The 57671-nt window shown below is 68.7% G+C and carries 45 protein-coding genes and 1 pseudogene (2 of these 46 only partly in view); 32 read left to right on the top strand and 14 right to left on the bottom strand.

Features of this window, described 5'->3' with window-relative positions; all coding sequences use genetic code 11:
- From UAJ10_RS04265 to UAJ10_RS04250, 4 genes are all read right to left on the bottom strand, one after another.
- On the bottom strand, positions 1-371 hold the 5' end (the start) of the coding sequence (locus UAJ10_RS04265; protein ID WP_322914119.1) for a chemotaxis protein CheB. It extends 3118 nt beyond the left edge of the window; only the first 371 of its 3489 coding nucleotides appear in the window; the start codon lies at positions 369-371; the stop codon falls past the left edge of the window.
- A gap of 172 nt (positions 372-543) precedes the next feature.
- Positions 544-2907, bottom strand: a complete 2364-nt coding sequence (locus UAJ10_RS04260; RefSeq protein ID WP_322914118.1) for a membrane-bound PQQ-dependent dehydrogenase, glucose/quinate/shikimate family — start codon at positions 2905-2907, stop codon at positions 544-546.
- Entirely contained in the window at positions 2904-3215 is a 312-nt protein-coding gene (locus UAJ10_RS04255) for a hypothetical protein (protein WP_322914117.1), read from the bottom strand. The genes UAJ10_RS04260 and UAJ10_RS04255 overlap by 4 nt, the downstream gene beginning before the upstream one ends.
- Before the next feature lie 111 nt (positions 3216-3326).
- Positions 3327-3794: an Lrp/AsnC family transcriptional regulator gene (locus UAJ10_RS04250; RefSeq protein WP_322914116.1), complete on the bottom strand. Its 468-nt coding sequence runs from the start codon at positions 3792-3794 to the stop codon at positions 3327-3329.
- A 223-nt stretch (positions 3795-4017) separates the two neighbouring features.
- Here UAJ10_RS04250 and kynU point away from each other — a divergent pair, with 223 nt between their 5' ends.
- The 12 genes from kynU to UAJ10_RS04190 all read left to right on the top strand — a co-directional run bounded on the left by kynU (position 4018) and on the right by UAJ10_RS04190 (position 17290).
- Positions 4018-5154, top strand: coding sequence for a kynureninase (kynU, locus tag UAJ10_RS04245; RefSeq protein ID WP_322914115.1), 1137 nt, complete (start codon positions 4018-4020; stop codon positions 5152-5154).
- Positions 5151-6002 (top strand): tryptophan 2,3-dioxygenase, encoded by an 852-nt coding sequence (kynA, locus tag UAJ10_RS04240; RefSeq protein WP_322914114.1) that lies wholly within the window; start codon positions 5151-5153, stop codon positions 6000-6002. Before kynU ends, kynA begins: the two co-directional genes overlap by 4 nt.
- Complete coding sequence (gene kynB / locus UAJ10_RS04235) at positions 5999-6643, top strand: arylformamidase (RefSeq protein ID WP_322914113.1); 645 nt, start codon at positions 5999-6001, stop codon at positions 6641-6643. Before kynA ends, kynB begins: the two co-directional genes overlap by 4 nt.
- A gap of 253 nt (positions 6644-6896) precedes the next feature.
- Positions 6897-7067 (top strand): twin-arginine translocase TatA/TatE family subunit, encoded by a 171-nt coding sequence (locus tag UAJ10_RS04230; protein WP_322914112.1) that lies wholly within the window; start codon positions 6897-6899, stop codon positions 7065-7067.
- A 55-nt stretch (positions 7068-7122) separates the two neighbouring features.
- Positions 7123-7359 carry a hypothetical protein gene (locus UAJ10_RS04225; RefSeq protein WP_322914111.1) on the top strand — a complete coding sequence of 79 codons (237 nt, stop codon included), beginning with the start codon at positions 7123-7125 and terminating at the stop codon, positions 7357-7359.
- Positions 7360-7397: 38 nt separating this feature from the next.
- Positions 7398-8144 carry a ferritin family protein gene (locus UAJ10_RS04220; protein WP_322914110.1) on the top strand — a complete coding sequence of 249 codons (747 nt, stop codon included), beginning with the start codon at positions 7398-7400 and terminating at the stop codon, positions 8142-8144.
- A gap of 225 nt (positions 8145-8369) precedes the next feature.
- Positions 8370-12596, top strand: a complete 4227-nt coding sequence (gene nosZ, locus UAJ10_RS04215) for a TAT-dependent nitrous-oxide reductase (protein WP_322914109.1) — start codon at positions 8370-8372, stop codon at positions 12594-12596.
- Between the two features lie 6 nt (positions 12597-12602).
- Positions 12603-13985, top strand: coding sequence for a nitrous oxide reductase family maturation protein NosD (locus UAJ10_RS04210; protein WP_322914108.1), 1383 nt, complete (start codon positions 12603-12605; stop codon positions 13983-13985).
- Positions 13982-14920, top strand: coding sequence for an ABC transporter ATP-binding protein (locus tag UAJ10_RS04205; RefSeq protein WP_322914107.1), 939 nt, complete (start codon positions 13982-13984; stop codon positions 14918-14920). The genes UAJ10_RS04210 and UAJ10_RS04205 overlap by 4 nt, the downstream gene beginning before the upstream one ends.
- Positions 14917-15762 (top strand): ABC transporter permease, encoded by an 846-nt coding sequence (locus tag UAJ10_RS04200; RefSeq protein WP_322914106.1) that lies wholly within the window; start codon positions 14917-14919, stop codon positions 15760-15762. Before UAJ10_RS04205 ends, UAJ10_RS04200 begins: the two co-directional genes overlap by 4 nt.
- On the top strand, positions 15762-16295 hold the full coding sequence (locus UAJ10_RS04195) for a nitrous oxide reductase accessory protein NosL (protein WP_322914105.1): 534 nt from the start codon (positions 15762-15764) through the stop codon (positions 16293-16295). The genes UAJ10_RS04200 and UAJ10_RS04195 overlap by 1 nt, the downstream gene beginning before the upstream one ends.
- Positions 16292-17290: an FAD:protein FMN transferase gene (locus UAJ10_RS04190; protein ID WP_322914104.1), complete on the top strand. Its 999-nt coding sequence runs from the start codon at positions 16292-16294 to the stop codon at positions 17288-17290. Before UAJ10_RS04195 ends, UAJ10_RS04190 begins: the two co-directional genes overlap by 4 nt.
- On the opposite strand, the gene UAJ10_RS04185 is transcribed toward UAJ10_RS04190, so the two are convergent.
- The gene (locus UAJ10_RS04185; protein WP_322914103.1) at positions 17291-18913 is read right to left on the bottom strand and encodes an ABC-F family ATP-binding cassette domain-containing protein; all 1623 of its coding nucleotides are present in this window, start codon (positions 18911-18913) and stop codon (positions 17291-17293) included.
- A 217-nt stretch (positions 18914-19130) separates the two neighbouring features.
- Between UAJ10_RS04185 and UAJ10_RS04180 the strand changes: the two genes are divergently transcribed.
- The 5 genes from UAJ10_RS04180 (at position 19131) to UAJ10_RS04160 (ending at position 27443) form a co-directional block, all read left to right on the top strand.
- The gene (locus UAJ10_RS04180) at positions 19131-19700 is read left to right on the top strand and encodes an RNA polymerase sigma factor (RefSeq protein ID WP_322914102.1); all 570 of its coding nucleotides are present in this window, start codon (positions 19131-19133) and stop codon (positions 19698-19700) included.
- Positions 19697-20671, top strand: coding sequence for a FecR family protein (locus tag UAJ10_RS04175; RefSeq protein WP_322914101.1), 975 nt, complete (start codon positions 19697-19699; stop codon positions 20669-20671). Before UAJ10_RS04180 ends, UAJ10_RS04175 begins: the two co-directional genes overlap by 4 nt.
- Positions 20672-20880: 209 nt before the next feature.
- Positions 20881-23694 carry a TonB-dependent receptor gene (locus UAJ10_RS04170; RefSeq protein ID WP_322914100.1) on the top strand — a complete coding sequence of 938 codons (2814 nt, stop codon included), beginning with the start codon at positions 20881-20883 and terminating at the stop codon, positions 23692-23694.
- A gap of 88 nt (positions 23695-23782) precedes the next feature.
- Positions 23783-25288 (top strand): tryptophan halogenase family protein, encoded by a 1506-nt coding sequence (locus UAJ10_RS04165; protein ID WP_322914099.1) that lies wholly within the window; start codon positions 23783-23785, stop codon positions 25286-25288.
- 106 nt (positions 25289-25394) lie between these two features.
- Positions 25395-27443: a hypothetical protein gene (locus tag UAJ10_RS04160; protein WP_322914098.1), complete on the top strand. Its 2049-nt coding sequence runs from the start codon at positions 25395-25397 to the stop codon at positions 27441-27443.
- A 38-nt stretch (positions 27444-27481) separates the two neighbouring features.
- Here UAJ10_RS04160 and UAJ10_RS04155 read toward each other — a convergent pair whose 3' ends face one another.
- Positions 27482-27928 carry a DUF29 domain-containing protein gene (locus UAJ10_RS04155; protein ID WP_322914097.1) on the bottom strand — a complete coding sequence of 149 codons (447 nt, stop codon included), beginning with the start codon at positions 27926-27928 and terminating at the stop codon, positions 27482-27484.
- 254 nt (positions 27929-28182) lie between these two features.
- Here UAJ10_RS04155 and UAJ10_RS04150 point away from each other — a divergent pair, with 254 nt between their 5' ends.
- The 7 genes from UAJ10_RS04150 to UAJ10_RS04120 all read left to right on the top strand — a co-directional run bounded on the left by UAJ10_RS04150 (position 28183) and on the right by UAJ10_RS04120 (position 40249).
- Positions 28183-30993 (top strand): TonB-dependent receptor, encoded by a 2811-nt coding sequence (locus UAJ10_RS04150; protein ID WP_322914096.1) that lies wholly within the window; start codon positions 28183-28185, stop codon positions 30991-30993.
- A 160-nt stretch (positions 30994-31153) separates the two neighbouring features.
- Positions 31154-31702, top strand: coding sequence for an RNA polymerase sigma factor (locus tag UAJ10_RS04145; RefSeq protein WP_322914095.1), 549 nt, complete (start codon positions 31154-31156; stop codon positions 31700-31702).
- The gene (locus tag UAJ10_RS04140; RefSeq protein WP_322914094.1) at positions 31699-32694 is read left to right on the top strand and encodes a FecR family protein; all 996 of its coding nucleotides are present in this window, start codon (positions 31699-31701) and stop codon (positions 32692-32694) included. Before UAJ10_RS04145 ends, UAJ10_RS04140 begins: the two co-directional genes overlap by 4 nt.
- A complete protein-coding gene (locus UAJ10_RS04135; protein WP_322914093.1) occupies positions 32678-35719 on the top strand; it encodes a TonB-dependent receptor in 3042 nt (1013 codons plus the stop codon). The genes UAJ10_RS04140 and UAJ10_RS04135 overlap by 17 nt, the downstream gene beginning before the upstream one ends.
- Positions 35719-36867 (top strand): hypothetical protein, encoded by a 1149-nt coding sequence (locus UAJ10_RS04130; RefSeq protein ID WP_322914092.1) that lies wholly within the window; start codon positions 35719-35721, stop codon positions 36865-36867. Before UAJ10_RS04135 ends, UAJ10_RS04130 begins: the two co-directional genes overlap by 1 nt.
- A gap of 23 nt (positions 36868-36890) precedes the next feature.
- Positions 36891-38138 carry a histidine-type phosphatase gene (locus UAJ10_RS04125; RefSeq protein ID WP_322914091.1) on the top strand — a complete coding sequence of 416 codons (1248 nt, stop codon included), beginning with the start codon at positions 36891-36893 and terminating at the stop codon, positions 38136-38138.
- Positions 38139-38164: 26 nt separating this feature from the next.
- Entirely contained in the window at positions 38165-40249 is a 2085-nt protein-coding gene (locus UAJ10_RS04120; RefSeq protein ID WP_322914090.1) for a phosphocholine-specific phospholipase C, read from the top strand.
- Here UAJ10_RS04120 and UAJ10_RS04115 read toward each other — a convergent pair.
- From UAJ10_RS04115 to UAJ10_RS04105, 3 genes and pseudogenes are all read right to left on the bottom strand, one after another.
- Entirely contained in the window at positions 40233-40916 is a 684-nt protein-coding gene (locus UAJ10_RS04115) for a substrate binding domain-containing protein (RefSeq protein WP_322914089.1), read from the bottom strand. The genes UAJ10_RS04120 and UAJ10_RS04115 overlap by 17 nt on opposite strands.
- Positions 40917-40999: 83 nt before the next feature.
- A pseudogene (locus tag UAJ10_RS04110) lies at positions 41000-41137 on the bottom strand (LysR family transcriptional regulator); the annotation flags it as partial.
- Positions 41138-41400: 263 nt separating this feature from the next.
- On the bottom strand, positions 41401-41919 hold the full coding sequence (locus UAJ10_RS04105; protein ID WP_322914088.1) for a GNAT family N-acetyltransferase: 519 nt from the start codon (positions 41917-41919) through the stop codon (positions 41401-41403).
- A gap of 82 nt (positions 41920-42001) precedes the next feature.
- On the opposite strand from UAJ10_RS04105, the gene UAJ10_RS04100 reads away from it, so the two are divergent.
- Together UAJ10_RS04100 and UAJ10_RS04095 are read left to right on the top strand one after the other, a co-directional pair.
- Complete coding sequence (locus UAJ10_RS04100) at positions 42002-42589, top strand: helix-turn-helix domain-containing protein (RefSeq protein ID WP_322914087.1); 588 nt, start codon at positions 42002-42004, stop codon at positions 42587-42589.
- 122 nt (positions 42590-42711) lie between these two features.
- Positions 42712-43986, top strand: coding sequence for an MFS transporter (locus UAJ10_RS04095; protein WP_322914086.1), 1275 nt, complete (start codon positions 42712-42714; stop codon positions 43984-43986).
- Here the strand turns inward: UAJ10_RS04095 and UAJ10_RS04090 are convergent.
- Complete coding sequence (locus UAJ10_RS04090) at positions 43983-44819, bottom strand: oxidoreductase (RefSeq protein WP_322914085.1); 837 nt, start codon at positions 44817-44819, stop codon at positions 43983-43985. The genes UAJ10_RS04095 and UAJ10_RS04090 overlap by 4 nt on opposite strands.
- A gap of 103 nt (positions 44820-44922) precedes the next feature.
- Between UAJ10_RS04090 and UAJ10_RS04085 the strand changes: the two genes are divergently transcribed.
- Positions 44923-45837: a LysR family transcriptional regulator gene (locus tag UAJ10_RS04085; RefSeq protein ID WP_322914084.1), complete on the top strand. Its 915-nt coding sequence runs from the start codon at positions 44923-44925 to the stop codon at positions 45835-45837.
- A gap of 101 nt (positions 45838-45938) precedes the next feature.
- Complete coding sequence (locus tag UAJ10_RS04080) at positions 45939-46523, top strand: DUF4865 family protein (RefSeq protein ID WP_322914083.1); 585 nt, start codon at positions 45939-45941, stop codon at positions 46521-46523.
- On the opposite strand, the gene UAJ10_RS04075 is transcribed toward UAJ10_RS04080, so the two are convergent.
- On the bottom strand, positions 46506-47669 hold the full coding sequence (locus UAJ10_RS04075) for a winged helix-turn-helix domain-containing protein (protein ID WP_322914082.1): 1164 nt from the start codon (positions 47667-47669) through the stop codon (positions 46506-46508). The two genes, UAJ10_RS04080 and UAJ10_RS04075, sit on opposite strands and share 18 nt — an antisense overlap.
- Before the next feature lie 160 nt (positions 47670-47829).
- On the opposite strand from UAJ10_RS04075, the gene UAJ10_RS04070 reads away from it, so the two are divergent.
- From UAJ10_RS04070 to UAJ10_RS04055, 4 genes are all read left to right on the top strand, one after another.
- Positions 47830-48225, top strand: coding sequence for a DUF1636 domain-containing protein (locus tag UAJ10_RS04070; protein ID WP_322914081.1), 396 nt, complete (start codon positions 47830-47832; stop codon positions 48223-48225).
- A gap of 970 nt (positions 48226-49195) precedes the next feature.
- On the top strand, positions 49196-49459 hold the full coding sequence (locus UAJ10_RS04065) for a DUF2933 domain-containing protein (protein ID WP_322914080.1): 264 nt from the start codon (positions 49196-49198) through the stop codon (positions 49457-49459).
- The gene (locus UAJ10_RS04060; RefSeq protein WP_322914079.1) at positions 49446-50108 is read left to right on the top strand and encodes a methyltransferase family protein; all 663 of its coding nucleotides are present in this window, start codon (positions 49446-49448) and stop codon (positions 50106-50108) included. The genes UAJ10_RS04065 and UAJ10_RS04060 overlap by 14 nt, the downstream gene beginning before the upstream one ends.
- A complete protein-coding gene (locus UAJ10_RS04055) occupies positions 50105-52480 on the top strand; it encodes a heavy metal translocating P-type ATPase (protein ID WP_416235339.1) in 2376 nt (791 codons plus the stop codon). Before UAJ10_RS04060 ends, UAJ10_RS04055 begins: the two co-directional genes overlap by 4 nt.
- An 80-nt stretch (positions 52481-52560) precedes the next feature.
- Here UAJ10_RS04055 and UAJ10_RS04050 read toward each other — a convergent pair whose 3' ends face one another.
- The 3 genes in view from UAJ10_RS04050 to UAJ10_RS04040 are tightly spaced (at most 30 nt apart) and all read right to left on the bottom strand, a layout consistent with a single transcriptional unit that may run on beyond the window.
- Positions 52561-53811 (bottom strand): SGNH/GDSL hydrolase family protein, encoded by a 1251-nt coding sequence (locus tag UAJ10_RS04050; RefSeq protein WP_322914078.1) that lies wholly within the window; start codon positions 53809-53811, stop codon positions 52561-52563.
- Positions 53812-53837: 26 nt separating this feature from the next.
- Positions 53838-54758, bottom strand: a complete 921-nt coding sequence (locus UAJ10_RS04045) for a polysaccharide deacetylase family protein (protein WP_322914077.1) — start codon at positions 54756-54758, stop codon at positions 53838-53840.
- A 30-nt stretch (positions 54759-54788) separates the two neighbouring features.
- Positions 54789-57671 carry the 3' portion of a glycosyl hydrolase 115 family protein gene (locus tag UAJ10_RS04040; protein WP_322914076.1) on the bottom strand. It continues 15 nt past the right edge of the window, so only the last 2883 of its 2898 coding nucleotides appear in the window; the start codon falls outside the window, past its right edge; its stop codon occupies positions 54789-54791.

Here is a 57671-nt window from a genome sequence, read left to right as displayed (position 1 = left end):
GCGAAGCCGTCGCTGTGCTGCGCCGCCAGCGACCGGAAGAACAGGTCGATGGGCGCCCGCTTGGCCCGGGGCTCGTCAAACGACAGGGCCGAGATCATGTGGTCGGCGATGTTCAGCGCGCTGTCCGGGGCGATGACATAGACGTGGTTGTTGCGCAGGTGCACCCGGTCGGTGACCTGCGAGACCGGCATGCGGGTGCGGGTCGCCAGGATCTTGGCCAGTTCGCTGCGCCGTTCGGGATTCAGATGGATCACGACGACGAAGGCGGCGTTGGGCTCGTCGGGCAATGCCTCGAACAAGGCCTGCAACGCCTTGACCCCGCCCGCCGACGCCCCGATGCCGACGATCGGCGGATCGGTTTCCAACTCCACATGCCCCTCCAACGCCCTTGCCTCACTGCGCGGGCTGATCAATCCAACCTTCCGCGCGCGCTCTTATAAACCATTGAAACCGCGTGCCGAGCACCGCCCGGCGCCCTGTGAGGAACGCAGCCCAAGCTATGCCGCGCAAGGACGAAAAAGGAACTATGCCCATCGCCGGCCCTCAATTCCCGAGGGTATAGGCCCGCACATAGTCACCGATCTTGGTGCCAAAGGAACCGTGACCGCCGTCGACGGTGACAATGTATTGCCGACCGCCCTGCTCGTAGGACATGGGGGTCGACTGGCCGCCGGCGGGCAGCCGGTCCTGCCACAGCAGCCGGCCGTCGGAGATGTCGAAGGCCCGGATGGCATAGTCCATGGTGGAGGTCAGGAACACCACGCCGCCGGCCGTCACCAGCGGGCCGCCCAGCATGGGCACGCCCAGTTCCAGGGGCACCGGCAGGGGCGCCATGTCGCGGATGGTGCCCACGCGGTGGCGCCACACCACGGTGTTGGTCCGCAGATCGATGGCCGCCAGCTCGCCCCAGGGCGGCTGCAGGCAAGGGATACCCAACGGCGACAGGAAGACACCCAGGCTGGCGCCGAAGGGCGTGCCGTACATGGGCTGCACGCCCAGTTCCGTTCCCGGCGGATGCTGGCCGTTGGGTGCCGCCGGGTTGTCCTTGCCGCGCGGCACCAGGCGGGAGACGAAGGGGATGGACATGGGGTTGGCGATGGCGACCTGCCGCCGGGGATCGATGGCGATACCCCCCCATTCGAACATGCCGAGATCCCCGGGGAAAACCAGCGTGCCCTGCAGCGACGGCGGGGTGAACGGCCCCTCATACCGCAGGCGCTTGAACAGGATGCGGCAGGCGAGCTGGTCGAACATCGTGCCGCCCCACATCCGCGCGCCGGTCAGCTTGTCGCGCGGCCGGAAGCTCAGCCTAGAGGCCGGCTGCGTCGGGGACAGCCGGTCGCCGGGGGCGGGCCCCTGGGGAACCGGCACCTCGGGCGCCGGCACGATCAGGTGCCCGTCCCGGCGGTCCAGCACGAAGATGTTGCCGGTCTTGGCGGGGACATAGATGGCCGGCACGGGCCCGGCCGGCGCCGCCACGTCCACGAGGCTGGGCTGGGCCGGGACGTCCATGTCCCAGACATCGTGATGCACGTTCTGGTACGACCAGCGCAGCCTGCCTGAGGCGATTTCCAGCGCCACCAGTGCGCTGTCATAGCGTTCCTGCGCCGGCGTGCGGTTGCCGCCCCAGATATCGGGCGAGGACGAGCCCAGCGGCACATAGACCAGGCCCAATCCCTCGTCCACCGCCGACACGATCCAGGAATTGGGGCTGCCGGCGGTGAAATGATGGGTGGCCGACGGCATCTCGTTGGGGTCGGGGTTGCCGGCGTCGAAGGCCCAGAGCAAGCGGCCGCTGTAGACGTCGAATCCCCGGATGACACCGGACGGCACCTTGCCGGAGTAATTGTCGATGACGGCGCCGCCCATGATCAGCACCTTGTCGGTCACCGCCGGCGGGGATGTGCCCTGGTAGAACCCAACCTGCTTCACCTCGCTGCCGCGCTTCAGGTCGATCTGGCCGTGGTCGCCGAAGCCGTCGCAGGGCTTGCCCGTTTCCCCATCCAGGGCGAACAGCCGGCCGTCATCGGTGGGCAGGTAGATGCGGGTTGGGCATTCGACCGGGGCCGGCGCGCCCTCCGCCGTCGTGGCCCCGGGCCGCGTGCGGTGGAAGGCCACGCCGCGGCAGGTCATGTGCTGGAAGCCTGGATTGCGCTGGATCTGCGGGTCGAACTTCCAGCGCAGCGCGCCCGTGGCGGCGTCCAGGGCGAAAACGATCTGGTGCGGGGAACAGGTGTAAAGCAGGTCGCCCACCTTCAGGGGCGTCACCTCGGTGGTGATCTCGCCGGGGTCGTTGGGGCCGGGCAGGTCGCCGGTGCGGAACTGCCAGGCCAGCTTGAGGCGCCCGACATTCCCGGGGGTGATCTGGGCCAGGTCGGAATAGCGGTCGCCCCGGCCGCTGCCGCCATAGGCTGGCCAATCGGCCGCCGCCTGGTCGGGGGCGGACGGCTCAAGTCCCACGGGCCGCACCGCTCCCTCGATGGCGTGCCGGTCGCGCGCCAGGGCGATGCCGACCACCACCACGGCCAGGACCAGCACCCCGCCCAGCGCCAGGACCGGCCCCCTTCCCGCCGGCACCAGCCCGCGGGTGATGAAGGGCAGCATCAGCCAGACACCCAGGGGGACCAGGACGTCCCCGCGCGGGGCCAGGGCCCAGAAATCGAACCCCACCTCCCAGACCGCCCAGGCCATGGTGGCCAGCACCAGGGCTGCATGCAGCCACAAGGCGGCCGCCCGGCGGCGCCATAGCAGAACAGCGACAGCCAGCAACGCGGCACCGGCGATGGCGTAGTATGGGCTGCCGCGCAGCGCCACCAGCCAGCCGCCCCCGATCAGCAGATAGAGGCCGAACAGCGCGACCAGCACCGCGGTGGCCACGGTCAGGCGCCGGTCCCAGGCTGGGCTCATGGCAGGGACTTTCCGGCCTGGACCTTGGCGAAGTGCAGGGTCAGCCACACGCCCGTCAGCAGCGCGCCCAGCGCCAGCACCGCGAAATCAGGCGTCAGCACCGCCATCACCGGACGCACCGACCAAAGCAGCAGACCGGCGACGATGTTGGCGAAGCCCCACAGGAAATTCACCAGGGGTGGGCTGTCGCCGGCGCCGGGCGGCTTGGCGAAGGGGGTGGGAAACGGGCGTCCGTGCAGGCCGGCGACCAGATGGGGAATGCCGTTGCACAGGAAGGCCCCGGCGAAAAACAGGGCGATGTAGTCCATGGCGGCATGGCCTCCGCTAAGGGCGACGTCCACCGGCGTGAGTCCGGGGATCACGCCCGCCGGCCCACAATCCGCCGTAACGGGAGAAGGTTCCGGAACGGCAGGCCGCCCTTAGGGCTGGGTACCCAACGCGGCCATCAGCGGGCGTGCCTGGAAGACCGTCTTCAGGCAAATGCGGGTGGAAAAGGTCTTGACGCCCGGCAGGCGCGACAGCTCCGTCCGCAGCAGCTGGTCCAGCGCCTCGACATCCCGCAGGGCCACCCGCAGGACGTAATCGAACGGCCCGGCCGTGGTATGGCATTCAAGCACGGCGGGAACCTGGGCGATGGCCTCCTCGAACGCCTGGTGGCGTCCCAGGTCGATGGCCACATCCACGAAGGCCAGCAGCGGCAGGCCCACGCGGGACCGGTCAAGCTCCGCCCGGTATCCCGTGATCACGCCGCCGTCCTCCAGGGCCTGCACCCGGTTCCAGCACGGCGTCTTGGACAGGCCCACCGTCTCCGCGATCTGGGCGAAGGACGCGCGCCCGCTGGTTTCCAGGATGGTCAGCAGGCGCTGGTCGATCGCATCCATCATCATTCTTCCTTTTCCTGTATTTGAGGAACGTTGTTCTGAATACCCCGCAAACACAAGCCATTTCATGACAATGTTCCCCGTCGAACCCAGTATGATCAGCTAACGGAAACCTCAAGGAGATCTCGGGAAATGCCCCTGGACCGCGCCGCCTGCGCCGCACTGGATCGCGACGATCCGCTGGCCGAATTCCGTGACGCGTTCGAGATCGCCGACGGCGTCATCTACCTTGACGGGAATTCGCTGGGCGCCCTGCCCAAGGCCACGCGGCAGCGCCTGGCCGACGTGGTGGCGCGGGAATGGGGGGGAACTGATCTGCGGCTGGAACACCGCCGGGTGGATCACCCTGCCCCAGCGCGTCGGCGCCGGCATCGCCTCCCTCATCGGGGCGGAGGCGGATGAGGTCATCGCGGCGGACTCCACCTCCGTCAACCTGTTCAAGCTGGCGACGGCAGCCCTGGCCCTGCGGCCCGGCCGCCGGGTGATCGTGACGGAGCCGGGCAACTTCCCCACCGACCTCTACATCCTGCAGGGCGTGCGCGATCTGCTGGGCGAGCGGGTCGAACTGCGGGTGGTGGAGCCTGACCGCATCGAACAGGCCCTTGATGCGGACACCGCCCTGCTGCTGCTGACCCAGGTGCATTACAAGACGGGCCGCATCCATGACATGGCCCGGCTGACGGCCAAGGCCCATGCCGCCGGGGCGCTGGCCCTGTGGGATCTGTCGCACAGCGCCGGCGCCATCGATGTCGATCTCAACGCGGCGGACGCCGACCTGGCCGTCGGTTGCGGTTACAAATACCTGAACGGCGGCCCGGGGGCGCCGGCCTTCCTGTACGCGGCCCGGCGCCACCAGGCGCAATTGCGCTCCCCCCTCTCCGGCTGGATGGGGCATGCCACCCCCTTCGCCTTCGGCGACGACTATGCGCCGGCCCCCGGCATCGAGCGCATGCTGTGCGGCACGCCGCCCATCCTGGGGCTGGCGGCGCTGGAAGTCGGCGTCGGCATCATGGCCCGTGCCGATCGCCACGCGGTGCGCGCCAAGTCCATGGCGCTGGGCGACCTGTTCATCCGCCTGGTGGAACAGGAATGCCCGGGGCTGTTCACCCTGCATTCCCCCCGCGACGCCAAAGCCCGGGGCAGTCAGGTCAGCTTCGGCCATCCCGAGGGCTACGCCATCATGCAGGCGCTGATCGCCCGCGGGGTCATCGGCGACTTCCGCGCCCCGGATGTGATCCGCTTCGGCTTCGCCCCGCTCTATGTGCGCTATGTCGACGTCTACGACGCGGCGGCCCACCTGAAGGACATCATGGACAGCGGCGCCTGGCAGGATGCCGCCTATCAGACCCGTGGAGCCGTGACGTGACCGACATTTCCCGCCCCCATATCGCCGCCGTCGACCTGTCCGGCGAGGGGCTGCACACCGCCCCGCCCATGAGCTATGGCAGCTACCTGGGGTTGGAGCAGTTGCTGGCCGCCCAGCATCCCCGGTCCGGCGAGCATGACGAACTGCTGTTCATCATCATCCACCAGGCGTCCGAGCTTTGGATGAAGCTGTCGCTGCATGAGCTGCGCGCGGCATTGCGCCAGATCCAGGCGGATGACCTGGGGCCGGCCCTGAAGATGATCGCCCGCGTCAGCCGCATCCAGGCGCAGCTGATCCAGTCGTGGGAGGTGCTGTCCACCATGACGCCGGCGGACTACAGCCTGATCCGCCCCCACCTGGGGCAGAGCAGCGGCTTCCAGTCGTATCAATACCGCCACCTGGAATTCCTGCTGGGCAACAAGAATGCCGGCATGATGACGGTGCACCAGGGCGAACCGGCCGTCTTCGCGACCTTGGAAGAGAGCCTGAACGCCCCCAGCCTGTACGATGAGGCCCTGCGCCTGCTGGCCCGCCGGGGGTTCGACATCCCGCAAGGGAAGCTGGAACGTGATTTCGCCCAGCCCTACGTGCCGGACGCCCGGGTGCAGGCCGCCTGGCTGGCGGTCTACCAGGACCCGCACCGGCATTGGGAGCTGTATGATCTGGCGGAAAAGCTGGTGGATCTGGAATATCGCTTCCAACAATGGCGCTTCAGCCACATGAAGACGGTGGAGCGTATCATCGGCTTCAAGCCCGGCACCGGCGGCACCGGCGGCGTCAGCTACCTGGTCAAGGCGCTGAGCCTCAGCTTCTTCCCCGAACTGCTTTCCGTGAGGACGGCGCTATGACCCGCATCTGGGACATCACCCAGCCCATCCGCCCCGGCATCCCGGTGTGGCCCGGCGACACCGCCTATCAGGAGGAACGGGTGTGGGCCCTGGGGCCGGGCTGCCCCGTCAATGTCAGCCGGCTGACCCTGTCCACCCATACCGGCACCCACGCCGACGCCCCCCTGCACTATGACGCCGCCGGTTTGCCCATCGGCGCCGTCGACCTGGCCCCCTACCTGGGGCCCTGCCGCCTGATCCACGTCGTGGATGGCGAGGGGCCGGTCATGCCGCCGGAGGTGGCGGACCGCCTGGACGGCGCGCCGCCGCGCATCCTGCTGCGCACCTACCGGCGTTTCCCGCATGACGGCTGGGTCAGCGACTTCCGCGCGCTGGATGCCGCCACCATCGACCTGCTGGCCGCCCATGGCGTCCGGCTGATCGGCGTGGACGCCCCGTCACTGGATCCCGAGACGTCCAAGGACCTGCTGGCCCACAACGCCGTGCGGCGCAACGGCATGGCCATCCTGGAAGGGCTGGTGCTGGACGGCGTGCCCGAGGGCGACTACGAGCTGATCGCCCTGCCCCTCAAGCTGTCCCAGGCCGACGCCGCCCCGGCGCGCGCCATCCTGCGCGAGTTGCCGGCGGCGACCACGGCCTGACCAGGGGCGCCCTTTTTCAAGCAACCAAGAATGCGCCTGCACGGTGAACGCCGGCAGGCGCATTTTTTGTTCATGGCCCCGTTTCCTTTAGGACCCCAGGCGCCGATTGGCGAAACGGCGCCTTTCGGGTGAGTGGTCGCGGGCGCGTTTGCGCCATGTCAAATCCCCCCGTCTGTTTGCGCCAGCGCAAATTCGTGCTGGCCGTCCCCTGCTCCTGTGGCTGCCTCTTCATCGACAGCAGGAGACGCCCCCCATGGGCTCCTTCAGTATTTGGCATTGGCTGATCGTGGCGGGGATCACCCTGCTGCTGTTCGGCAACCGGCTGCCCCGCATGTTGGGCGACCTGGGCATCGGCATCCGCAATCTGAAAGCCGGCCTGGCGGAGGAAACGGACGCCTCCCCCAGCCGCCTGCCCCGGGACTGATCGCCATCAAGGCGCCCCTAGCCCCCCTCGCATCCTTCCGCCCCCAGGTAACACCATGACCGACCATACCCTGATCGTCGCGCGCGACGGCACCCTGACCCTGCACACCGCCCCGGCCATCCCCACGGATGGCGAGGTGTTGACCCTCACCGATTGCCCCGCCGACTGGACGGCCGAGGACGTGCTGGCGCTGGCGCGGGATTGCCGCCTACCCGCCCGCACGGCCAGCTTGGCCTTCGGTCGCCTCCTGGCCCGCCATCGCGGGTCTTGCTGCGGCGGCCACTGCGGCTGACCACCCTGCCTATCCCATTCCAACCCGGGAAACGCGCCATGCCCCTGCTGTCTCAAGAACCAGCTGCCGCCATCGCTTCGATGGATGAGTTGCTGGCCATTGCCCTGGCCATGGAGGAAGAGGCCGTGCGGCGCTATCTGATGCTGGCGGAGCGGCAACGGGGGGCGCCTGACCTCGCCGCCTTGTTCCAAAACTTGGCCGATGAGGAAGGCCATCACGTCGCGGCCGTCCTGCGCAGCGCCAACGGCCTGCTGGGGCACGCGCCGGTGGCCGCCCCCGTCCAATGGCATCTGCCGCCGGACATTGCCCGCTCTTGGAACGAGGTGGAGGCCAGTGTCCGCCTCAGCCCCTACAAGGCCCTGTCCATCGCCGTTCTGAATGAGGAACGGGCCTTCGCCTTCTATGCCTATGTCGCGGCCCACGCCGCCACCCCGGCGGTGGCCCAACAGGCGGAGGTGCTGGCGCGGGAGGAATTGCGCCACAGCGCGCAGCTGCGCCGGGCCCGCCGCCACGCCTACCACCAGGAACGGGGCACGCTCATCCCTCTGCCCACAGCCGACGACGCGGCGGGGCTGCGCGTCCTGGCCGACACGGTGGAGGCAGAGCTGGCGGCGACCACCGGCACCCAAAAGGTGGCGGCGGCGGAGCGTGCCGTGGACATCTATTCCCTGGCGCTGGATCGGATGGCGGACGAGGACGGCGTCGCATTGGCGCAAACCCTGTTGAAAACCGCCACCGAACGGTTGGTTTTCTTGGGCAACCATTCCTCAACCGGCGCTGAATAACATTCATTTTTACCACTTCTTTTTGACACAGCGCAAAGCTGCGCCTGTCCCAGCCCGGTAAAGCTTAACCCGTAGCCGGAACCGGAATGGTTCCCCCGCCCGCGAAGAACCGCCTTTAACGACATGCTGTCTTCCGCCCATCCCAATCGGCCTCGGCCGATCGCGCCCCCGCTTGCCCGTGTGGACCCTGGCCCCCCGCCCGGCCGCCCGCGGCGGCGAGGGGCATTGCCCGCTCTCTTGGCCGTGCTGTTGGCCTGCCTGATGCTGGCAGTAGGCAGTGTGGGGCATGCGGCGCCGTCGCCCACCACCAGCCACTTGGCGGACTATCTGGGCCAGGCCGATGCCGGCGCGCTGGTCCCCGGCGCCGATCATTTCGGCCCGGCGCGGGGCGCGCCGCCGGTGGTTCCGGCGATGGCCGGCGGCACGGTGGTGGGCTACGTCTACCTGAACAGCGATGTGGTCAACGCCGCCGGTTATTCCGGCCGCCCCATCTCCATCCTCATCGGCATCGACGCCAACGCCCGCATCACCGGCGCCAAGCTGGTGGACCATCATGAACCCATCGTGCTGGTCGGCATTCCCGTGGCCAAGATCGACCATTTCATCCAGGGCTATGTCGGTCGCACGGTGGCGGAGATGACGGCCGACACCGGGGGCAAGCCGCCGGTGGACATCGTGTCCGGCGCCACGGTGACCGTCATGGTCATCGGCGACACCATCACCCGCTCCGCCATCAAGGTGGCGCATGCCCTGGGCCTGGGCGGCCTGGGCAAGGAGGGGGACGCGTTGGCCGACGCGGCGCGCCCGGTGGTCAATGCCGGCCTGGCCGGCAGCGCCGACTGGAACACCCTGTTGGGCGACGGATTTGTCCGCCACCTGCTGCTGCCGGTGGGCCAGGTCAACGAGGCCTTCCGCCAGGCGGGCGGCCCCGGCGCCACCGCACGGCCGGAACCCGGCCCCGATGACGACACCTTCATCGACCTGTATGCCACCATCGCCACCCTGCCGATGGTGGGCCGCAGCCTGCTGGGCGAGGACGGCTACCAGCGCCTGACCAGCGCCCTGAAGCCCGGGCAGCAGGCCATCATCGTCGCCGGTACCGGTCGCTATTCCTTCAAAGGCTCCGGCTACGTCCGTGGCGGCATTTTCGACCGGATCGAGCTGATCCAGGGCGAGAACACCATCCGTTTCCACGACCGCAACCATACCCGTCTGGGGTCACTGGCCGGCGACGCCCCGGACTTTCCCGACATCGGCCTGTTCACCATCCCCGACGGCAGCACCTTCGACGCCGCCCAGCCCTGGCGGCTGCGCCTGCTGGTCCAGCGCCAGGTGGCCAGCCTGGACAAGGCCTTCATCACGTTCGACCTCGACTACGCGCCACCGCAGAAATACCTGAGCGTGCCGGCGCCCAAGGCGGCCGCGCCCACGGCAACGGCGGCCGGGACGCCCACCACCGGTGGCCAATTGTGGCGCCGCATGTGGGCGGGCGACCGGGTGGGCCTAGTGCTGCTGGCCGTGCTCCTGGCCGTGGTGACGGGCATCTTCTTCTTCCAGCACGAGTTGGTGCGCCGGCCCGTCCTCTATGACCGCGTGCGCTTGGGTGTGTTGGCCGCCTCCCTCTTCTGGCTGGGCTGGTGGAAGCACGCGCAGCTGTCCGTGGTCAACATCCTGACCTTCTTCAACGCGCTGCGCACCGACTTCAGTTGGGATTACTTCCTGATGGAGCCGCTGCTGTTCGTGCTGTGGTTCGCCGTGGCCGCGTCCCTGCTGTTCTGGGGCCGGGGCGCCTTCTGCGGCTGGCTGTGCCCCTTCGGCGCGCTGCAGGAACTGACCAACCGCCTGGGCAAGCGCTTCAAGGTCCGCCAAATCAAGGTGCCGTTCAGCGTCCACCAGCGCCTGTGGCCCATCAAGTACGTGACCTTCCTGATCCTGTTCGGCCTGTCGCTGAACGAGCTGGCCATGGCGGAAAAGGCGGCGGAGGTGGAACCGTTCAAGACGGCCATCGTGCTGATCTTCTGGCGGTCCTGGCCCTTCGTCGTGTTTGCCGTGGCGCTGCTGCTGGCTAACCTGTTCATCGAACGCTTCTTCTGCCGCTACCTGTGCCCGCTGGGGGCGGCGCTGGCCATCCCCGCCCGGCTGCGCATGTTCGATTGGCTGCGCCGCTACCGCGAATGCGGCAACCCCTGCCAGCGCTGCGGCAACGAATGCCCGGTGCAGGCCATCCACCCCGAGGGCCACATCAATCCCAACGAATGCATCCAGTGCCTGCACTGCCAGCTGCTGTACCACCACGACCAGAAATGCCCGGTGATGATCCAGCGTCGCCTGAAGCGCGAGCGCCAGGCCGGCATGGCCGTTCCCGGCCCCCTTCCCCCGCCCCGCCCAAGGCGGCACCGCAAGTCGCACCGCAGGCGACACCCCAGCGCGGAACGCAGGCGGAGTGACCTTCCCACCCCGATTTCCGGACCACCAAGCAGAGAAGATCCTGAGATGTCGAACGAAGATCCGAACACAGTCCCAGCCGCCAACAGCAACGGCGAGGCGTCGCCAAGCCTCAGCCGTCGCGGGCTGATCGGCGGGTCGGCCAAGGCGGCGCTGGCCGCCGCCGCCGTGGGTGCCGTGGGCACCGGCGGCGCCCTGGTGGGTGCCGGCACCAGCCATGCCGCACCCGCGGCCCCCAAGAACAAGGTCGAGGTGAAGCCCGGCGACCTCGACGAGTATTACGTCTTCGCCTCCGGCGGCCAGTCGGGCGAGATTCGGATCCTGGGCATGCCGTCGATGCGCGAACTGATGCGCATCCCGGTCTTCAACCGCTGCTCCGCCACCGGCTGGGGCCTGACCAACGAGTCCAGGAAGATCCTGACCGAGGGCCTGACGCCGGAGACCAAGAAATTCCTGGCCAACCGGGGCGGCCTGTACCAGAACGGCGACGCGCACCACCCGCACATGTCGTTCACCAACGGCACCTACGACGGCCGTTACATCTACATCAACGACAAGGCCAACACCCGCGTCGCCCGCATCCGCTGCGACATCATGAAGTGCGACAAGATCATCGAGATCCCGAACGCGCACGACATCCACGGCCTGCGTCCGCAGAAATACCCGCGCACCGGCTATGTCTTCGCCAACAGCGAACACCGCGCCCCCCTGGTGAACGACGGCAGCGTGCTGGATGAGCCCAAGAAGTACGGCTGCGTCTTCACCGCCATCGACGGCGACGCCATGAAGGTGTCCTGGCAGGTGCTGGTGGACGGCAACCTGGACAATTGCGACGCCGACTACCAGGGCAAGTACGCCTTCTCCACCTGCTACAACTCCGAGGAAGGCACGACGCTGGCCGACATGACCGCCAGCACCGAGGACTGGGCTGTCGTCTTCGACATCAAGCGCATCGAAGAGGCGGTGAAGAAGGGCGACTGCAAGGTCATCAACGGCGTGCCGGTGGTCGATGGCCGCCACGGCTCGCGCTACACCCGCTACATCCCTGTGCCCAACAACCCGCACGGCTGCAACGTGGCGCCGGACGGCATCCACGTCGTCTTCAACGGCAAGCTGTCGCCCACCGTCACCGTCATCGACGTGCGCAAGCTGGACGATCTGTTCGCCGACAAGATCAAGCCGCGCGACGTGGTGGTGGCGGAGCCGCAGGTGGGCCTGGGGCCCCTGCACACCGCCTTCGACGGCCGGGGCAACGCCTACACCACCGTCTTCCTGGACAGCCAGTTGGTGAAGTGGGACCTGGAAAAGGCCAAGCGCGCCTTCAAGGGCGAGAAGGTCGATCCCATCATCCAGAAGCTGGATGTGCAGTACCAGCCGGGCCACAACCACTCCTCCATGGGCGAGACCAAGGAGGCGGATGGCAAGTGGCTGATGTCGCTGAACAAGTTCTCCAAGGACCGTTTCCTGAACGTCGGCCCGCTGAAGCCCGAGAACGACCAGTTGATCGACATCTCCGGCGACAAGATGGCCGTGGTCCACGACGGCCCCAGCTTCGCCGAGCCGCACGACGCCATGATCGTCCACCGGTCCAAGGTGAACCCCATCAGCGTCTACAAGCGTGACGACCCGATGTGGGAAGAGGCGCGGCAGTGGGCCAAGAAGGATGGCGTGGAACTGGAATCCGCCGCCAACGTAATCCGCGACGGCAAGAAGGTCCGCGTCTACATGTATTCCGTGGCACCGGCCTACAGCCTGGACAAGTTCGAGGTGAACCAGGGTGACGAGGTCACCGTCTTCATCACCAACATGGACGATGTCGACGACCTGACCCATGGCTTCACCCTGTCGGGCCATGGCATCGCCATGGAAATCGGGCCGCAGGCGACGGCGTCCGTCACCTTCACCGCGGACCGGCCGGGCGTGCACTGGTATTACTGCCAGTGGTTCTGCCATGCCCTGCACATGGAAATGGTGGGCCGCATGCTGGTCCACCCGGCCAAGGCCTGACCGTCCATGCGCGCCGCCACCACCATCCTACTGGGCCTGCTGCTGGCTTGCCCGCGGATCCCGATCGCACACGCCGATGTGCGCGAGGTGCCCGCGGGCGGGAATGGGCTGGCCCGCGCGGTGGCGGCGGCCGCCCCGGGGGATGTCCTGCGCCTGGCGCCGGGTATCCACCAGGGTGGGGTCACCATCGACAAGCCGCTGACCCTGGAAGGGCCGCCGGGCCACGGCGCAACCGTGGATGCCGGCGGCACGGGCAGCGCCCTGATCGTCACGGCGCCTGAGGTCACGGTGCGCGGCCTGACCCTGACGGGATCGGGTGTCGAACAGCACACCATGGATGCCGGGGTGCTGCTGCACCCCACGGCCACAGGCGCACGGATCATCGACAACCGGCTGAGCGGCAACCTTTATGGCGTCTATGTTCAGGGCCCCCACGACGCCGTGGTCGAGGGCAACGACATCGCCGGCCGCACCGACCTGCCCATGAGCCAGCGCGGCAACGGCGTCACCGTGTGGAACGCCCCCGGTGTCCGCATCGTGGGCAACCGCATCACCGGCGGCCGCGACGGCATCTTCGCCAACGCCAGCCGCCAAGACCTGTTCCAGGGCAACCGCATGGCCGGCGTCCGCTTCGCCATCCACTATATGTACACCAATGACAGCCGCATCCTGGACAACGTGTCGGTGGGAAACGACATCGGCTTCGCCCTCATGTTCTCCGACCGTCTGGAGGTTCGGGACAACCAGTCGGTGGGCGACAACGACTACGGCCTGCTGCTGAACTACGCCAACGCCTCCACCGTCACCGGCAACCGGGTCTCGGGCCGTTTCCCGCGACCGCAATCAGGCCGCCCGACAGGGGGCGACGCTGGCGACGGCGGCATGATGCCCCGGGCGACGGGAAGCGAGGGCGGATTCCGCGCCGGCACCGCCAAGTGCGTCTTCGTCTACAACGCCAATAAGAACCGCATCGCCGACAACCGCTTCGACGGCTGCGACATCGGCATCCACTTCACCGCCGGGGCGGAGCGCAACACTCTGACCGGCAACGCCTTCATCGGCAACCGCACCCAGGTCATGTATGTCGGCACCCGCTCGCTGGATTGGTCCGACCATGGCCGGGGCAATTACTGGAGCGACAATCCGGCCTTCGACCTGAACGGCGACGGCATCGCCGATGAGGCCTACCGCCCCAACGACTTGGTCGACCGCGTCGTCTGGCGCTTTCCCGCCGCCAAGCTGCTGCTGAACAGCCCGGCCATTCAAGTCATCCGCTGGGCCCAGGCCCAGTTCCCGGCATTGCATCCCGGCGGGGTGGTCGACAGCGCGCCCCTGATGAAGCCGCCCCCCGCCATCGCGAGTGCCCAGCCAGGAGCGCCCACCCCATGAACGCTTCCGCCACCAACGTTTCCTCCGCGCATGCCTCGGTCGTCATCGACCAGGTCACGAAGATCTACGACGCCCGCGCCGCGCTGAACCAAGTCGGACTGCGCCTGGATCCCGGCCAGTGCGTGGCCCTGGTGGGCCATAATGGCGCCGGCAAAAGCACCCTGATCAAGCTGATGCTGGGCCTGATCCGGCCCACCCACGGACAGGTGCGCCTGTTGGGCGAGGATCCGGCCGGGGCGCACGCCGCCCGCCTGCGCCGGGCCGTGGGCTACCTGCCGGAGAACCTGGCCTTCCACCCCTCCCTCACCGGGCGGGAGACCTTGGACTTCTATGCCCGGCTGAAGGGCGTGGCGCGCACCGGCAACGCCGACCTGCTGGCCCGCGTCGGGCTGGAGGCGGAGGCGGCGCGCCGCAGGGTGGGCACCTATTCCAAGGGCATGCGCCAGCGCCTGGGCCTGGCCCAGGCGCTGCTGGGCCGCCCCCGCGTGCTGTTCCTGGATGAACCCACCACCGGCCTGGATCCGGCCCTGCGCCAGGTGTTCTACGAGATCGTGCAGGAACTGCGCGCCGCCGGCGTGACCGTCCTGTTGTCATCGCACGCGCTGACGGAATTGGAAGGCCAGACCGACCGCATCATCGTCATGAACCGGGGTGTCAAGATCGCCGATGGCACCCTGACCGACCTGCGCCACCTGGCCGACCTGCCGGTGCGCATCCGGGCCACTGGGGCGCAGGCCGGTACCGTGGCCGAAGCCCTGGGTCCGCTGGCCCGGGTTGAGCCCGATGGGCGAGCTGTCGAGTGCCTGTGCGCGGGCGGCGACAAGGTGGCCGTGCTGCGCCGCCTGACCAGCCTGCCCCTGGCCGACATCGCCGTGACGGAACCCAGCCTGGATGAGCTTTACGCCCATTTCCTGCGACGGGAGCAGGCCGCATGAACATCCCCCTCATGACCATCCCTCTCATCCTGGCCGGCAAGGAAATCCGCGATGGCCTGCGCAACCGCTGGGTCGTGGCCGCCACCTTGCTGATGGCCACCCTGGCGCTCAGCCTCACCTTCCTGGGCAGCGTGCCCACCGGCACCGTGGGCGTGGGCGCCCTGGACGTGGTGGTGGTCAGCCTGTCCAGCCTGACCATCTTCCTGGTGCCGCTGATCGCCCTGTTGCTGTCCTTCGACGCCATCGTGGGCGAGGTCGATCGCGGCACCATGAGCCTGCTGCTCTCCTACCCCGTGTCGCGGGTACAGGTGGTGCTGGGCAAGTTTCTGGGGCATGTGGCCCTGCTGGCCTTCGCCACTCTCGTGGGCTATGGCGCCGCCGGCGCGGCCCTGGTCCTCACTGGCACCGACACGGGCGCGGAGGGCTGGCGCGCCTTCGCCGGGCTGATCGGATCCAGCATCCTGCTGGGCGCCGTGTTCATCGCCCTGGGCTACCTGATCAGCGCCTTGGTACGCGACCGGGGCGCCGCCGGCGGCATCGCCATCGGCCTTTGGCTGGTGTTCATGCTGGTGTTCGACATGGCCCTGCTGGGTGTCCTGGTGGCGGATCAGGGCAAGACCGTCACCGTAGGCCTGCTGAACTGGCTGATGCTGGCCAACCCGGCCGACGCCTTCCGCCTGTTCAACCTGACCGGCACCTCGCAGGTCAGCCAATTCGCCGGCATGGCCGGCATCGCCGGGCAACTGCAGCTGGGCCCCCTGACCCTGTTGGCTGTCCTGGCCGGGTGGACGGCCGTGCCCCTGGCCGCCGCCGCCCTCATCTTTTCCCGGAGGCAAATCTGATGCGCGCGCCCTACCTGCTGGCCCTCTTGGCCCTCTTGGCCGTGGCCGGCTGCAAGCCCAAATCCGAAACGGCGCTGGTGGCCCTGGCCCCGCACAGCCTGACCGACGCCGACATCGCCCATTTCTGCAACATGGCGGTGACCGAACATGCCGGCCCCAAGGGCCAGATCCTGCTGAAGGGCGATCCCACACCCGTTTGGTTCGCCTCCGTCCGTGACACGGTGGCCTACATCCTGTTGCCGGAGGAGCCCAAGGATGTGGCCGCCATCTACGTGACGGCCATGGAAATGTTGAGCGACGATCCGCACCACCCGCCGGCGGCCAGCTGGATCGACGCCCGCGCGGCCTTCTACGTGGTGGGCAGCGTCGAACACGGCGCCATGGGGGGCGATGAACTGTTTCCCTTCGGCAGCGAGGCGGCGGCGCGGGCATTCGCCGCGGCGCACCAGGGCACCGTCGTGCGCTACGCCGACATCCCCAAGGACAAGGTCTTCGACGGTGGCGACCGGGGCCAGACGGGCGGCGCGTCATGAGCGCCCCCACCCGCCGCCGCGTCCTGACCATCCTGGCCGCCACCGCCGGTCTGCCGCTGCTGGGGCTGCGCGGCGCCCCGGCGGCCGAGGCACCATCCCCTCTCCACCACTGGTCCGGCGTCGCCCTGGGGGCCGACGCCCGGCTGGTCATCAACCATCCCGACCCGGCCGAAGCCGCGGACCTGATCCAGGCCAGCCTGGCGGAGGTGGCGCGGCTGGAGGGCATGTTCAGCCTGTACCGGCCCGACAGCCTGCTCAATCGCCTGAATCGTGACGGCGCCCTGACCGACCCGCCGTCCGACCTGGTGGCCCTGCTGGCGCAGGCCCTGTCCATCGCCCGGCTGACCAACGGCGCCTTCGACCCCACTGTGCAGCCGCTGTGGACCCTCTATGCCGACCATTTCGCCACGCCCGGCGCGGATCCGGCCGGCCCGCCGGCGGCGGCGCTGCGCCGCGCCCTGGACCACGTCGGCCACGGCCATGTGTCGGTGACGGCGGACCGGGTGGCCCTGAACCGCTCCGGCATGGCGCTGACCCTGAATGGCATCGCCCAGGGCTATGTCACTGATCGGGTGGTGGCCTTGCTGAAGGCGCGCGGTGTCGCCCACACCCTGGTGGACATGGGGGAGATACGGGCGGTGGGCCATCATCCCGCCGGCCGGCCCTGGACCGCCGGCATCAAGGCGCCGGGTGACGACGACCGCACGGTGCTGACCCTGTCCCTGGCCGACCAGGCGCTGTCCACCTCCGGCGCCTACGGCACACCCTTCGAGGCCACGGGCCGCTTCAACCACCTGTTCGACCCGGCCACCGGCGGATGCAGCGACCCCGGCATGAGCGTCAGCGTGCGGGCGCCCACCGCCACCCTGGCCGACGCCCTGTCCACCGCCTTCAGCGTCATGGGGTCCCGGGACATCGCCCGCGTCCTGGCGCAAGTGCCGGCTTGCCAAGCCTGGCGGTCGCGCGTCGACGGCACCATCGCGGCGCTGGCCTGATCAGCTGTGCAGGCCGGGGGCCTCCTGCCCGGTGCTGGCCACGTATTCGGTGTAGCCGCCGCCGTACTGGTGGATGCCTTCCGGCGTCAGTTCCAGCACGCGGTTGGACAGCGTGGCCAGGAAGTGGCGGTCGTGCGACACGAACAGCATGGTGCCCTCGTACGCCGCCAGGGCGGTGATCAGCATCTGCTTGGTGTCGAGGTCCAGGTGGTTGGTCGGCTCGTCCAGCACCAGGAAGTTGGGCGGGTTGTACAGCATCATGGCCATCACCAGCCGGGCCTTCTCCCCGCCCGACAGGACGCGGCAGCGCTTGTCCACGTCGTCGCCGGAAAAGCCGAAGCAGCCGGCCAGCGCCCGCAGCGAGCCCTGGCCCGCCTGGGGGAACTTGGCCTCCAGGGCCTCGAACACCGTCTGCTCGCCATCCAGCAGTTCCATGGCGTGCTGGGAGAAATAGCCCATCTTGACGCTGCCGCCGACCATGACGGTTCCGGAATCCGGCTGGTCCGCGCCGGCGATCAGCTTCAGCAGGGTGGACTTGCCCGCACCGTTGACGCCCATGACGCACCAGCGCTCCTTGCGGCGGATGGTGAGGTCCAGGCCCTGGTAGATGGTGCGGCTGCCGTAGCCCTTGTGCACGTTCTTCAGCACGGCCACATCGTCGCCCGAACGCGGCGCCGGCGGGAATTCGAACGTCACCGTCTGGCGGCGCTTCGGCGGCTCGATCCGCTCGATCTTGTCCAGCTTCTTGACCCGGCTCTGCACCTGGCTGGCGTGCGAGGCGCGGGCCTTGAAGCGCTCGATGAACTTCAGCTCCTTGGCCAGCATGGCCTGCTGGCGCTCGAACTGCGCCTGCTGCTGCCGCTCGTTCAGCGCCCGCTGCTGCTCATAGAACACATAGTCGCCGGAGTAGCTGGTCAGCGACCCGCCGTCGATCTCGATGATCTTGGTGACGATCCGGTTCATGAACTCCCGGTCGTGCGAGGTCATCAGCAGGGCGCCGTCGTAGCCCTTCAGGAACCCCTCCAGCCAGATTAGGCTTTCCAGGTCCAGGTGGTTGCTGGGTTCGTCCAGCAGCATGGCGTCGGGCTTCATCAGCAGGATGCGGGCCAGGGCCACGCGCATCTTCCAGCCGCCGGACAGCATGCCGACGTCCTTGTCCATCATCTCCTGGCTGAAGCTGAGGCCGGCCAGCACTTCCCGCGCCCGCCCCTCCAGCTCATAGCCGCCCAGCTCGTCAAAGCGCGCCTGCACCTCGCCATAGCGCTCGATGATCTCATCCATGCGGTCGGCCTGGTCGGGGTCGGCCATGGCGGCCTCCAGGACAGCCATCTCCTTGGCCACCGCGCTGACCGGGCCGGCGCCGTCCATCACTTCCGCCACCGCGCTGCGGCCGGACATCTCGCCCACGTCCTGGTTGAAGTAGCCTATGGTGATTTGCTTCTCCACCGACACCTGGCCGGTGTCCGGCAGTTCCTCGCCCGTGATCATGCGGAACAGGGTGGTCTTGCCGGCGCCATTGGGACCGACCAGGCCCACCTTCTCACCCCGGTTCAAGGCCGCGGACGTCTCCATGAACAGGATGCGATGGCCATTGTGCTTGCTGATGTTTTCGAGGCGGATCATGGGGACCGGGTTCCAAAGGCGGGATTCGCCCCCTTATGCCACAGGATGCGTGACGCGGTAGTGTCCGGATCGGCATACCGGTCCAGCGATGGGGGGCCCGCAGACCCCGGGCTCCAAAATTTTTTCCCATTGCCCATAACGGATTTTTGGCGCCCGTTCGTCATCCAGGGAAAGGGCGCCGTGTGTGCGCGGAAAACCAAGGGAGGAAGGACGTCCGGTGAACAGAAGTGCGGTGGATCTATGGTTTGTGGAGGAAGTCCTACCCTTGGAGGCGGCGCTGACCGGCTACCTGCGCCGCAAATGGCGGGAGGCGTCCGAGATCCCCGATCTTCGGCAGGAGATCTACACCCGTGTCTACGAGGCGGCGACCGTGGCGATCCCTGAGATGACCAAGCCCTTCCTGTTCATGACCGCCCGCAACCTGCTGATCGATCGCGCCCGGCGCGCGCAGGTGGTCTCGATCGAGACGGTCATCGATCTTGAGGACCTGGACGTGGCCGACACCGTGCCCAACCCGGAACAGAGCGCCGTCGGCCGCGAGGCCATACGCCTGCTGCAGGCCGCCATAAACCGCCTGCCGCCACGCTGCCGCGAAGTGACGCTGCTGCGCAAGGTGCACGGCCTGCCCCAGCGAGACGTGGCCCGCCGCATGGGCATCAGCGAAAGCACCGTGGAGCAGCAGGTGGCCAAAGGCGTGCGCCTGATCGCCGACGCCATGGTGGACATCGTCCCCGAACCCGTGACCAGCCGCTTCGGCCGGCGCCCGCGCAAGGTGGGGCAGCCATGATGGAGCATGATCCCATCGAGGAACAGGCGGCGCGCTGGCTGGCCCGCCAGGACGCCGGCCCGCTGGACGCGGCAGCCAAGGCCGGGTTCGACGCCTGGATCGCCACCTCCACCCGCCATCGCGTGACCTACCTGCGGCTGGAGGCGGCGTGGCGGCGGGCGGACCAGCTGCGCGCCACCCGCCAGGCCCCCGCCCTGCCCCTGCCGCGCACCAGCATGGCGCGGGCGCCGTGGCGCCGCTGGGCGCCCGCGATGGCGACGGCGGCGGCTGTCGCCCTGGTCGTCATCGTCCCCATGATGGATGACTGGGACTGGCCCTTCGCCGCCGGTCAGAAGTTCAGCACCGGCGTGGGGGACCGCTATACCGCCCACCTGCAGGACGGATCGCAGATCGAACTGAACACCAACACGCGCCTGCGCGCGTCCGTGGACCAAACCGCGCGCGAGGTGCGGCTGGACAAGGGTGAGGCCTTCTTCGAGGTGGTGCACGACGACAAGCATCCCTTCGTCGTCATCAGCGGCGACCTGCGCATCGTTGACGTCGGCACCAAGTTCTCCGTCCGCCGTGACGGCGACAGGCTGGAGGTGGTGGTGGCCGAGGGCGCCGTCCTGGTGGAGGACATGGCCCATCCCAACGACGTGGCCCCCACCCTTGTGACGCAGTTGAGCGCGGCGGTGGCGCAACCCAAGGCCATCCGCAAAAGCCCGCGCAGCGAGGAACAAGTACGGGACTCCCTGGGTTGGCGCCACGGCACGCTGGTGTTCAACGACCGCCCCCTGCGTGAGGTGGCGACGGAGTTCAACCGCTATAACCGCAAGCAGCTGGTGGTGCCGGCCGAAGGGCCCATGGGCGACATCCGCATCGGCGGCAGTTTCGAGGCCACGAATGTCGACGCCTTCGCCCGCCTGCTGCACAGCGGTTTCGGCCTGAAGATAGTCGACGACGGCAGGGAAATAAGAATTTCAAATTGAGGATAGGGGATCCGGCACGGTCCTTCGTCATAGCCAAATACAACAATTTAGAAATTGAGGGAGAAATCGTGCCGAACCCCAATATCCGTCACGCCCTTTCCGCCGTGCTTCTGACGACGGTCTGTTGGCCCGCCCTGACCCACGCCACCGAATCCATGGCGGCACCGCAACCTGCACGCGCAATCACTTTGGCGTCCGCCGCCGAAACGATGATCGACATCCCGGCAGGCGACCTGCGCGCCGCGCTGGAAAGCTATATTCGCCAAACCGGCTCACAGCTGATCTACAGGGCCGACGACGTCGCCGGCATCAGCACCAAGGGTGCGCAAGGGCGCCTATCCGCCCAGCAGGCGCTGGACAGCATCCTGGCCAATACCGGCCTGACCGTGCACCGCGACCCCTCGGGCGCCGCCGTGGTTAGCCGCAAGTCCGACCGCGCCGCCACGGCGACCCCGGCCCTGCGCAATGCTGCCGCCCAAGGGGCCGCCACCGATGGCACCGCGGCTCAGACCCAGGTGGCCCAGGCCACACCCGCCACGACGACCGGCGCCGACGACACCGTGCAGATGGGCGGCGCGCCCGACCTGCAGGAAATCATCGTCACCGGCCTGCGGTCCAAGCGCAACCTGCTGAACGCCTCCGTCGCCATCACCGCCGTGAACGAGGCCGACCTGGCCCAGAAGGCGCCGCGCAGCACCGTCGACGTGCTGGAAATGATCCCCGGCATCTTCGTCGAGGGCACGGCCGGCCCGGTGTCCAACAACTACTCGGTGCGCGGCCTGCCCGGTGGCACCCAGCAGTTCGTCCGCCTGATCGAGGATGGCATGCCCGCCATCTATGGCGGTCTGAACGATGACGAGGTGTTCCAGAACGACATCTCGATCGACCGGGTCGAGGCGCTGCAGGGCGGCAGCTCGGGCATCCTGACGCCCAACGCCGCCGGCGCGTCCATCAACTTCATCTCGCGCAAGCTGAACTTCGACGAGGCCGGCGGCATCGCGCGCATCACCGGCACCACCTATGGCGACCGGCGCGGCGACCTGTGGTTCTCGTCCCCCATCCCGGACCTGAAGGACACCGCCTTCGCCATCTCCGGCTATTACGACAGCACGCCGGGCGTGCGCAGCTCGCCCTTCCGGTACGAGACCTATCACATCAAGGGCCAGCTGGAGCACAAGTTCGAGGACGGCTGGATCCGCTTCACCGTCAAGGACTGGGACGAGCACGACCCCTACTACGCCGACCAGCCCTACGCCTATAACAACGGCACCATTTCCAGCGTGCCGGGCCTGGACACGCAGTTCGGCAACATCATCGGCAAGGGCTTCGCCAACGTCAGCGTGCCGGACTCCTGCTACGCCAACGGCCAGTGCTTCCGCAATTTCAGCATGCAGGACGGCATCCATGCCACCGGCCACCAGTTCCGCGTGGATGGGGAGCGTGAGTTCGACCACGGCATCTCCCTCTTCGCCCGCGGCCGCTATACCGAGACGGACTGGGACTTCAACGGCGTGTTCGCCGGCAGCGGCACCGGCAACGGCGGCTTGGCCTCGGCTCTCGCCTACCTGACGCCCACCAGCGCTTCGCCCATTTACGACCTGCTGCAGTCCGGCCTGGCCGCCTTCCCCGGCACCACGCAGTTCGGCATCCGCAACCTGACCAACGGCCAGGTCACCGCGGCGTCCAACGCCGCCGCCCTGAACGCGCTCAACGGCAATGGCCTGCTGCAGCAGACCGTGCTGAACCGCCAGCTGGTTAAGCTGCGCGACTGGGGCAGCGATTTCGGCGCCAAGTGGGACACCTCGGGCGACGGCTGGACCAACAGCCTGACCGTGGGCGGCATGATCTACGCCACCGACATCGCCAACGACCAGTCGGGCGTCTCCACCGTCATCAACGATGTGAAGAACCAGTCCAACATCTATGACATCGTGGCCATGAACAGCGCCGGCAACGTGCTGGGCACGCTGGGCAACAACGGCCTGATCTCCTACGGCAACTGGGGTGCGGGCATCAGCGCCACCCACCAGACGTCGAAGTCGGTCTACGTGAACGACGAATTCGCCTGGAACCAGGATCTGCACTTCGACTTCGGCGTGCGCTATGAGCGCGAGGACACCGATGGCGTGGCGGGAAACAGCTCGCCCCAGCCCATCCCGGCGGGCGTGGGCGGCATCGTGCAGGTCAACCCGAACGCGTTCAACGGCACCTACAACTACACTTCGGGCCATGAATCGCCGGTGCACGTCACCGCCGGCGTGAACTACACCATCGCCCAGAACCTGTCGGTCTACGCCCGCTACGCCCACGCCTACCAGACCCAGGGCACCAACCCGCAGGCGGCCGCCCTGTCCCTGTACGAAGGCGGCGTCACCTATTCCGACTACGGGCTGACCGGCACCGTTCGCGGCTTCCGCACGGAGTTCAAGAACCAGACCTGGGGCGGCGGCGTCAATCCGGCCGATCCCAACCTGAACCAGGGCTTCTTCGCCGATTCCGAAACCAACGGCGTCGACGTCGACCTGTACTACCGCCCGCAGTACGAGCCGCTGAGCGCCTTCGGCGTGCACGCCCAGGCCACCTACCAGGACCCGACGTTCAGCAACGTCAAGGTCGGCTTCATCGACGTCAACGGCACCAACATCGCGCCGCAGGTGGCCGCCTTCTACAACGGCAAGATCCCGGGCCGCACGCCCAAGATCCTGTACGCCGTGACGCCGGAATACAACCTGCCCAACAACAAGGGACAGATTTACCTGCGCTACAAGTATGTCGGCCGCATCTTCGCCGACAACGGCAACCAGGTGGAACTGCCCGGCTATGGCGTCGTGACCATCGGCGCGATCTACAACATCACGCCGGCCATGACGCTGAACGTCAGCGTCGACAACGTGACGGACGAGCTGGGCCTGACGGAGGGCAACCCCCGCCAGGGCTTCACCCAGCAGGTGGTGAACGGCTACTTCTATGGCCGTGGCATCGTCGGCCCGAACGCCATGGTGTCCCTGACCGCGAAGTTCTGATCCAGCGTCCTTCCACCCTTTCCTCCCCTGGGGGCGGCGGATCAGTCTCGGGGCCCGCCGCCCGCTTTTTTCGATGGAGAGCGAAACCGTGTCAGATCGCCGGATCCGGAAGGTCGTCATCCTGGGCGGCGGCACCGCCGGATGGATGACGGCGGCAGCGCTGGCCAAGGTCAACAGCCCGCCGCAGTTCGAGGTGACGCTGATCGAGTCCGACGAGATCGGCATCATCGGCGTGGGTGAGGCCACCATCCCCACCATCCATTGGTTCAACCGGCTGGTGGAGCTGGACGAGGCGCAGTTCCTGCGCGAGACCAAGGCCACCTTCAAGCTGGGTATCGAGTTCGTCGGCTGGAATGGCGGCGATAGTCGTTATTTTCATCCCTTCGGCCGCTATGGCGGGCCGGCCGACGCGCAGATGTTCTTCCACCGCTGGATCCGCGCCAACCTTGGCGGCTTCCCGCACGGCCACCAGGATTATTCCCTGGCCACGCTGGCGGCCAGGGCCGGCAAGTTTGGCCCGCCGGCATCCGACCCCAATTCCCTTTTCTCCACCCTGGGCTACGCCTACCACTTCGACGCCGGCCTCTACGCCGCCCACCTGCGTCGCAGGTCCGAGGCGCGCGGGGTGAAGCGGATCGAAGGCAAGGTGGAACGGATCGAGCAGGATCCGGAGAGCGGCTTCGTCACCCGCCTGACCACCCACCGGGGCGAGGTGGTGGAGGGCGACCTGTTCATCGACTGTTCCGGCCTGCGCGCCCTGCTGATCGAGGGCGTGATGAACAGCGGGTTCGAGGACTGGTCCCACTGGCTGCCCTGCGACCGCGCCCTGGCGACCCCTTGCGAGCGTGTCGCCGATCCCACCCCCTATACCCGCGCCACCGCCCACGCCTTCGGCTGGCAATGGCGCATCCCGCTGCAGCACCGCACCGGCAACGGCATCGTCTACAGCAGCCGGTTCGTGGGCGATGACGAGGCGGCCGCCACCCTGATGGCCAACCTGGACGGGCAGGCGCTGGCCGACCCGCGCCTGATCCGCTTCCAGACCGGGCGGCGGCGGCGGTCCTGGGTCAAGAACGTGGTGGCCATCGGCCTATCCAGTGGCTTCCTGGAGCCCTTGGAGTCCACCTCCATCCACCTGATCCAGAGCGGCATCGCCAAGCTTTTGTCCCTGTTCCCCACCCGCGATTGCCCGGAGGAGACGGCGGGCCAGTTCAACCAGGTCTATGGTGCCGACGTTGAATCGGTGCGCGACTTCCTGGTGCTGCATTACAGCCGCACGCAGGGCCGGGATGAACCGCTGTGGCGCCACTGCCAGGCCATGGCGGTGCCGGAGGGCCTGTCCTTGAAGGAACGCCACTTCACCCGCACCGGCCGCATCGTGCTGTCGACCGACGAACTGTTCCGCGAGGCCAGCTGGTTCGCCGTGCTGATGAGCCAGGGGCTGCGGGCCATCGACTACAATCCCCTGCTGGACACCATGCCAGCGGACGAGAACGTGGCCTATCTGAGCCGCCTGCGCGACCAAATGGCCAAGGCCGCCGCCACCCTGCCCAGTCACGAAGAATATCTCCGCCGCGTGATGGGACCGTCCTGACCTGACCCTCCTCCCGTCTTTCCACCCTGCCACCCTCCTAGCCTGCCGCCGTCCCTATCCCGGGACGGCGCGCCTCTAGTTCATGCCCGCCTGATAGGATCCGCCCATGCCGCGTCTTCCGCACCTGCTCTCCAGCTCCGTCCTGGCCCTGACGCTGGCCTGGGCGCCGGCATGCTTTGCCGACACGGCCGCGAAGCCGGCGCTGTCCTACAGCCTGACGGAGGGGCGGAACCTCAACGCCTTCCTGCGGCAGGGCGAGGTGGCGGCCCACCTGCTGCTGCGCTCGGGCAAGGATGCGCGCATCCTGGTGGCCTTCCCCGCCGGCAACAGCAGTGTCGGCCTGTGGCTGGACACGGCCGACACCGCCAACTGGACGCTGGTTGGAACGCCCCAGCCGGTCACCACCACCGACGCCAAGGGCCGCCCCCTGCGCGGCGTGGTGTTCGAGGCCGCACTGAAGGCCGACAGCGCCGTGCCCCGGCAGGGCGTGCTGTCCAGCACCCGGGTGCTGCGCGACTATGAAGCCCTGCGCACCCTGCCCACCCAGGTCCAGGCGCAGCCCACCCGCACCAAGGACGCGCTGGATTGGGCGCGGGATCGCCTGGACGGTAACGCCGGCTACCGCCTGACGGTGACGGTGACCCATGGCCAGCTGACGGACGGTGGGTTTAAGGCCGGTGCCGACGGCACCATCGGCCTGCGCGTCACGGCACTGACCGGTGAGACGCCGCTGACCCCGCTGGCCGGCGACCAGTTGCTGAACGCCAGCGCGGCGGCGCAGCCAGCCAGCCGCGACGCCCTGACCTTTCTCAGCTACCAGGAAAAGCTGCTGGCCGGATCGTGGCGCTTCCACACCTATTTCGGGCGCGACACGTTGATGTCGGTCATGCTGCTGATGCCGGCACTACAGCCGGACGCGGTGCAGGCCGGCCTGCGCTCCGTCCTGGCCCGCCTGTCGCCCGACGGCCAGGTCGCGCACGAGGAGGATATCGGCGAGTTCGCCATCCTGGACCATCTCAAGGCCGGCGGCGGCATGTCAGACGCGCCCGTCTATGACTACAAGATGGTGGACAGCGACTTCCTGCTGGCGCCGGTGGCCCGCGCCTGGCTGCTGGACGATCCGCGCGGCCGGGCCGCCGCCGCCGGCTTCCTGGCCGCCGCCGACGGCCGGCATGGGCAGGTGGAGGCGGCTGGCGCAGCCCTGGTGCGCAACCTGCGCCGGGTGGTTGCCCAGGCCGCCCCGTTCGCGGCGGCGCCGGGTGTCGAGACCCTGGTGCGGCTGAAGCCGGGCCAGCAGGTTGGGGAATGGCGCGACAGCAACACCGGCCTGGGCGGCGGCGTCTATCCCTACGACGTCAACGCCATCCTGGTGCCGGCGGCCTTGGACGCGGCGGACGCCCTGCTGAAGGCCAAACTGCTGGACCCCTGGCTGGACGCGGCGGCCCGCGCCGACCTGACCAAGGCGGCGGACCTCGCCAAGGTGTGGCGGGCCAAGGCCCCCGCCCTGTTCGACGTGACGGTGGCGCCGGCCGAGGCGCGCCGGGACGTCGCCGCCTATGCCGCCAAGGCGGGCGTGCCGGCCGAGGCGGCGCTGGCGGCCTTGCCCAAGGGCCCGGTGCGCTTCCACGCCCTGTCGCTGAACGCCGACGGCACGCCCGTTCCCGTCCTGCATTCGGATGAGGGGTTCGCGCTGCTGTTCGACCATCCGACAGCCGAAGCCCTGGATGCCGCCGTGGCGGCTGCCGACCGGCCCTTCCCCGCCGGCCTCATGACCGGCGTCGGCATGCTGGTGGCCAACCCGGCCTACGCGCCGGCGGCGACGCAGGACCTGTTCCCGCGCAGCGCCTATCACGGCACGGTGGTATGGTCCTGGCAACAGGCGCTGACCGCCGCCGGCCTGACCCGCCAGCTGTCCCGCACCGACCTGCCGGCCGCGACCCGGGCCCGGCTGACCCGTATGCAGACCGCGCTGTGGCGGGACATCGAAGCCGCCAAGGGCGTGCAAAGCTCGGAACTATGGTCCTGGGACTTCCGCGACGGCCACTACATCGTCGCCCCCTATGGCGCCGCCGGCAACGACGCCGACGAGTCCAACGCCGCCCAGCTGTGGAGCACTGTGTTCCTGGCGGTGCAGCCGCCTGGGGGGCAGCGCTGATCGCTGTTCAGCCTTAACCGCCCTGGTAGCATACGATGCTAGTGCGAGGTTTCCGGCCAGAACCCAGCATCCATAATCTGCTCAAATGACCATGGGCATTCCGCCGGAAAGGTTGCCTCCGGCAGGCCGGTTTCATCGGCGGCCATGATCAAGGCGTTGCCGTAAGCCTGCTGAATGGCTTCCGGCAGTTTCGCCTTCAGGCTGGGGTTGTCCTGAAGATGAACGGCCAAGTCACGTCGTTGCACCCGGATCGTCGCTTCCCAGGAAGAGCCGCGTCGCACCGGCTGGAACTGCCATTTCAGGAGATGCAGGAGCAGGACCACGAGGCGGTTTGCCAGTTCACGCTTCTCGGCTTTGCCCATGCTCTCGATTTCCTCGGCGATGTGCTCAATGTCCGCCACCGACAGCTTGCCGGAGCGCAGCAGGGCCGCCTGTTCATTGGCCCAGGCGTAAAAGTCCTGCTCATAAAGGCCGGACTTAGGCATCAGCACTTCCTCCTTTGAACGACTCGGCCTGAGGATAGCACAAGCCGCCCTTCAGGATGGATCGAGGATCTACATGGTAGCGGATAAGCAAACGCCCCAGCGTGTCTTTTGCTCCGTGCAAGGGCTGAATGAGGCCGAATAACGAAACCAAAATTACTAAAGTTCCATGACAGGCCGGAATCTGCGCCTGTGCCGCGTCTTGGCTTTCCGAGGGCGCCCGTCGTGGGCGTCCATGACGGAGCCGAAAGAAGACCATGCGACACACGATGCTCAAGGACGTCCTGCTGTGCGGCGCCATGGCCGGCGCGCTGCTGGCCGCACCGACCATCCATGCCGCTGAAGGCAGCGCCCCCGCCACCCCTGCCCCCAACGCCGCCGACGCCGGCACCCCCGACGCCAGCACGGACGGGACGCTGGACGAAATCCTGGTCTTCGCCAACCGCGACCAGGCCGACACCGCCAAGATGCGCTCATCCAACACCGTCGACATCATGTCGGCGGCGGAGCTGGAACACACCGCCGTCCATAACGTGGCCGAGGCCCTGGGCCTGCTGCCCGGCGTGACCGTCAGCAACACCGGCCAGTCGGTGGCCGGCGGCATCGATGGCGCCTCGCGCGGCGAAGGCATGCTGGTGGCCATCCGGGGCATGAACTCCGAATTCGCGGTCGACCTCATGAACGGCGTGGAGGTGGCCCAGGGCCTGCCCTACAGCCGCAGCGTCCAGCTGGACCTGCTGCCGCCGTCCGGCCTGCAGACCATCGTCGTCAACAAGACGCTGGACGCGTCCATGAGCGGCGACGCCATTTCCGGCACCGTCGATTTCCGCACGCCCACGGCCTTCGACTTCGCCAACCCGCTGCACTTCAGCATCCAGGGCGGCGCCCGCCTGGAAAGCCGGGCGCGCGACTATGGCGAGACCGGCCTGGGCGGCAACACCGCCGCCGAGGTGGCGACCCAGTTCGGCCGCGACCGCCAGTTCGGCGTCTATGTCAGCGGCTACTACGACAAGCGCTACTTCACCAACAGCGAGATGGCGGGCATCGACAGCGCCCACAACGACGGCGGCTGGGGCTTCGCCGTCAGCAGCGCCAAGAACGGCTCGACCAACCCGGCGGGCACGGACCCGGCGTCCAATCTGCGCCAGACCGGCATCAGCGTCGGCGTGTCGGACGGCAGCACCGAACGCTATGGCGGCAACCTGTCGCTGGACTGGCACCCGGACGACACCACCGCCGTTTTCCTGCGCGGCTCCTTCGCCCGCGAGAACGCGGTGCAGAACAGCACGCTGAGCCAGATCATCAGCACGGACAAGAGCTGGAACGCCCTGTCCAACGGCCTGTACGGCCTGAGCGTGGACAAGTACCGCACCTCCGTCTGGTACGAGACCAACCCGGAACGCGCCGACCTGTCCACCCTGCAACTGGGCGGCGAGAAGAAACTGGGCGCCCTGACCTTGACGCCCACCCTGTTCTTCAGCGCCGCCAACAACGACCGCCCCAACCACATCGAGGCGTCGGCCCGCAATGACCAGTACAGCAGCGGCGCCCGCTTCCCCAGCGGCATCGCCGGCATGGGCAACAACGACGGCTATCCGGTCCCGGTGTTCAGCCCGGGCATGTATGACGCCCTGAACAACGCCGCCACCGCGCTGTGGGCGCGGCGCGCCGGCCAGTTGACCCAGCAGGGCAGCCACCAGGACAAGTACGGCGCCAAGCTGGACGGCCAGTACGACATGGCCGACAACGGCCCGCTGTCCTTCATCAAGGCTGGCGTGAAGTTCGTGGAGAGCGACCGCGCCGTCACCAACCGCGACTGGACCAACCCCTATTTCTCCGCCCTGGGCTATCCCAACAGCACCTGGTCCAGCCTGGGCATCGCCAACGGCTATTATTCCTCCGTCTACCCCGGCCGCTACAGCTGGTCGGTACCCAAGGTCAACCAGCAGGCCTTGCTGGACTATTTCTACAAGCTGCAGACGGCCGGCAGCTTCGACACCTGCAACGGCAACTACGTCGACAACATGAACTGCAACACCCTGAAGGGGCGGGAGCAGGTGACGTCGGCCTATGTCATGGCCGACCTTCAGTTCGGCCAGGTGGAGGTCATCCCCGGCGTCCGGTTCGAGCACACGGACATCCACAACACCTTCTGGCAGTTGGACAACAGCGGCAAGTCCGTGGGCCATTGGGAAAACAGCACCACCACCTACAACGAGCCGCTGCCCAGCGTGCTGGTCAACTGGCGCCCCGACAACGACAGCGTCTACCGCGCCAGCGTCAGCCAGTCCTACACCCGCCCCGCCCTGGTGCAGCTGGGTGCCTCCTCCTCCGTGTCCATCAGCACCGACACCGGCGTGAAGACCATCACCCAGGGCAACCCCAACCTGAAGCCCATCGAGTCCACCAACCTGGACATGTCCGGCGAGTGGCACAACAGCCAGGGCGGCATGGCCTCGGCCGCCGTCTATTACAAGCGGCTGTCGAACTACCTGTTCGACAACGGCTCCACCCTGGTGAACCCGTTCAGCACCACCAGCAACCTGGTCAGCATCAGCCAGCCCAAGAATGGCGGCGACGGCGACGTCTATGGCATCGAGCTGGCGTTCCGGCAGAAGTTCGACACCATCCTGCCCGGCTGGCTGTCGGGCTTCAGCATCGGCGGCAACGTCACCCGCCAGTGGTCGGTGGTCGACACCGGCATCAAGGGCCTGGACGCCGACCAGCCCATCCAGAACGCCCCCGGCTGGCTGGCCAACGCCACCCTGTCCTACGCCGTGGGCGGCTTCTCCGCCGACCTTGGCTACAACTACACTGGTTCGTACCTCGCCTATTACGACTACCTGGGCCAGGGCGGCAGCTGGGACAACATGTGGGTCCGGCCGACCAACCGCCTGGACCTGCACGTGGGCTACAAGTTCGACAACGGCTTCGCGGTCGACGGCTCCGTCTCCAACCTCACCGGTGACTACACCTACTGGGCGCATATCGGGCACAACAGCCTGACGCTGTCGAACATCGTCGACAGCGGCACCACCGCCCTGATGACCGTCAAGTATACCTACTGATCCGTTCTGCTACCGGGGGTGGGACCGCCAGGTCCCGCCCCTTTCCCACCCCCGCGTCCCCGTCATCGGGAGCCTGCACATGGCGCAGCCCTCCATCATAAATCTGCAGCCTGCCGCCGCTATGACCTTGTCCGCGCCCATTGGTCGGACGAGAGGGAAGATGGACAGTCAGGCCGATGCCCGGGCCCACAGCGATCCGCCGTCGGCGCTCGACGGCGCGGAGTTCGAGGCCCACCAATCCGTGCTGCGCGGCTATTTCACCCGCCGCGTGCGCCAGGCGCAGGATGTGGACGATTATGTCCAGGACGTCTATCTGCGCGCATTGGCCGCCGCCCCCGCCCGGGGCGTGGACAATTGGCGCGCCTTCCTGCTGCGCGTGGCCGGCAACCTGCTGGTCGACCGTTTCCGCCGCAACGCCGCCCGCCACCAGGACGCCCACGACGGCCTGGATGAGGTGGCGGAATTGGCGGACGACGGCGCAGCAACGCCCGAGCACACCGTCATGGTCCGGCAGGAGCTGGCCAGCCTGGAGGCGGCGCTGCGCGACGTCGACCCCCTGGCACGGCATGCCTTCCTGCTGGTACGCGTTGATGGGCTGAGCCACCGGGAAGTGGCCGGCCGCCTGGGCCTTGAGGTCAAAATGGTGTCTCGTCAAATCGAACGCGTCCTGGCCCACCTGGCCCGGACGATGGTGGAGCCGGCGCGTTGACCTCCACCGATCACGATCAAGCCTTGTTGGAAACCGCCGCCGCCTGGATGCGGCGCATCCAGGCGGTGGAACTGGGGCCGGAGGGCCAGCGGACCTTCCGCGCCTGGCTGGCCGCCGACCCCCGGCACACCGCCGCCATGGACCTGGTGACCCGCGCCTGGACGGCCAGCGGCGCCATCGACGACAAGGGCGCGTTGCGGCCGGACCTGACCCGCGCCCGCGGCCTGCGCCTGGCCAACGAAAAAACGCGGCCCCACCGGTCCTGGCGCCCCATCGCCTGGATGCCGCCCCTGGGTGGCCTGGCCGCCGTCCTGGCCCTGGCACTGCTCTGGCTGTGGAACGGCGCGGTCAGCGAGGCCGACTACGTCACCGCCGCCCATGACAACCCTCAGGTGACCCTGTCCGACGGTACCGTGATGCGCCTGGGCGGGTCCACCCACCTGCATGTGCGCATCGATCCGCTGGGCCGCCGCGTGGACTTGGCCCAAGGCGAGGCGGAGTTCCAGGTAACGCATGAGGCGCTACGACCCTTCCACGTGATGGCCGGGGCGCTGGAGGTGCGCGACCTGGGCACGCGCTTCACCGTTTCATCGCATGGCGGGCAGGTGCGCGCCGTGCTGCTGGAGGGGGCGGCCGAGGTCCGCGACCGCGACAGCGGCCGGGCGCTGGCCAGCCTGGCGCCCGGCCAGCAGGTGGACCGCGACGGCCAGGGCCCCGTGCGCCTGGGCAAGGCCAATGTGGACCAGGTCAAGGCCCGCCAGGACGGTCGCATGCTGTTCGATGACGTGCCCCTGGCGCAGGTGGTGCCGGAGGTGGCGGCGCGCACCGGCATTGTCCTGCATCTGGAAGACCCAACCTTGGACGCCATCCGTGTCAGCGGCAGCTACCGCGCCGACGATGTCGCCGGCTTCCTGGCCGCCTTGGCCCGCCTGCATCCCATCACCTGGCGGCAGGACGCCAATGGGGATTACCGGATTGCGCGCCGGCGGTAAGCCCCAGCGCCGGCCCGGACGCCGCCAGGGGCGCCGCCGCCTGGCGGCGTCCTGCGCCCTGCTGCCGTTGTTGGCGGCGGCACCCGTTACGGCGGGAACGGCGTTCACCATCGCGGAACAACCCCTGGGCAGCGCGCTGCTGGATCTGGCGCGCCAGTCCGGCCGCGACGTGCTGTTCCGGCCGGAGCTGGTGCGCGGCTGCCGCGCCGGCCCGCTGGCGGGGGTGACGGATTTCGAGACGGCGCTGGGCCGCCTGATATCCGGCTGCCACCTGCGCTATCGCCTGGGCGACGGCGGCGCCATCGAGCTGGAACGGGCATCGCCCACCCCGGCCACCCCGGCCGTGGCGCCGGCCGCCGGCCAATTGCCCGAGGTGCTGATCGTCAAGGCGCCCTACCATGGCACGCCCCCAGCGGAAATCACCGCCACCGCCCTGACCGACGGCCTGACCACGGCGGATCTGCACGACGGGGCGGATCGCACCCTGGCTGAAAGCCTGGGCCGGCTGGCCGGGGTCAACGTGCTGGTGACCTCTCTTCAGGGCGACCTGGGCGGCATCGACCGCGCGGCCCGGGGCGAAGGCCAGTTCGCCGCCGTGCGTGGGCTGGACAGCGCCTATGCCGTGACCCGCCTGGACGGCGTGTCGGTGGCGCAGAGCATGCCCTATAGCCGCGCCGTGCAACTGAGCCTGCTGCCGCCGCTGGCCATGGACGGGGTGGAGTTGACCAAGACGCCGGACGCTCATGACGACGGCGATGCCACCGCCGGCCAATTCGACCTGCGCCTGGCTTCGGCCCTGGAGGGCGGCGAGCATACCCGCCTGCTGGTCCAGGGCAATTTGGACGAACGGTCCGCCAGCCTGGGCCGGCCCTCGGGCGGGGGCCTTGCCACCGTCGACGTCGCCCGCCAGTTCGGCCGCGACCACAGCCTGGGCCTGGCCGTCACCGGCTATTACGGCCGCAACCGCTTCGCCAGCGTGGAGCAGTCCTACCAGTCCACCCAGTTGGAATACCGCCTGGTCGACGCCAGTGGGCAGACGCCGGCCGGCATGGATCCGGCGCGCAACCTGCTGGCCACCTCGCTGAACGTGCAATATTCGGAAGGGGAGACGCGGCGCTGGGGCGGCAGCCTGGCGGGGGACTGGCAGCCCAGCGACACCTTCCGCGCTTTCGCCCACGTCACGGTGGCCACCGCCGACACGGACCAGGAGGTCTACCAGATGGGCTTCCAGGGTGGGCGCGACCCCAGCTTCATCACCCGCGTTGCCCTGGGCAACGGCCTTTATGAGAACCGCAGCGTCAAGACCCAGGTGCATTACTGGTTCGAGACCAACCCCGACACCGCCACCCTGGGCACGGCGCAGCTGGGCGCCGACTGGCACACCGGCGCCCTGACCCTGTCGCCCCGCCTGTTCTACACCTGGGGGGAGAACGGCCGGCCCCAGCATATCGAGCTGTCGTTCTGGAACCCCACCGGCACCACGGTGAACCAGGGCCTGAGCCTGGGGCACCAGGCCGGCTATCCCGTGGTGGCCGGGCCGGCGGGCGCCTTGGCCATGGCCGATGATGTGGATAGCCTGCCGGTTTCAAACCGCGGCCAGATCACCAGCCTGTCCAGTCGCCAGGACCGGTTGGGCGGCGCCTTGGACGGCAAGCTGGCCTTGGGGCCCGACGCCACGCTGGAGGCCGGGGTGAAGATCACCGACAGCCGGCGCGACAGCTACCGTCGCGACCAGGAGGGGCAACTGGTCGGCGGCCGGGGTGCGGTGGATGCCGGCACCACCGTCGCCGGCCTGGCGGCCGTGGGCCTGCGCGCCGGCACCCTGACGGCCCCCCTGGCCGGCATCTACGACTTCGCCTTTCCCTTGATCAACGCCGACCGGCTGGCGCAGCTGTACCGCCAGCGCGACGGCACCGCCACCTGGACGGCCGATGCCTGGAACGGCAACACGCTGAGCGGTGGGGAGCGCACGGTGGCCGCCTATGCCCAGGCGCGCCTGACCTGGGATGATTTCGCCCTGCTGCCGGGGTTCCGGGCGGAATTCTCGGACCTGACCAATCGCTATTGGCTGTCGGGCGACAACGGCGTGCCCACGGGCGGCGTCAATTACGGCTGGAACGAGAGCGGCAGCCGGTTCACCGCCCTGCTGCCCCGCCTGCTGGCCCGCTGGCAGCCGGACGAGCGCGCCACCTACCGCGCCGCCGTCTGGACCAGCCAGACCGCGCCGTCGCCCTATCAGCTGGCGGGCAACGCCACCGCCACCCAGGACAGCGACGGCGTGCTCACCGTCACCCGGGGCAATCCCGACCTGAAGGCGGTGGACGGCCTGAATTTCGACCTGTCCGGCGCCTGGGCCTGGGGGGACGGCCCCGGGAGCGGGGACGACGGGCGGCTGGAACTGGCGCTCTTCCACAAGCGGCTGAAGAACTACCTCTACGATGCCGGCGGCGGCCTGGCGGTGGGGTCGCCCACCAGCGACGCGCAAGTGCGCCTCAGCATCCCCACCAACGGCGGCACCGCCCGGCTGACAGGGGCGGAGCTGTCGGTGGACCAAGGGCTGGCATCCGTGGCCGACACGCTGCGTGATTTCCACCTGGCCGGCACCCTCAGCTGGGAAACCACCGCGGTGCGCCTCAACAGCCCTGATTTGAACGCGGTGGAGCGGGTGCAGTACGCGCCCCGCTGGCTGGCCGGGGTGCAGTTGCGCTACGACAGCGGCGCCCTGCACCTGGCTTTGGACTACCGCTGGGCCGACGATTACGTGCAGTCCTATGGCACCGCCTTTGTTTCCGGAGGCGGAACGACCATGGCTGGCAGCGGGCTGGACACCTGGGTGCATCCCACGCGGCGCCTGGACCTCAGCGCCGGCTATGAGGCCGGCGGGGGCTTGAGCGCCCGCCTGACGGTGCGCAATCTGGGCGACGCCCTGGCCTACCGCACCAGCGTCGGCCGCCACGGCGACGCCGTGGTGCAGACCATCAGCGCCGGCCGCAGCTATGAACTCAGCCTGCAACAGGAGTTCTGATGAACCCGCCCCTTCGCCTGGCCGCCGCCATCGTCGTCACGCTGCTGCTGGCCCCGCCCGCGCTGGCGGCCGATGCCGCCGCCCTGGCGGGCGCCTCGCCCCTGACGCGCGACGCCCTGGCCCGCCTGCGGGCGGATGTCGACGCCGTGCGTGATCCCACCATTAAGGCCGCCACGGCGGACGCCCTGTTCAACCCCACCACCTGCGTGGCCCATCGCGCCAACCTGGGGCGGGCGGACGAGCGGGTCCTCATCGACCGGTTGGTGGCCGAGGGCCTGGCCGATCCCGGCGACAGCCTGATGGACGGACTGTTTCCCGCCCTGCCCGGCGAAGGCGGCCCCTGCCCGCACCTGCCCCAACCCTTCGCCGTCGCCCCTGGTGGCAACGCCGGCAGCCATCATTCCTGGCCCGGCGGCCTGCCCCTGCACGAGGCCTTCAACGCCCAGAGCGCCAAGGATTTCGCCGCCGCCTACCAGGCTATAGACGGTGTCGGCCTGGAGGGGCAGGACGACCTGATCGCCGCCGCCCCGCTGTGGCACGACTGGGCCAAGGCCCTGCTGTTCGTCTGGCGCCCGGATGGCGGCCTGCCGCTGGAGGTGTCCCTGGGCGGACATGGACCCGACGGCGACTACCGCACCAGCGCGCACCATATCCTGGGCCTGGCGGAGGCGATGGCCCGCCGCCTGCCTGCCGACCTGGTCATCGTACAGGCCTGCGCCCACCAGGCGCCGGAGCGGGGCAAGCCCGAGCGGCTGGTGCACTGGCTGCGCGCGGCTGCCATCATCGCCCGGGTGGACCCGGTGGCGGCGGGTTACCTGGCGCCGACACAGGCGGGTGGCTTGATCCTGCCTGGCATGGCGGAGGCTGGCGCCGTGCCGCGCTGGTGGTCCGCCTGCCTGATCCATGCCCAGTCCGACCACAATTGGGTCTACGCCGAACCCGCCGTTGAGGATGCGGACGCCCTGCTGCGCCAATTGGCGCCCCGCTTCGGCGTGGATGCCGCCGACCCCGTCCGCTACACCTGGGGTTACCGCCATGCGGTGCTGAGCCGCCTGGGGGCGGCGCGCGTCCAATCCCTGGCGGCCCGGGGCGGGCTGGAGGCCCTGGCCGAAACCTTGACCCAACTGCGCGCCCAAGGCGTGTTTTGATCCCTGCTGCTGGAAAGATGCCCGTGACCCGTCTTCTTCCCCTTCTCCTGGCTGGCCTGGCGCTGGCGACCGCCCCGGCCCAAGCGGCACCCGACGCCACGACGGCACCCCGCGCCGCCAACGGCCAGCCCCTGACGCTGGAACGGGTGGTCATGCTGGTGCGCCACGGTGTGCGCGCACCCCTGGATACCGAGGCGGCCCCCGGGCTGGCCCAGGGACCGTGGCCATCCTGGCCGGTGGAGCCCAGCCACCTCACGCCGCACGGCGCCGCCGCCGCGACGCTGATGGGCACCTATCAGCGCCAGTGGCTGGCCGCAAACGGCCTGCTGCCGGCCCAGGGCTGCCCCACCCCGAACCAGGTGGCGATCTGGACCAATTCGGCGGAGCGCACCATCCGCACGGGTGAGGCCATGGCCAAGGGCCTGGCGCCGGACTGCCCGCTGACCGTGGGGCACAAGCCGCCGGGCACGCTGGACCCGCTGTTCGACCCGTTCGAGGCGGGGGCCGCCACCGTGGATGCCGCCGCCGCCGTGAAGGCCATGGAGCCGGAGATGGGCGACGTGCGCAACGCCTCGACCTACCTGGTGCCGGCCATCGCCCTGACGGCCCGCGGCCTGGGCTGCGACCAGGCCACGCCGGCCTGCGATCTGGTTCAGATGCGCACCACCATCACGCCCAGCGCCGACAACCACGGCGTCGACCTGCGCGGCCCCGTGGCCCAGACCGCCGGGGCGGCCCAGATCTTCATCCTGCAGTACCTGGAGGGCATGCCGTCGGACCAGGTGGCCTGGGGCCGTTTCGGCGCCGTCCAGGGCCTGAGCGACGCGCTGGCGCAGATTTCCCGCCTGCACGGCCTGCAGTTCGACGTCTTCGCCCGCAACGCCTACATGGCGCCGCGCAAGGCCGTCGCCCTGGCCCCGCGCATGGCGGAGGCGCTGACCGGCGCCGGCCAGCCGCCCGTCACCCTGCTGGTGGGCCATGACGACAACATCGCCGCCATCGCCGGCCTGCTGGGCGTGCACTTCCAGGTCCAGGGCTATGGCGAGGACGATCCGCCCGTGGGTGGCGGCCTGCGGCTGGAACTGTGGCGCGACACCGCCGGTCAGGCCCTGGTCCGCGTCGCCTATGTCGCCCAGACGCCGGACCAGGTGCGCGCCCTGGCGCCGCTGAGCCTGGCCAGCCCACCGTGGAGCGCCGTGCTGCCCCTGCCCGGCTGCGGTGCGCTGTGCCCCGTCAAGACCGTGGCCGACAAGCTGTCGGTCGCCCCCTGATCTCCCGCCCGGAAAGACCGCCCACCATGATGGATCGCCGTTCGCTTCTTCGCCATGCGCTGGGCGGTGCCGCCCTGGCCGGCCTGCCGCCCGCCCTGGCCCGTGCCGCCGCCATTCCCGCCGACGTGCGCACCGGCACCATCGAGGATGTGGCCCACATCGTCGTGCTGATGCAGGAGAACCGGGGCTTCGATCATTATTTCGGCACTCTGTCGGGCGTCTGCGGCTTTGGCGACCGCTTCCCCATCCCGGTGCCGCCGGGCCCGGAGGGGCAGCCCCTGACCGTCTGGGACCAGCGTGACCGCACCGATCCGCACCCGCGCCTGGTCAATCCCTTCCACCTGTCGACCAAGGCGCATTTCGACCTGATGCGCATGCTGGGGACACCGCACCAGTGGGCCAACGCCCAGGCCGCCTGGGACAACGGCCGCATGGCGCATTGGCCGGAGGCCAAGACCCAGCGCGCCATGGGCTACTACACGCGGGAGGACATCCCCTTCCAGTTCGCCATGGCGGAGGCGTTCACGATCTGCGACGCCTATCACTGCGCCATGCACACGGGCACCAACACCAACCGCCTGTTCCTGTGGACGGGCACCAACGACCCGCACGGCAAGGGCGGCGGGCCGGCCATCGACAACCCCGATGACGACCTGACGAAGCCGGACGCGGCCAGCACCCCGCGCTTTTCCTGGACCACATACCCGGAACGGCTGGAGGCGGCGGGCATCAGCTGGGGCCATTACCAGGACATGGCCGACAATTTCGGCGACAACCCGCTGGCCAATTTCCTGCAATACCGCGCCGCCTATCGCGGCGATCCCGGCTCCCGCGCCGTCTTGCGGGAAAAAGGCCTGTCCACCCGGGCGCTGGACAAGCTGCGCGAGGATGTGTTGGCCGACCGCCTGCCCCAGATCTCCTGGGTCGTGGGCACGGAGGAAGGGTCGGAACACCCCGGCCCCTCCAGCCCGGCGCAGGGGGCGGCCTACACCGCCCAGGTCATCGACGCGCTGACCGCCAACCCCAAGGTGTGGGCGCGCACCGTGCTGTTCATCACCTTCGATGAGAACGACGGCTTCTTCGACCATGTGCCGCCGCCGGCCCCGCCCTCGCCCGACCCGGACGCCCCCGGCGGCTTCGCCGGCGCCAGCACGGCGGTGACGGACGACGACTATCACCGGCTGAAGGCCCCCGGCGCCGATGGCGACGATTTGAACCTGCGCGGCCGTCCCTACGGCCTGGGCCCGCGCGTGCCCTGCTACATCCTGTCCCCCTGGTCGCGCGGCGGCTGGGTGCATTCGGAGGTGGCGGACCACACCTCCATCATCCGCTTCATGGAGCGGCGCTTCGGCGTGATGGAGCCCAACATCTCCGCCTGGCGGCGGGCGGTGTGCGGCGACCTGCTGACCGCCTTCGACTTCAAGACGCCCAACGCCAAGTTGGCCGCCCTGCCGGACACGGTGCCCACCCGCGACCGCGCCCGCGCCATCGTCGGCCAGACGGTGCCGGAAACGCCGGTGGCCCCGCCCCATCCGCTGCAGGAGGCCGGGACCCGGCCATCACGCCGGCTGCGCTACGCCCTGGAGGTCGGCGACCATCTGGACGCGGCCGCCGGCATCCTGCGCCTGGATTTCTCGGCCGGCGCCGGCCAGGGTGCCGTGTTTCATGTCTATGACCGGCTGCGGCTGGACGCCATCCCCCGCCGCTATACGGTGGAGGCCGGCCGCACGCTGTCGGGCGATTGGCACCTGTCGGGGCCGGACGGCGCCTATGACCTGTGGGTGCGCGGCCCCAACGGCTTCCACCGCGCCTTCACCGGCACCCGCGCGGGCGCCGCCGGGATCGGCTGGGCGGTGGAGGGCGATGCCCTGCGCGTCACCGTGGCCCCCGGCACGGGCGTGAGCGTCCAGCCCGCCGCCTATCCGGACCACCACCGCCCCTGGACGCCGGGGCCGGAGGGCGGCGTCATGCGCTGGCCGCTGCGCCCCACATCCGGCTGGTACGACCTGGTCATCACCGGCGACCACATCCAGCGCCGCCTGGCCGGCCGCGCCGACGGCGACTGGCCCGCCACCACCGACCCGGCCATCGGATCTACGCGTCCGGCATGAAGGTCGTGCGGGCGGCCTTCACCGCCTCGACGATGAAGTCGGAGGTGATGCGCACCCGCGCCAGCGCGCGCAGGTCGGAATGGACGATCAGCCAGAACGACCGGGTCAGGGACACCGTGTCCGCCAGGACGCGGCGCAAGCGCGGATCCTGCCCCGCCATGAAGCAGGGCAGGACGCACAGCCCCTGCCCCGCCAGGGTCATCTGGTACTGGGCCAGCAGGTTGGAACTGGTGATGCTGGGCGACAGGTCCTTTTCGATCAGGGGGATGTAGTCCAGCTCCGGCGCGTAGATCAACTCCCCGATGTAGCCGATCAGGCGATGGTCGCGCAGGTCGGCCCGGCGCTGCGGCGCCCCGCGCCGGTCCAGGTAAGCCTGCGCCGCGTACAGGCCCAACTGATAGTCCGTCAGCTTGCGGGCGTGCAGCCGGCCCTCGCGCGGTGGGGCCAGGCCGATGGCGATGTCCGCCTCGCGCTTGGTCAGGCTGAACAGCCGGGGCGTGGTCACCAGCTCCACCAGCAGATCCGGATGGGCCGCCCCCAGGTCGCCCAGGCGCGGCGCCAGGAAGACGGTGCCGAAGCCGTCGGGCGCGCCGATGCGCACGCTGCCCGCCACCTTGAGGCTGGATCCCGCCACCTCCCCCAGGATGCCCAGCGCCACAGATTCCATGGCCTGGGCGGAGACCAGCAGCTTCTCCCCTGGGGGGTCAGGGCATAGCCCTGGACGCTGCGGGTGAACAGTTGGGTTTGCAGGGTGCGTTCCAGATCAGCGATGCGGCGGCTGAGGGTGGAATGGTCGACGCCCAGGCGCCGGGCCGCCGCCGTCAGCTTGCCCGCCCGCACCACCGCCAGGAAGGATTGCAGGGCGTCCCAGTCAAATGAGCTTTCCATATGGGAATTCCCGCACAGCCAGAGGTGAATTCAACGCCCTGTACGTGCAGGAATATGAATACTCGACTGGCGCAAAACAACCATGGCAGGCGGAGCGCGCATGACCCGGGACCGACCCATTTCATCACGGCCGTCCTGTGTCGGGCGCGTCTAGCCGTACCAAGACCAAGACGGTCACCTAGCACCTGGCCCTCCGGCAGCAAGGGGGGCGCCGGCTTCGTCATCCCCACGATGGGATGAGGCTTATGGAGATGGGGCCGGCCTCAGGTCGGCTGGCCCCGCCCCACCGCTAGCTCCATGAAGGTCAGGTCCAGCCAGCGGCCGAACTTGGTGCCGGCTTGCGAGAACACACCGGCGGTGCGGAAGCCGACCTTGGCGTGCAGGGCGATGGAGATGGCGTTTTCGCTGGCGATGGCCGCGATCATGCGGTGGATGCCGCGCTCCCCCGCGCAGGCCACCAGGGCGCGCAGCAGCGCCTCGCCCACCCCGCGCCCCTGGGCCTGGGGCGCCACATAGACGGAATTCTCCACCGAGTGGCGGAATCCATCGAAGGGGCGCCAGTCGCCATAGGCGGCATAGCCCACCACCTGTCCCTCCGCCACCGCCACCAGCACCGGGAAGTTCCGGGCCATGCGCGCCTCGAACCACTGGCGGCGGTTCTCCAGATCCACCTGCACGTCGTTCCAGATGGCCGTCGTGTGCACCACCGCGTGGTTGTAGATGACGCGGATGCCCTCCAGATCGTCCAGGGTGGCCGGGCGGATGGTAACGGTCTGGGTCATCGCGGGCGATCCGTTCACTATAGTTTCATCGCGTCCACTATGTGATACGATGCCGGTGTCGGCAAGCGGGGTTTTGAGGACGATGCCAGGAAACGGGCCCAATGGCGGTGATGAGCTGGATGCGCGGCTGGGCGCCCGCATCCGGGTGGAGCGTGAGGCCCGCGGCTGGTCGCTGACCGACCTGTCGGAGCGGGCCGGTGTGTCGCGCGCCATGATCAATAAGATCGAGCGCGCGGAAAGCAGCCCCACCGCCTCCCTCCTGGGCCGACTGTCGGGCGCCTTTGGCCTGACCCTGTCGGCCCTGCTGGCGCGGGCGGAGGATGACGGGCGCCGCCGCCTGCTGCGGGCCGGGGAGCAGCGCAGCTGGCGCGACCCCGCCACCGGCTATGTCCGCCGCCTGGTGGCGCCGCCGCCGGGGTCCGACATGCCGTTGGAATTGGTGCATATCGACCTGCCGGCCGGCGCGCGCGTGCCCTTCCCCGCCTCGGCCTACGCCTTCACCCGCCACATCATCCATGTGCTGTCCAATGAGCTAACCTTCACCGAAGGCGACATCGAGCACCGCCTGGCGGCCGGCGACAGTCTGGAACTGGGCCCGCCGGCCGACTGCGTGTTCGAGAACCGGGGCGATCGCCCTTGCACCTACCTGGTGCTGATCCTTCAGCCCTAGGGCCGCCGATTGGGTGTCTAGGTCGTCCGCCGCCAAGGCTCAGCCCAAGGTTCGATGGTCAGGGGGCGGCATAGCCCCCAGGTTCCTGGTCCCGACCCGGCTTCCTTCGGCCCAGGACCACCATGACCGATGCCTCCCGCAGCCGCCGCTTCCATCCCGCCTCGCTGGACGCGGTCAACTTCCTGCTGGCCGACGTGCGCGGCGCCTTGGGCCCCTTCCTCAACGTCTTCCTGGTGACCCAGCAGGGCTGGAGCCAATCGGCCGTCGGCGTCATGACCATGGTCAGCGGCCTGGTCGGCCTCATGGCGCAGACGCCGGCGGGGGCGGCCATCGACGCCACCACGGCCAAGCGCGCCGTGATGGTGGCGACCCTGGTGGTCCTGGCGGCCGGCACCGGCGTCATCTACGCCTGGCCGGACTTCTGGCCCGTGCTGGTGGCCAACAGCGTCCTGGCCGCCGTCGGCGACGTGCTGGGCCCCGCCGTCGCGGCGCTGACCCTGGGCCTGTTCGCGCGCCAGCAATTGGCGGCGCGCATGGGGCGTAACGCCGCCTGGGACCATGCCGGCAACGTCTTCATCGCCCTGGTCGCCGGGGCCGTCGGCCGGGTGTTCGACCAACGGTCCGTCTTCCTGTTGGGGCCGGCGTTCGCCATCCTGGCCATCGTGGCCGTCCTGTCCATTCCCGGACCCGCCATCGACCACCAGCGCGCCAAGGGGGCCGATGGCCATGAGGCCGGGGACGGCCCGCCCGCCTGGCGCACCCCCGCCTGGCGCACCCCCGCTTGGCGCACCGTGGTGGGATGCCGGCCGCTGATGGTGTTCAGCTTCTGCGCCCTGCTGTTCCACTTCGCCAACGCCCCGTTGCTGCCGCTGGTGGGGCAGAAGCTGGCCGCGGCCAACCCTGCCTGGGCCACCGCCCTCATGTCCGCCTGCATCATCGCGGCGCAACTGGTCATGCTGCCGGTGGCGCTGTTCAGCGGTTGGCGGGCCGACCGCTGGGGGCGCAAGCCCTTGCTGCTGGTGGGCTTCGCCATCCTGCCCATCCGCGCCGTGCTCTACACCCTGTCCGACGACAGCGCCTGGCTGGTGGCGGTGCAACTGCTGGACGGCGTGGGCGCCGGCATCCACGGCGCCCTGACACCCCTGGTGGCGGCGGACCTGATGCGCGGCACCGGCCGCTACAACCTGGCGCTGGGCGTCATCGCCACCGTGCAGGGCGTGGGTGCCGCCGTCAGCGGCCTGGCCGCCGGCGTGCTGATCGACCATTTCGGCTACCGCCTCACGTTCCTGGCGCTGGGTGCCGCCGCCGCCGTCGCACTCGCCACCCTGGCGGCGACCTTTCCCGAGACGGCGTCGGGCCCCGAAACGGCGTCGGGCAAGAACGGCTGCGCCGCTTAAGCGAAATCCGTCGATCGCGTCAGATCCTCCCACGCCGCGATCTCCGCCGCCAGTGCCGCCAGCTTGTCGCGCACCAAGGCCAGGGCGTCGGTGCCCAGCAGCAGGTGCGCCGGCGGCGCCTCCGCCGCCACCAGGGCCAGCAGCGCCTGGGCGGCCTTGGCGGGATCGCCGGCCTGGCGGCCGCTCTTCTCCTCCCGCGCCTGGCGCACGGGATCGAACAGGCGATCGTAGTCCGCGATGGCGCGGGCCGAACGGACCATGGAGCGGCCGGCCCAATCGGTGCGGAAGGACCCCGGCGCCACCGCCGTCACCCGGATACCCAGGTCGCGCACCTCCTTGGCCAGCACCTCGCTGACGCCTTCCAGCGCGAACTTGCTGCCGCAGTAGTAGGCCAGGCCGGGCATGGTGATGAAGCCGCCCATGGAGGTGATGTTGACGATGTGCCCAGCCCGCCGCCCGCGCATGAACGGCAGCACCGCCTGGATCATGGCGACGGCGCCGAAGACGTTGACGTCGAACTGCCGCCGCATCTCCGCCAGCGGCGATTCCTCCAGGATGCCCTCGTGGCCATAGCCGGCATTGTTGACCAGCACGGCGATAGGGCCGACATCCCGCTCCACCCTCGCCACGGCTGGCGCGATGGCGTCGGTGTCGGTGATGTCCAGCGGGATGGCGTGGGCGCGGGTATCGTGTAGGGCGGTGAAGGCCTGGGCGTCCGCCGCGCGCCGGACGGTACCCACCACGGTATGGCCGGCCGCCAGTGCGGCCTCCGAGAAGGCGCGGCCGAAGCCGCTGCTGACGCCGGTGATCAGGAAAATCTTGGATTGGGTCATGGGGACACCCCAGCGCTGGTTGAGATGCGCGGGAGTGGGCCACAGCCACTGGAACTGCGGTATGCTACATAAACTCGATGCGCCTGTTAGCTGGAGAGATAGAATGCGCGGCAGTGAATTCGCCGACCTGCGGGCCTTCGCCATGATCGCGGAACAGGGGAACTTCTCCCGGGCCGCGGCCCAGCTGCGGGTCACCCCGTCGGCGCTCAGCCAGACCATCCGCGGGCTGGAGGAACGGCTGGGCGTCGCCCTGTTCAACCGCACGACCCGCAGCACCGCCCTGACCGAGGCCGGCGCCCGATTGCTGGCGGGGTTCAAGCCAGCCCTGGAGCAGATGGAGGCGGCGGTGGCCGACGTCGGCAACCTGCGCGGCACGGCCACCGGCACGGTGCGCCTGCATCTGCCCCGGCTGGCGGCGGCCACGCTGGTGGAACCGGTGCTGGGCCGCTTCCACGCTGCCCATCCCGACATCGTGCTGGAACTGGCCATCGACGACGCGGTGGTGGACATCGTGGAGGCTGGGTTCGACGTCGGCATCACCCTGGGTGAATTGCTGGCCAAGGACATGGTGGCGGTGAAGCTGGGCCCAGATCTGCATCAGGTGGCCGTGGCCTCGCCCGACTACATCGCCCGCCATGGCCAGCCCAGAACGCCCGCCGACCTGCACGCCCATCGCTGCATCAATTGGCGCAAGCCCGGCAGCGGCAAGCTGTACAATTGGGAATTCCAGGCCGACGGCCGCTGGTTCGCCGTGGCGGTGGAGGGGCCGCTGGTGGTGTCCCACCGCGACACGGCCCTGGCGGCGGCGGCCCAGGGAGTGGGCATCGCCTTCGCCTATTGGTCGGACCGGTGGATGAAGCCGCTGATCGACCAGGGCGCCCTGGTGCCGCTGTTACAGGAGTACTCGCCCCCCTTCCCCGGCTGGTACCTGTATTATCCCAAGCAGCGCCACACCCCGCCGTCGGTGCGGGCGCTGGTGGATTTCCTACGGCGCACGGCGCAAGAGCCAGTGGTTTGATCATTTCAAATGGCAATTACTGAAATAGAAATTCATGTGATTATGTGATTATCAGGACGCCGTTATCCTCCCGGGCATCGCCACCACGGGAGTGACAACCGATGCTGATCGCGCACTACAGCCACCGCCTGACGGCCGACCACGACCTGGACATCCTGCGCAAGCGGGCCGAGACCAACGCCGCCCGCTGGGCCGCCATGCCAGAGCTGTACTTCAAGGGCTTCCTGCTGCGGGAGGCAGGCCGGCACGGCGCCATCGCCAACGCCTATTCCGCCCTGTACCTGTGGCGGCATGATGCCGCCTTCCGCGATTTCCTGGTGCACAACCGCTACAAGACCGTCACCGACACCTTCGGCCGGGCTGACATCGACGTGCGCGTGGCGCTGGACGCGCGCAGGGGCCGCGCCCGTGACGCCCGTTTCGCCGTGGTGGACAACGTGCCCATCGGCGTGGACACCGCCCTGGGCGGGCTTTGGGCGGATGAGATCGCCCTGAATCGCGAGGTGGCGGACGATGAGGCCACGGTCGCCGCCACCGTGGGCGTGGATGCCCGCACCTGGACCCTGACCCGGGTTCGCCTGACGGCGGAGGCGCCCGTGAACCCGCCTGCCACGGCCGTGACCTATCAGGTGCTGCGGTTGGCCCGGCCGCTGCTGGAAACGCTGCCCTCAAGCCGGCAGGAGTAAGGGCGCCAACTGGAAGCGCTGGAACCGGCCCAGCGCTTCCTCGATGGCGGCCTTGAGCGCGGGTCGCTCCGGCACCATCCAGGTCCAGCGTTGCACCAGCAGGCGGCCGGCCTGGCGGTCGGTCTTGAGATCCAGGGCCGCCACGATCTCGTCCCCCACCAGCACCGGTAGGGCGAAATAGCCCAACACCCGCTTGGCCGCCGGCACATAGGCCTCGAACCGGTGGACATAGCCGAAGATGGCCTCCAGCCGCTTGCGCTGAATGACCAGGGGATCGAAAGGCGACAGGATGTGCACCAAATCGGTCGGCACGGGCGGCAACGGCCGTTCCAGCGCCCCGGCCTCGGCCCAATGGGGCACCTTCTCCGCGCCGGTGAGGATCACCGGCCTCAGCCGGCGGGCGCGTACCGCCTTCTCGATCAACGGCAGGATTTGGGCCTTCAGGCCCAGATTGCCGTAGCAGATGGAATCCAGGCTGACGACCCCTTGGCTGCGCAGCGCGCGGTTCAGCAGGTAGTCGGCCACCTGCCCCGGCGTCGCCGCGCGGGGCCGCCGTTCCCAGCCGAAATGGCGGTCGGTCAGCTCATAGGCTTTCAGCATGCCGTCGCGGCGGGAGATGGTGAGGTCACCGTTGTAGAAGCCGAAGTTCAGCAGGCGCTTGGACGGCTTGCGGCTGGCCCACAGGTGCTCCTTCTCCACCAGCACCTCATCGTCGATGTCGCGGATGCTGAGCGCCCCCTCCTCCCCGATGCGGCGCAGCAGGGCGGTGTAGTCGCGCCGGTTGATGGCGGCGTAGTGGGGCGGCGGGTTATCGCGAATCTGGCGCATGTCCGGCGCGAAATAGCGATAGTCGGCCGTGGGGATGTAGGCCAGGGCGTGGGCCCAGTATTCAAAGACGGACTTGTCCACCGACTGCGCCGCCGCCAGATCACCCCGGACGTAGTCGGGGATACGGGTTTGCAGGATGTGATGATGGCTGCGCTCGATGACGTTGATGGTGTCGATCTGGACATAGCCCAGATGCTCGGTCGCCAGCTTCACGGCCTCCGGCCCCGCACCGAACGGGGCCGGCTCCAGCAAGCGCTGGGCCGCCAGCCACAGGTGGCGGGCGCGGGAGGCGGAAATCTCGACGGGCGTACTAGGCATCAGGCCGGATCCTCTGAGGCGCGGGGATGGTCTTATAACGGTCGGCGGCGGCACCCGCTGTGACGCGTGCCCGATGATGACCATACGATGCATCCCCCTTGACGCCCGCCGCCCCGCCGGGCCCATAGTCGCCCGCGTTCAAGCCTTAAGGAAGTCCCTGGTGAGCGAAGCGCCCTCGACCCTCCCTGCCCACACCCTGCACATCTGCGTCACCTGCCGGCCCAAGGGCGCCCCGCCGGAGGCCGTGCGCGACGGCCGGCTGCTGTACGAGGCGGTGGCCACCCTGCACGCCGACTGGCCTGGCCGCGCCCAAGTGGCCCTGAACGGGGTGGAGTGCATGAGCGGCTGCGACCGCGCCTGCACCGTGGCCCTGTCGGGCCCGGGCAAGCCCAGCTACCTGTTCTGCGACAAGACGCCGACGGCCGAAACCGCCGCCGCCGCCCTGGACCTGGCCGCCCAATACGCCGCCAGCGAGACCGGCGTGCTGATGCGCGGCGACCGCCCCGGCCCCTTCCGCTCCGGCATCCTGGCCAAGATTCCGCCGGCCGTCCTTTGACGAGCGGCCACCGGATGCGGGCCGTTCCCCACGTTTTCCTGGCAAAATCCAGGCCGGGAAAATGGTTCGCCTTTTGACGTGAATCAATGTCCTTCTTCCACAACCGTGACCCCATGCGGAAGTGTCCAGGGATGAAGGGGACGAAGCCGTGCGGGTCAGCGGGGTCTATCTGTTCAGGGCGACAGCGGCGGCAATATTCTTGCTGTTGGCGCTCGTCCTGAACAGCACGCCCGCCATCGCATGCGATGGGCTTCAGGACACGACGGTGGCAAGTCCATCCAGCGATCCGTTTTCGCCGGCCTATCAAGTCAGTCCGGCGGTCGCTGCGCCCGACGTGACCGCCCGGGGCGATATTGGCGCCCAGCTTGACTCCATCAACGGTATGCCGGATCCGGCCTTCGGTCGCGCGGGCCACTGCCCGTGCTGCGCTTCCCATTGCTGTTGCGGTTCAAACGCCTTCATCTCTCCCGCATCGGCGGGACTTCCCATGCGCCTGGCGTCGAGCCTGCGATGGATCGAGGCGCCACCCTCTCGGGGCGACTTGGCTGGGGCACCCAACGAACGACCGCCACGCCAGATATGATCGGGCTGGCGTGAGCGACTGACGCCCGTTGCGCGAAGGCGCCGGGGCCGTACCCGACCGTTCCACGCCGCCTTCAGCGATGCTTGGAAGACGCGCGCCAACGGCCCAACCGATCCATTGGGCATGATGGAATGGACGAATTAGGCTGCGCATCGCCACCAGTTGGCGTGAGGCCAAGCCTCTTCCCCATCGTCACCCCATGCCCCGTGTCATCGGTCGGATTCGCCGTTCGATCACGCGGCTCCCCCTTTCCTGCCTGACTTCGGATTGCCGAGTTGGCTGCCCGGGCTCGTGGAGAACGCCACACCGGTCTGGCTCGCCAGTTTGAACTTCGGGCCTCTTCACAACTTCTTCGCCATACGCTGGCGATTGCCGAGGGGACACTTCATGGATGACCATAGTCAGACACCCTGGTGGCGGACACGAAGCGGGATCGTTCTGATCTGCTTCCTGGCGATCGGGGCCTTCTTCCTGGTCACGGAGCATACGGCGCATGTTCTTGGCGCCTTGCCCTGGCTCCTTTTCGCCGTCTGCCCGCTGATGCACCTGTTCATGCATCACGGTCACGGCGCACACGATCACCATCCGGACCATGCGCGCCAGCAGGCCCCCGACCGCCTGCCCAAGGGAGGCCACGATGACGCACGATGATGTGCCCGCCTATGGGCTATGGGGTTTGGTGATCATCAATTCGGCGATCTTCATTCTCTTCGCCTACAGCTTCTTCAAGCCGCGAACAACACGCGACTGGCGATCGTTCGGCGCGTTCAGCGCCTTTCTGGTGGCGCTGTTCACGGAGATGTACGGCTTTCCGCTGACGATCTACCTGTTCTCGGGCTGGCTGCAATCCCACTATCCAAACGTTAACTGGTTCTCCCACGACGCGGGCCATCTCCTGGAGATGATGTTCGGCTGGAAGACCAACCCGCATGCGGGACCATTCCATATCCTGAGCTTCGTCTTCGTCGGCGGCGGCCTCATCCTCATCTCAGCGGGGTGGCGGGTCCTGTATGAGGCGCAACGCCAGAACACGCTCGCCAAGACCGGCGTGTATGCCCACGTCCGCCACCCTCAGTACGTCGGCTTCATCCTGGTCATGTTCGGCTTCCTGCTGCAATGGCCGACCATTCTGACGCTGGCGATGTTCCCCTTCCTGGTCTGGATGTACGTGCGGCTGGCGCTTGCCGAGGAACGAGGGGCGCTGCGCGACTTCGGGGATGCCTACGTCAGCTACGCCGCGGCGACGCCGCGTTGGATTCCACATTTCGGCAGCGACCGATCCGCCGGAGCGCACCCATGAGCATGTCCGAACATCACCAGCACAATCATCACCATGCCGGCTATGCTGGCACGGCGACGGCCAATATGACGGAAAGTCAAACCCGCGACCCGGTCTGCGGCATGCCGGTCGACCCCGCGACGGCCAAACATGCCGAGAGCCACCATGGGGTTCGGTATTTCTTCTGCAGCGCCGGATGCCGCGACAAGTTCACGGCCGATCCCACGAAATATCTGAAGACCGACACCCTGGAATCGAAACCGGCGTCGACGGAGGGCGTGGTCTACACCTGCCCCATGCATCCCCAGGTCCGGAGATCGGAACCGGGGGCCTGCCCGATCTGCGGCATGACGCTTGAGCCCGTTGTTGGCGCCGGTGAAACCGGCCCCAACCATGAACTTATCGACATGACCCGGCGCTTCCGGATCGGTACCGCACTGGCTGTGCCGATCGTGATCCTGGAAATGGGGGGACACATCCCGGGGCTGGACCTGCACCACTACGTCCCGCCGCAGGTCTCGACATGGCTTCAGCTGGTTCTTGGCACGCCTGTCGTGCTGTGGGCCGGCTGGCCCTTCTTCGCACGCGGCTGGGCATCGGTTCGCAACCGCTCGCTCAACATGTTCAGCCTGATCGCCCTCGGTGTCGGCGCGGCCTATCTCTACAGCCTCGCCGCCACCTTTGCGCCCACGCTCTTTCCGGAAGAGCTGCGGCAGCAAGGTGGCACCGTCCAAGTCTACTACGAGGCGGCCGCCGTCATCGTCGTCCTGGTCCTGCTCGGCCAGGTGCTGGAGATCCGGGCCCGGGAACAGACCGGCAGTGCCATTCGCGCCCTTTTGAACCTTGCGCCGAAAATGGCCCGCCGTATCCGCGCGGACGGAGCGGACGAGGAAATCCCGCTGGAACAGGTGCATATCGGCGACCATCTCCGGATCAGGCCCGGAGAGAGCGTGCCGGTGGACGGTACCGTGCTCGAAGGCGGCAGCGCCGTCGATGAATCGATGGTGACGGGTGAATCCCTGCCCGTCGCGAAGACGCCGGACGCCAAGCTGATCGGCGGCACGATAAACGGCAGCGGCGGTCTGGTGATGCGAGCGGAGAAGGTCGGCTCGGACACCCTGCTGGCGCGGATCGTCCACATGGTCTCGGAGGCGCAGCGCAGCCGCGCCCCCATCCAACGCCTCGTCGATGTCGTCTCATCCTGGTTCGTGCCCGCCGTGATCCTGGTCGCGGTCATGGCCTTCGCCACCTGGATGATCTGGGGGCCGTCCCCGGCCTTCGCTTATGCACTTGTCGCGGCGGTGTCGGTCGTCATCATCGCCTGCCCCTGCGCGCTGGGCCTGGCGACGCCGATGTCGATCATGGTCGGCGTCGGCAAGGGCGCGACGGCCGGTGTATTGATCAAGAACGCGGAAGCGTTGGAACGTTTCGAGAAGATCGATACCCTGGTCGTCGACAAGACGGGCACCCTTACCGAGGGCAGGCCGCGCGTCGTCGCCGTGATTCCGGCCGATGGCTTCGACGAAACCGCCGTGCTGTCGCTGGGCGCCAGCCTGGAAAGGTCGAGCGAACACCCGCTCGCCACGGCCATCGTCGCCGCAGCCAGCGATCGTGGCATTGCGATGCGGGCTGTGGCCGACTTCGCCTCGGTCACCGGCAAGGGAGTGACGGGGAAAATCGGCGAACATCAAATCGCCATCGGCAACGCGGCTCTCCTCCGCGACCTCGGTGTTACCAGCACCGATCTGGAGGCGCGCGCCGAAGACCTCCGTCGCCAAGGCGCGACGGCCATGTTCATCGCCGTGGATAATCGTCCCGCCGGCATCATCGCCGTCGCCGATCCGATCAAGCCGACCACGCCGGCCGCCCTCGACAGCCTCCGCGGCGACGGAATCCGCATCGTCATGCTGACCGGCGACAACCGCACCACCGCTCAGGCGGTCGCGGCGGAACTCGGCATCACTGACATCGAAGCCGAGGTTTTGCCCGAACGGAAAAACGCGGTCGTCCGGCGTCTACGCGGCGAAGGCCGCGCGGTCGCCATGGCCGGCGACGGCGTCAACGATGCCCCCGCGCTCGCCGAGGCCGACGTCGGCGTGGCGATGGGGACGGGTACGGATGTCGCCATACAGAGCGCCGGCGTCACGCTGGTCAAGGGCGACCTGGCGGGCATCGCGCGGGCCCGCCTCTTGAGCCGGGCGACGATGCGGAACATCCGGCAGAATCTGGTGCTCGCATTCATTTATAACGTTCTTGGCGTCCCGCTTGCCGCAGGCGTGCTTTACCCAAGCTTCGGACTCATGTTGAGCCCCGTCGTCGCCGCGGCCGCGATGAGCCTCAGCTCCGTTTCGGTGATCGGCAACGCCCTGCGCCTACGGTTCACGCGCCTGTAGCGGTGCTCGGACTTGAGGCAGATAGCCGCGACCGTTGGGGGGCGCCTGACCACGGAGTTGGGCGCCCCCTCTCCAGCCCCCTATCGCGCGAACAGCGCCAGGTCGGTCCCCTCCGCCATCAGGCGATAGCCGGTGTCGCCCGGGTGGAGATGGTCGCCGCCGTCGGCCTCGGGCAACAGATGGCCGGGATTCTTGGGGTCCTCCAGCGTCCGGTCCAGGTCGATGACGGCGTCGAAGGCGCCGCCGCCGCGAATCCAGGCATTGACCTTCTGGCGGTTGGGCTCCATGGCCGGGGCGCAATAGCCGATGCCCTGGCAGGGCAGGATGGTGGCGCCATAGATCAGCAGGCCGCGCGCGTGGGCGCGGGCGATGATCTGGCGGTAGGCGTCGATGATGGCCTCCGGCGTCGCCGCCACCTCCTTGCGTTCCGCCGCCTTCAGGGCCGTCGCCAGGTCGTTGATGCCCTCCAGCACGACGACCCAGCGCACGGCCGTCTGGTCCAGCACGTCACGGTCCAGCCGGTCCAGCGCGCGGGGGCCGATGCCGTCCAGCAGCAGGCGGTTGCCGCCGATGCCGGCGTTCAGCACGCTCACCGGGCTTTTACCCTGCAGCAGGCGCCGGGCCAGGGCGTCGGTCCAGCGGCCGTTGCCGTCGGTGGTGCTGTCGCGCCCGTCGGTGATGCTGTCGCCCAGCACCACCACGGCATTGGCCGTGGCCGGCGCCTGCACGTCCACGCCGGTGAGGACGTACCAGTGGGTGACCGTCACGGCGCCGGGCAGGTCGGCGGCGGCCAGGGCGTCACCGGTGGCGATATAGCTGGTGGCACGGGAACCGGGATGGCCGGTCACGGTCGCCGGCACGTCCTTCAGGCGCAGGCTGACGGCCAAGTCCGTCATGTCGGGCACGGCCATGTCCACCGGATCGGACCAGACCATGCCGCCGGCCGGAATGGTGACGGACGGCTGGCCGTTGAAGGTCAGGGCGTGGTCGCTGCCGGCGCGGATGGCGGCGCTGGGCGTCTTTCCCTCTTTCGCCGACAGGGCGACATGGGCGCCGGGGATGGTCAGCGGCGCCGCGCCGAAGGCGTTGGACAGGCGGAAGCGCACGCGGGCGCCGCCCAGGGTCAGGTGGATCACCTGGCGCAGCGTGGCGTCGGTGAAACCCGGCGCCGGTGGCGCGGAGTCGGCGCCGCCCGCCTGGGCGGACGCCATCCAGCTGCCCACCCACTGGGTGGTAAACTGGTCAACATCCTGGGGGGCGGCATGAACCGCCCCGGGGACGATGGCTGAGCCCAGCAGGGCACCGGCCAGGAGTAGGGAACGGAGGCGCATGGGGCGTTTCCTGAATCTAAGAGGCGTCAGCGGCACAGGCCGTCCAGCCAAGTGGACGGGTCGGCGCTATGCGCCGGCTGCGGCAGGTTGCGGGCCGTCATTTCCCGGTCCAGCAGGCTGCCCGTGCCATTGGACGGGGCGTCGGGGTTGGGAACGTAGATGGGATCGGCCTCCGCCTTGGCCAGCGGCACGAAGGCCACGCCCTTGGACTTCATCAGCGACAGCAGTTCCGGCAGCATCACCGTCTCGAACCCGCCGATGTGCAGCAGCATGACGTGGGGCACGTCGCGGCCGTACAGGGCCTGGGCCTGCTGGCGCCCAATGGCCAGCGATTCCGCCGCCCGGTCCAGGTAGCTCTGGCGCAGCCGCGCCACCGCCGCCTGGTCGCCCTTGGCCATGCAGCGGGCGTAGGGCGCGTTGTAGATGTAGTCGTTGAAGCTGAGCGTCACCTCGGCCACGCGATAGCCGTGGTCCTTCAGGAAGGCCGCCACCTCCCGCCGCTTCGCCGGCGTCTCCCCGATGTGCAGGTAGGGGAAGCGCAGCCAGTGCCAGTCGGAATCCCCCATATAATGCCTCAGCGCCGCTTCATCCGCCGTGACGGCGGCGGTAAAGGCGGCGACGTCGTGACCATGCAGGTCATCATGGGCATAGACGTGGTTGCCCAGCGGATAGCCGGCCTGGCGCCACAGCGCCAGAACCTGGGCGGCATCGTCGCCCTCGTCCGCCAGGCCCTTGGCGTTGACGAAGCCGTACACCTCCGACACGCCGGCGCCCTTGAAGGCCGCCAGCACACGGTGCGCCACCTCCGCCCGGGTCATGCCGGGCGGCAGGGGACCGTGCACCGGCAGGTCGTCCATGGTCAGGGCCACCTGCATGGGCGCCTGTTGCGCCAATACGGGTGCCGCGGTCAGCATCAGGCCGGCGGCCAGGGCCAATAGTCGACTCACGCGCATGACATTTCCTTCCCTACCATCTTCTTATCGCGCGGCCACGCGGGGGCTTTCCGGCGGGCCCAGGTAGCTGGGCTTCACCCCGCCCAGGTCCACCACCAGCTTGGTCAGCACCACCGCCGGATCCACCATCCAGATGTGAAGGGTGTGATAGCCGGCGCTGGCCACGGTGTGGCGGCTGGTGGGCATACGCGCGTTGTCCTCCACCGACTTGGACCAGTCGGCGACCCCGTTCATGGCCAGGATGTCCACCACCTGCGGCGCCTCGTCATCGATGGCGACGGCATAGCGCAGGCCGCGCCCGGGCACGAAGTTCAGGGTGGGGCCGACGATGGCCCGCACCGTCAGCGGCCCCGCCGCCGGCAGGTACACGCGATAGTCCAGGCGCGGCCCCTGCCCGGCCGCGAAGCTCGCCGAGGTCACCGGGAAGGGCGCCAGGCCCGACAGGGTGCGGCCATAGTCCGGGATCTTCTGCCAGGCGGCCCCGCCGGCGTCGGCCTTGCCGGTGTAGTGCTCCGCCTCCATGGACACATAGCCGTCGGCGGCGATGAAGGCCGGCTGGCCGTCTTGCGGCACCGGCGTGTTCAGGGCCCGCAGATGGACCGTGACGCTGCCCCCGGCCCCGGTAATCGTGACGCTGCCCGGGCTGGTGCCCGCCGGCGCCTTGGCCCAATCGACGGCCACCTGCAGGCGGGTCTCCTGCGTCACGGCGCCCTTGGCTTGGCTCAGGATGATCCAGGGCGCGCTGGCCTTGGCGGTGTAGACGAAGGGCTTCGATCCCCGGTTGAAGATATCGATGTAACGGTTTGGTTTATTGGCCACATCCAGGTCCGGCAGCACGGCGGCGTCCTTGACGGGCTTGCCGTCCAGGGCGGGCCAGGCGTGCCGGCTGCCCTCCACCGCCACGCCCAGCTTCGCCTCGGCTGGCAGGCTCAGTTCCCGTACCTCCGGCATGATGTCGGCATGCGGTTCCCGCCAAGAGGCGTAGCCGATGTGGGTCTGGTCCATCATGTGGTCCCACTTCCCGCCGTTCAGCGCGTGGTACTGCTTCGTCAGGTCGGCATCGGCCTGGAACAGGGCCCGCGCCTTGGCGGCCTCCGCGTTCGCGGAGGCGCGTCCCTGGTCGGCATACAGGCGGTTGCGGCCGACGGCGACGTAGAGTTCTGTCACCTGGGCCGCCGCCTTGGCCGGGTGCAGCACCAGCTGGAAGAAGGCGTCGCGGTTGTCGGCCGGCAGGGCCTGGTAGACGGCCTCCGCCTTCGCCACCAGGTCCTGGTAATCGGCCACCACCCGCTCCGCCTCGCGGTAATCGGTCAGGCTGAAGGTGTTGGCGTCCAGCAGCTCCGGCTTGCGGCGGCTGATCAGCATGCCGTAGCGGGTGACCAGGGTCGCGATCTCGGCCGCATGCTCCGGCCCGAATTCGCGCTCGGCCCAGGCGGCCGTGAACTCCGGCAGCTTCTCCTTGGGCCAGCGGCTGGGGTTCCTGGCGTAATCCAGGAAGAACTCAATGGGCAGTTCCATGGGCTTCAGGTCGCCCACGTTCACGATCCACACCCGGTCGGCGCCATACTCCAAGGTCAGGTTCATCTGCTCCCAGACCTTAGGCAGGGAGTTGGTGTTGATCCACTTATAGTTCCGGGGATCACCGACATAGTCGAAGTGGTAGTACATGCCGGCACCGCCGGGGCGCTTGCGCTCCTCCGCCGTCGGCAGGCGGCGGACGTCGCCCCAGTTGTCATCGCACCACAGCAGGGTCACGTCGTCGGGCACGCGCATGCCCTTCTCGTAATACTCCTGCACCTCCTTGTAGAGCGCCCAGATCTGCGGGATCTGGGTGACGTCGGGGTTGACCTCCTTGGCCAGGATTTTGCGCTGGTCGGCCACGATCTTTTCCAGCAAGGCCGTGTTGGCCGCCGCCGCGTCGCCCGTCATGGGCATGTCGCCGTCGCCGCGCATGCCGATGGTGACGATGCTCTCGAAGTCCTTGTTGCGGCGGACGCCCTCTGACCAGAACTGGCGCAGCACCTCGCCATTCTGGGCGTAGTCCCAGGGGCCGGTGCCGTGGCGCTTCCATTCCTGCTGCGACCGCAGCATGGGCTCGTGATGGGAATTGCCCATGACCACGCCGTACTCGTCGGCGATCTTGGGGGTCAGCGGGTCATCCTCGTTGAAGGCGTTGCCCCACATGGCGGGCCAGAGGTAGTTGCCCTTCAGCCGCAGGATCAGCTCGAACACGTGTTCGTAGAACTGGTGGTTCAGGCCGCCGAACTTCTCCCGGGCCCAGCCGGTCAGGGCCGGCGCCTCGTCATTCAGGAAGATGCCGCGATACTTGACCGGCGCGGGATCCTCGCCATAGGTGCCGGCCTTCACGTACAGGCTGTCGCGGTGCCGCACCGGCACATCCGCCCACCACGCCCAGGGCGACACGCCGATCTGTTCCGAGACGTCATACAGCCCGTAGATGGTGCCGCGCTTATCGCTGCCGGCGATGACCAGGGCGCTGGCGATGCCCGGGGCGGGGTTGGCCACCACCTGGATGCGGAACGCCTCCCACTTGCCCTTGAGGGCGCCGGCGTCGATCTTGCCCTCCGCCGCCAGCTTGTCGATGGTCGGGCTGTGGCCCAGGGTGCCGACCAGGATGGGCATGGCCCCCAGATCCTTGTCCTGGCCGAGCGCGGGCGTGACGCCCGTGACCTTGCCGATGTCGGCCGCCAGGTCCCGCGCGGCGCGCTGCACGCCGGCATAGTCCTGGGCGTCGACATGCAGGCGGGCGGCGGCACCGCCCTGCACGATGGCGAAGCCGCCAGGTGTGGCCTGCCCCTCGACATACTGGGGCTGGCCCAGGGCCCAGGCCGTTGACGTCAAGGAGGGGGCCAGCGCGACCGTGGCGGTGGCGAGCAGAAGGGAACG

It is taken from the genome of Nitrospirillum guaranorum (genome assembly GCF_034653275.1).
GTDB lineage: Bacteria > Pseudomonadota > Alphaproteobacteria > Azospirillales > Azospirillaceae > Nitrospirillum.
This window is presented reverse-complemented; position numbering and strand designations above follow the sequence as displayed.

Bases quoted from the DNA above. Each gene is read 5' to 3' on its own strand.
- UAJ10_RS04260 (WP_322914118.1), bottom strand. From the start codon at position 2,907: ATGAGCCCAGCCTGGGACCGGCGCCTGACCGTGGCCACCGCGGTGCTG.
- UAJ10_RS04255 (WP_322914117.1), bottom strand. From the start codon at position 3,215: ATGGACTACATCGCCCTGTTTTTCGCCGGGGCCTTCCTGTGCAACGGC.
- UAJ10_RS04250 (WP_322914116.1), bottom strand. From the start codon at position 3,794: ATGATGATGGATGCGATCGACCAGCGCCTGCTGACCATCCTGGAAACC.
- kynB (WP_322914113.1), top strand. From the start codon at position 5,999: ATGACCCGCATCTGGGACATCACCCAGCCCATCCGCCCCGGCATCCCG.
- UAJ10_RS04230 (WP_322914112.1), top strand. From the start codon at position 6,897: ATGGGCTCCTTCAGTATTTGGCATTGGCTGATCGTGGCGGGGATCACC.
- UAJ10_RS04225 (WP_322914111.1), top strand. From the start codon at position 7,123: ATGACCGACCATACCCTGATCGTCGCGCGCGACGGCACCCTGACCCTG.
- UAJ10_RS04220 (WP_322914110.1), top strand. From the start codon at position 7,398: ATGCCCCTGCTGTCTCAAGAACCAGCTGCCGCCATCGCTTCGATGGAT.
- UAJ10_RS04210 (WP_322914108.1), top strand. From the start codon at position 12,603: ATGCGCGCCGCCACCACCATCCTACTGGGCCTGCTGCTGGCTTGCCCG.
- UAJ10_RS04205 (WP_322914107.1), top strand. From the start codon at position 13,982: ATGAACGCTTCCGCCACCAACGTTTCCTCCGCGCATGCCTCGGTCGTC.
- UAJ10_RS04200 (WP_322914106.1), top strand. From the start codon at position 14,917: ATGAACATCCCCCTCATGACCATCCCTCTCATCCTGGCCGGCAAGGAA.
- UAJ10_RS04195 (WP_322914105.1), top strand. From the start codon at position 15,762: ATGCGCGCGCCCTACCTGCTGGCCCTCTTGGCCCTCTTGGCCGTGGCC.
- UAJ10_RS04190 (WP_322914104.1), top strand. From the start codon at position 16,292: ATGAGCGCCCCCACCCGCCGCCGCGTCCTGACCATCCTGGCCGCCACC.
- UAJ10_RS04185 (WP_322914103.1), bottom strand. From the start codon at position 18,913: ATGATCCGCCTCGAAAACATCAGCAAGCACAATGGCCATCGCATCCTG.
- UAJ10_RS04175 (WP_322914101.1), top strand. From the start codon at position 19,697: ATGATGGAGCATGATCCCATCGAGGAACAGGCGGCGCGCTGGCTGGCC.
- UAJ10_RS04170 (WP_322914100.1), top strand. From the start codon at position 20,881: ATGATCGACATCCCGGCAGGCGACCTGCGCGCCGCGCTGGAAAGCTAT.
- UAJ10_RS04160 (WP_322914098.1), top strand. From the start codon at position 25,395: ATGCCGCGTCTTCCGCACCTGCTCTCCAGCTCCGTCCTGGCCCTGACG.
- UAJ10_RS04155 (WP_322914097.1), bottom strand. From the start codon at position 27,928: ATGCCTAAGTCCGGCCTTTATGAGCAGGACTTTTACGCCTGGGCCAAT.
- UAJ10_RS04150 (WP_322914096.1), top strand. From the start codon at position 28,183: ATGCGACACACGATGCTCAAGGACGTCCTGCTGTGCGGCGCCATGGCC.
- UAJ10_RS04145 (WP_322914095.1), top strand. From the start codon at position 31,154: ATGGACAGTCAGGCCGATGCCCGGGCCCACAGCGATCCGCCGTCGGCG.
- UAJ10_RS04130 (WP_322914092.1), top strand. From the start codon at position 35,719: ATGAACCCGCCCCTTCGCCTGGCCGCCGCCATCGTCGTCACGCTGCTG.
- UAJ10_RS04120 (WP_322914090.1), top strand. From the start codon at position 38,165: ATGATGGATCGCCGTTCGCTTCTTCGCCATGCGCTGGGCGGTGCCGCC.
- UAJ10_RS04115 (WP_322914089.1), bottom strand. From the start codon at position 40,916: ATGGAATCTGTGGCGCTGGGCATCCTGGGGGAGGTGGCGGGATCCAGC.
- UAJ10_RS04105 (WP_322914088.1), bottom strand. From the start codon at position 41,919: ATGACCCAGACCGTTACCATCCGCCCGGCCACCCTGGACGATCTGGAG.
- UAJ10_RS04100 (WP_322914087.1), top strand. From the start codon at position 42,002: ATGCCAGGAAACGGGCCCAATGGCGGTGATGAGCTGGATGCGCGGCTG.
- UAJ10_RS04095 (WP_322914086.1), top strand. From the start codon at position 42,712: ATGACCGATGCCTCCCGCAGCCGCCGCTTCCATCCCGCCTCGCTGGAC.
- UAJ10_RS04090 (WP_322914085.1), bottom strand. From the start codon at position 44,819: ATGACCCAATCCAAGATTTTCCTGATCACCGGCGTCAGCAGCGGCTTC.
- UAJ10_RS04085 (WP_322914084.1), top strand. From the start codon at position 44,923: ATGCGCGGCAGTGAATTCGCCGACCTGCGGGCCTTCGCCATGATCGCG.
- UAJ10_RS04080 (WP_322914083.1), top strand. From the start codon at position 45,939: ATGCTGATCGCGCACTACAGCCACCGCCTGACGGCCGACCACGACCTG.
- UAJ10_RS04075 (WP_322914082.1), bottom strand. From the start codon at position 47,669: ATGCCTAGTACGCCCGTCGAGATTTCCGCCTCCCGCGCCCGCCACCTG.
- UAJ10_RS04065 (WP_322914080.1), top strand. From the start codon at position 49,196: ATGGATGACCATAGTCAGACACCCTGGTGGCGGACACGAAGCGGGATC.
- UAJ10_RS04060 (WP_322914079.1), top strand. From the start codon at position 49,446: ATGACGCACGATGATGTGCCCGCCTATGGGCTATGGGGTTTGGTGATC.
- UAJ10_RS04055 (WP_416235339.1), top strand. From the start codon at position 50,105: ATGAGCATGTCCGAACATCACCAGCACAATCATCACCATGCCGGCTAT.
- UAJ10_RS04050 (WP_322914078.1), bottom strand. From the start codon at position 53,811: ATGCGCCTCCGTTCCCTACTCCTGGCCGGTGCCCTGCTGGGCTCAGCC.